Genomic DNA, 50137 nt, shown 5'->3' with positions numbered 1-50137 from the left:
GTCTCGTGGGCTCGGTGACGGGGTGGTGGGTGATCGGTGGGCGTGGCATCTGGCTGGGGCGGCGCTCGGGCAGGACGAGGTGGTCGCCGCCGCGCTGGCGGCAGCCGCGGAGCGGGCTCGCGACCGTGGCGGGTTCGGCGCCGCCGCCACGGCCCTGATCAGGGCCGCCGAGCTCACCCCCGCAGCGCTCACCCGCGCGGAACGCCTCAAGGACGCCGCCGTCTCCGCCTGGCTCGGCGGCAGTCCGGGGCAGGCGGAGTCGCTGCTGGCGGAGGCGGGCGAGCACGTGGGCGGGGACACCACCCTGACCATGGAGATCGCCCAGTTGCGCGGCAGGTTCGAGCTGAACTCGGGCAACGCCGCCGAGGCCGTACGGATCCTGGCGGCCGGGGAGAGCCTGAGCATGCTCGCCGACGCCTCGGAGGCGGCCTCCTACGTGGGCGACACGGCCGCCATGGCCGAGATCGGGCGGCGGGCGGCGGCTTTCCCCGAGGGGTTCCTGCGCGACGTGGTCACCGGGATCGGCACGCTGGTCGACAACACCGGCGAGGATGGCGGCGGGACGCCTGGCGTCGGCCGCGGTAGGCCTGGCGCCGGCGGCGGCAGGGACGACGGGTACGGGCTGCTCAGGCGGGCGCTGGAGCGGGCGGGCGAGCTGACGGAGGCGGCCGAGCTCCTGTGGGCGGCCGCGGCGGCGAGCTATCTGGGCGAGGGCGACCTGGCCGTCGAGTTCGCCGGCCGGGCCGGCCGGGTGGCGCGGGTGTCGGGGATGACCGGCCAGTTGCCCGTGGTCCTGGAGTTCGTCGCGACGGCCGAGCGGCTGGCCGGGCGGCTCGCGGAGAGCCGGGCCGTCTCGGAGGAGGGTCTGGAGCTGGCCCGCGAGGCCGGATACCGCAACACCGTGGCGGCGCACCTGGCCAACCTCGCCGTGGTGGCGGCGTTGCGGGGCGAGGAGGAGTCCTGCCGGCGGCATGCCCAGGAGGCCCTCACCATCGCCGTGCCGCACCGGGTGGGCCTGCGCGCCGGGGTCGCCGCCTACGCCCTGGCCATGCTCGATCTGAGCCTGGGCCGGTACGCCGCCGCCCATGACCGGTTCCTGGCGATCGTGTCCGCGGGTCCGGGGGCCGGGCATCCGACCGTGGTCTGGCGTACGACCCCGGACCGGATCGAGGCCGCCGTCGGGACGGGCGATCTCGCGGCGGCCAGGGCGGCGTTGGAGGCGTACGAGCGGTGGTCCGTCCACGCGAGCACGGCGGAGTCACGCGCGCTCATCGCCCGCTGCCGCGGCCTGGTCGCGGACCACGAGACGGCGGCCCCAGGCACCCGTCCTCGGCCCCACCACGAGGAGAGTGCTTTTGCGGAGTTCGAGGAGGCGTTGCGGTTGCATGCCAACCCCTTCGAGGCCGCCAGGACCGCGTTGCTCCTCGGCGAGCGGCTGCGGCGCGCGCACCGGCCCGGTGAGGCGCGGGCGCATCTGCGTACGGCGCTGGAAGCGTTCCAGCGGGCCGGCGCCGGGCCGTGGGCGCGGCGGGCGCACGATGAGCTGCGGGCGGCCGGAGAGAGCACTCAGGCCCCGCGCGGCTCGGCGCTCGACGGGCTGACCCCGCAGGAGCTGCGCATCGCCGGTCTGGTCGCGGACGGCCTGTCCAGCAAGGAGATCGCCGCCCAGCTCATCCTCAGCCCCCGCACGGTCGAGTACCACCTGTACAAGATCTATCCGAAGGTGGGCGTCGGTACCCGTACTGAGCTGGCGAGGCTAGTAGTTCTACAGAAGGCACCCGTAGCGCCGCAGGACAAGCTTTGAGCATGCAAATCAACATCTGGAGTGAAGAGTTCGGCGCCGCGACGGACGAGCCGATCGTGCTGGTGATGGGTTCGATGTCGCAGGGCATCCTGTGGCCGGACGAGTTCGTGGGCCGGCTCGCCGCGGGCGGCCGGCGGGTGGTCAGGTACGACCACCGCGACACCGGCGCCTCGGACACCGTCGACTTCGAGCGGCACCCCTACACGTGGCACGACATCAAGGACGACCTGCTGCGGGTGATGGACGCGCACGGGCTGGACAGCGCCCACCTGGTCGGCCACTCGGCGGGCGGGCTGCTCGGGCAGCTCGTCGCCGTGGAGCGGCCCGAGCGCGTGCGGACGCTGACCGTGATCGGCTCCTCGCCGCTCGGCGGCGGGGAGGGCGCGGTGCTCATGCGGGCGCTGATGGGCGAGCCGCAGCCCGAGGGCAGCCTGCCCGAGCCGACGCCGGAGTTCGTGGCGTTCTTCCGCGAGCTGATCGTCGCCCCGCCCCCGGCCGACCGGCGCGAGCAGATCGAGCGCATGATCGCCGAGCAGCGGGTGCTGCACGGCACGGCGCTGCCGTTCGACGAGGACGCCGCCCGACGGCTGCAGGAGCGCGTCTACGACCGGGCGCGGAGCCTGGCCGCCGTCGTCAACCACCGGCTGGCCGCCGCGGCGGCGCCCGGCTTCGAGCCGGTCGGCGTGCTGGATCAGGTCAAGGCGCCCACCCTGGTCGTCGAGGGCACCCACGAGCCCGCCAAGCCCGGCCACGGCGCGATCATCGCCGAGCGGATCCCCGGCGCGCGGCTGCTGATGATCGACGGGATGGGCCACACCCTGCCGCCCGAGGTGCACGAGGAGCTGGCCGGGGCCGTCCTCGCGCACACGGCGAACGGGACGTGACGGCTAGAGGAGCTTCTCGATGGCCGCGGTGACCGACGGGTCGTCCGGGGCGGTGCGGGGGCGGAAGCGGGCCACGACGTTGCCTTCGCGGTCCACGAGGAACTTCTCGAAGTTCCACTGGACGTCGCCCGCCGCGCCCTCGGCGTCCTCGATCCTGGTCAGCTCCTCGTAGAGCGGGTGCCGGCCAGTGCCGTTGACGTCGGCCTTCTCCAGGAGCGGGAAGTCCACGCCGTACGTCGTGGCGCAGAACTGCTCGATCTCCTCCGCCGTGCCCGGCTCCTGGCCGGCGAACTGGTTGCAGGGCATGCCGATCACCGTGAAACCACGCTCGCCGTACTGCTGCTGAAGGCTCACCAGGCCGCCGTACTGCGGGGTCAGGCCACACCTGGAGGCCACGTTCACGATCAGGGCGGCCTTGCCGGCCGCCAGTTCCCCAAGGGTGGTCGGGGCGTCCGCGAGTGTGCGGAGCGGGATGTCGCTGAGGCTCATGTTCCGACCCTACAGAACGAGTCATGCCCAGAAATGTGACGTAGTCCTCATTTTCCCGGCAAACCCCCTGAACGCGGATATATCGGAATCTTTACTTACGATCTACCTTTCCATGGTCAATTCGCTGTAAAGGGAGTGAATCAGGCAGGGTGGCGCGGTCCCTCGAACCCCACTGAAAGGGAATCCGCATGCCCATGCTCCGCCGTACCGGCGTCCTGGTCCTGTCCGCCACCCTGGTGGCGGCGGCCGGCGCCCCGGCCGCACAGGCGCAGAGCTCCCAGACCAGCGGCAGGAACAAAGCGATAGCCAAGCCGATGGTGGCCAAGCGCGGCTGGAACAAGGCCCAGTTCAGATGCCTGGAAAGGCTCTGGGCCAGAGAGAGCGGATGGAACCACCGCGCCGGCAACGGCTCAGGCGCGTACGGCATCCCGCAGGCGCTGCCCGGGCACAAGATGGCCTCTTCGGGCCGCGACTGGAGGACCAACCCCCGCACCCAGATCGCCTGGGGCCTGTCCTACATCAAGGGGAGGTACGGATCGCCGTGTCGCGCGTGGGGGCACTTCCAATCCCACCGTTGGTACTGAGCCAAACCCCAGGCTTGTGCGCGCTTTACGGCAAGCGCCGCCCATAAGAGCGGCGGACCGGGCAATCCCGGCCCAGCGAACGAGCCCTTTATCCGCAACGAGCGCACAAACACCTGTCCTTCGCGTGTCGAGATGTATGACCCGCAGTGACCGTGCGTAATAGGAATCGTGCTAAAGGACACGTCGCGGTGCCCTCCGGGCCGCCCAGCATGATCGGGCGGTACCGGAACCCGGAGGGCCACGCGGACCCTCCACGTCCGAGCCACGGACGCGGATCGGCAGGGCGCCCGCCATTGTGCGCCCGTCCGCACGCGACCCGGCAGCAAGGATTGTTGTGGACAGCAAGCGCGCGCTTCGCGGCACACTCATCTCCGTCACCGCATTCACGACCCTGGGCACGGCCTCGCCGGCCTGGGCGGAGTCACCGGCTCCGATCAAGGTGCGGACCTGGACGACGTCGGCGCAGCCGAAGGTCCCGATCGTCGGGCCGAGCAGGAACAAGCAGATCGCCCTGGGCCAGGTCGTCCAGCGGGCCTGGAACTTCCAGGAGTTCCGCTGCCTGGACAACCTGTGGACAAGGGAGAGCAACTGGAATCATCGAGCACTCAACCACTCATCCGGCGCGTACGGCATCCCGCAGGCGCTGCCCGCGGGCAAGATGCGAGGCGCCGGACCGGACTGGAAGTCCAACCCGGAGACGCAGATCCGCTGGGGCCTGGCCTACATCAAGGGCAGGTACGGCAGGCCGTGCGGCGCCTGGGGTCACTGGAGATCGCACAACTGGTACTAGCCGGCTCCGGAGGGCATCCGGAGCTCACCGGGTGCCCTCCCTGCGCCCCGAGTGCACCTCCATCGCCTGGATCAGCAGCTCGACGCCGAACTCGAACTCGGCCTCGTGGTCGCACTCGTCCAGCAGCGGCGCCAGCGAGCTCACCGTGGGGAACAGCGCGGGATCGACCCCGTCGGCCTTGATCGTCCTGGTCTGCACCGGGGCGAACGTCGGCGTCACCCCGACCTCGCGCAGCAGCGAGCCCACGATGAACGCGATGAACATCCGCAGCATCCTGACCGCGTCCGCCCCGTCGAACCCGGCGCCCCGCAGGGTGGCCAGCGCCCGCTCGACCGGCAGCAGCCCGGCCGCGGAGTGGAGCTGGCGGCTGACCACGAGCATGGTCGAGCGCGGGTGGTCGTGCGCGATCTGCCGGAACGCCCGCGCCTGCATGCGCACCCGGTCGGTCCAGTGCGCGTCGGGGTCGTCGGTGAACTCGATCTCGCTCAGCACCGTCTCGGCCACCCCGTTGAGCAGGGCGTCCTTGTTGGGCACGTGGTTGTAGAGGGACATCACCCCGACGCCCAGCTCGGCCGCGATGCGCCGCATGGAGACCGCGTCGGCGCCCTCGCGCTCGATGAGGTCGATGGCCGCGGCGACGATGCGGACGCGCGACAGGGGCTCGGTGGGCATAGCTCATTCTATTGACTGCCGTACGGCGTACGTGCAAGCCTCGAAACCGTGGACGTACGGTGTACGTAACCCCCCGCGGAGGTCCTCCATGTCGACGCACGATCTCTACACCATCCCCGCCGAGCTCTCCACCTGGAACGTCGAGATGTCCGGCGCCAGCCGGTTCACCTGGGAGTACGACGACGGCAGAGATCGGATGCTGGCCCTCTACCAGAAGGGCAAGGACAAGCAGTGGGACTCGGTCAAGCGCATCGACTGGGACCTCGACGTCGACCCGTACAACGTGCTGGGGATCCCCGACCAGACCATCGCCATCTACGGCACCCCGCTCTGGGAGCGGATGGACGACAAGACCCGCCAGGACGTCCGGCTGCACGGCGCGGCCTGGCAGTTCTCCCAGTTCCTGCACGGGGAGCAGGGCGCGATGATCTGCTCGGCCAAGATCGTCGAATCGGTGCCCGACCTCGACTCGAAGTTCTACGCCGCCACGCAGACGATGGACGAGGCCCGCCACGCCGAGACCTACGCCCGGTTCCTCCAGGAGAAGGTGGGCCTGGCCTACCCGATCAACGAGCATCTCAAGGCGCTGCTGGACAGCACGCTGAGCGACTCCCGGTGGGACATGCCGTACCTGGGCATGCAGGTGCTCATCGAGGGGCTGGCGCTGGCCGCGTTCGGGGTGATGCGCGACATCACCACCAAGCCGCTGCCCAAGCAGATCCTCGCGTACGTGATGCAGGACGAGGCCAGGCACGTCGCGTTCGGGCGGATGGCGCTGCGCGACTACTACCGCAACCTGTCGGAGACGGAGCTGCGCGAGCGCGAGGACTTCGTCATCGAGGGCTGCTACCTGATGCGCGACCGCCTGCGCGGCCGGGAGACCTGGGAGAACCTGGGCCTGTCGAAGTCCGAGGTGGAGGAGGCCATGGTGGCCACCGACCAGTCGGACTACCTGAAGCTGTTCAGGTCGCTGCTGTTCAGCCGGATCGTGCCGTGCGTGAAGGACATCGGGCTGTGGAGCCCGCGGCTGCAGGAGGCGTACGCGGAGATGGGCGTGCTGGAGATGGCCGGCCAGTCGCTCGACGCGCTGATGAAGCAGGACGAGGAGATCGCCGACAAGATCGACGAGGCCCGCTTCGCCGAGGAGGAGGCCGAGCGGCACGCCGAGGTCGCCGACACGATCGCGCTCGGCGGGTCCTGAGCCTCCGGGCCCCCGAAGCCGGTCGAATCCCGTAAGCGTGCGCGACGAGCCCTTCGTTTCGGCAGACTGCGGGCAGATCGAACTTCGGGAGTCCTCCTTGCGGCAGATCCTGAGCTACCGCGACGCCGTGGTCCTGCTCGGTGGCGACAGCGCGCTCACCGGCGCCCTGGACAAGGCGTCGGCCCTGGCGCTGTTCGGGCTGGGCGGGATCGACCTGTTCGACGCCCGCGCCGAGGCGGTGCGGCTGGGTGACGGCTTCATCCGCGGCCTGCGTGACCGGGTCAACGGCCTGAGCAGGTACGACAGGACGCAGCGGCTGACGGCGGCGCACACGGTCATCGTGATCAGCGCCTATCTGGAGGTGCTCGACGAGGCCGGCGTGCTGCGCGATCTGACCTCCGAGGACCAGCGGCGGATCACCAGGACGAGCCGCGTGCGCCCGTACCTCGTCGACTTCCCCATGCCGGTCCCAGCGCCGCAGCACCCGCACGAGGACGTGCGCCGGGATCTGGCCGTCCACTACAGGACGCTCACCGACGCCTTGTTCGGCTTCCTGCCCGGCCTCGCCCGCTGGGACACCTGGGACGAGACCACCCGTACCCGGCTGGCCGCCGGCCTCCCCGCGCGGGCGCTGCGCCGCTACGACGAGCTGTTCCGCCGGCTCGTCGCCGACTTCCCCGAGGTCGCCTGCTGGTCCGACCTGGTCGGCCACCAGGCCACCCGGGCGGAGGTCAGGAGCCTCGCCCGGGGCCTGGACGGGCTGCACGACCAGCTCGCCAAGATCGTCTCGGCCCGCCGCCCGTCCGACCGGCTGGCCGCGCTGGTCCAGGCGAACGCGGCCGCGCTCAAGCGCCCGATCGTCGCCGCCGCCGACGCGCCGCCGGGCATGACGATCCCCTCGCTGGGCCAGGGCTACGTCGACCCCGGCTACCGCGTGCTGCTGCCCGGCCGGCGGCATCTTGTCACCTCGGAGGAGACGTGGGCGGAGCTCCCCCGCCGCGACGACCTGGGCGCGTTCCTGTCCGGCCACCTCACGCTGCCGCAGGCGGCGCAGGGGCCGCTGCTCGTGCTGGGCCAGCCGGGCGCGGGCAAGTCCCTGCTGACCCGCGTGCTCGCGGCCCGGCTGCCCGCCGCCGAGTTCCTCCCGCTCCGGGTGGAGCTGCGCGGCGTCCCCGCCGACGGCGACGTGCTGGCGCAGATCGAGCACGGCATCAAGGACGCGCTGGACGAGGTGATGTCCTGGCCCGAGCTGGTGCACGCGGCGCAGGGGGCGCTGCCCGTCGTCATGCTGGACGGGTTCGACGAGCTGCTCCAGGCCACGGGGGTCAGCCAGACCGACTATCTGGAGCGGGTCGCCGACTTCCAGCGCGACCAGGCGGAGAAGGGCCGGGCGCTGGCCGTCGTCGTCACCTCCAGGACGGCCGTGGCGAACCGGGCGCGGGTCCCGGAGACCTCGATGGTGCTGCGGCTCGAACCGTTCGACGAGGGACAGATCCGCCAGTGGGTGGACCTGTGGAACGACGGCAACCGCGGCTACTTCCTGCGCCGCGAGCTCGAACCGCTGTCGGCGGACAGCGTGCTGGCCGTCCCGAACCTGGCGGAGCAGCCGCTGCTGCTGCTCATGCTGGCCCTGTACGACGCCGACGCGAACGCGCTGCGCCTCGTGCGCGCGGACCTGCACGAGTCGGAGCTGTACGAGCGGCTGCTGCGCGGCTTCGCCGCCCGCGAGGTGGGCAAGACCGCCAGGGGCCTGGCGGAGGCGGACCTGGCGCGGGCGGTGGAGGACGAGCTGCTACGCCTGTCGGTCGCGGCGTTCGCGATGTTCAACCGCGGCCTGCAGTGGATCGGCGAGCACGACCTGGACGCGGATCTGCGCGCGCTGCTCCCGGGCGGGCAGGAGCCGCCGCGGCCGCCCGGCTTCCGCCGCGCCCTGACCCGCGCCGAGGGCGTGATCGGCCGGTTCTTCTTCGTGCACACCACGCAGGCCCTGCGCGAGGAGGAGCGGCTCAAGACCTACGAGTTCCTGCACGCCACGTTCGGCGAGTACCTCGTCGCCCGCCTGGTCGTCCGCGAGCTGGCCGATCTGGCGGAGGAGCTGGCCCTGGCCCGGTCGCGCAACCGCCCGGCCAAGCCGGACGACGCGTATCTCCACGCCCTGCTCTCCTTCGCCGCGCTCGCCGGGCGCGGCCCCGTCGTCGGCTTCCTCGGCTACGGCCTCACCCACCTCATCCCGGAGGACCGGCGGGCGCTGCTGCGGCGGCACCTGTGCGGCCTGTTCACGGTGTCCCTGATGGCCAGGACGGGCTCGGCCTTCGACGGCTACCGGCCGGTGGCGGCCGAGGCGACGGTCCGGTGCGCCGCCTACAGCGCCAACCTGCTGCTGCTCGCGGTGCTGTCGTCCGACGGGCCGATCCCCGGCACGGACCTGTTCGTCATGGACCGGGCTGAGCAGGCGAACGAGCGGTGGCGCAGGATCGCCCGCCTGTGGCACTCCCAGCTGGCCAGGGCCGAGTGGGACTCGCTCGTCAACACCGTCCGGGTGCGGCACTTCCTCGACGGCGCGACCAGGCGGATGGAGGTGTCCCTCGACCGGGGACAGCCCTTCAACCTGCGCGACCTGGTCTTCCTCAGCTGGCCGGACGCCGTCCCCGATCGCTACCCCTACGATTCGCCGGTCGAGGCGCTGGCGCCGTGGATGCGCGAGATCTCCTTCCGCGACGACACCGTGCTCGGGAACCTCTTCCTCGACGTGCTGCCGTACGCGAAGGAGATCGACCCGGACCTGAACCCCCATCCGGAGCACCATGTCGCCGACCTGCTGACCATCGTGCTGAGCCCGGAGCCGAACCTGGAGACCTACCGGCGGGCCCTGCTGCGGGGGCCGAGCTGGAGCTACCTCGACCGGGTGCTCAGGCAGCTCGAAACGGACTGCCACCGGCTGTCCAGCCCCGATCTGCTCGGCCTGCTGCACATCGCCGCCGTCCGGTGGAGCGGCCCCGGCCGGCTGAAGCGCATCCTCTGGAGCCTGTCCGCCCGGCCGGACGTCGACGACCGCTACCTGCAGAGCGTCTCCGCCATCATCGCCAACAAGGACCAGCAGGCGGTGGGCATCGGACCCGCCATGGAGCCGGACCCGCCGGGGACGCCTCAGGAATGACAGCGGCGGTGCAGCTCGCGTATCTCCTCCGCCAGCTCCGGCACCGGCCCCTCCACCGTCACCCCGGGCGCGACCTCGTTGATCGGCAGCGTGCGCACCGGCGGCGCGGGCACGCCCAGCTCGGACAGCCAGCCGGCGAGCTGCTCCGACGACGCCGCGTACACGATCCGGCCCAGCCCCACCCAGGCGTGCGCGGCGGCGCACATCGGGCAGTGCTCGCCCGAGGTGTAGACGGTGGCCGCCGCCCGCTCCCCGGGCGTCAGGTGCGCGGCCGACCAGCGGGCCAGCGCGAACTCCGGGTGCTGCGTGCGATCCCCGCCGGCCACCCGGTTGTGGTCCTCGGCCAGCACGGCGCCGTCGCCGGAGACCAGCACCGACCCGAACGGCTCGTCGCCGGCCTCCAGGGCCTGCCGGGCCAGCTCGACGCAGCGGCGCAGGTGAGGCAGCTCAGATTCCTCGATCATGAAGTCCCATCCAGTTGAGCTGGTAGGTGTCGATCACCCACTGCAGATCAGCGACATGCGTCGCTCCGGTGCCGCGCCCGATTGAGGGGAGAGCGACATTCACGATGGTGATGTCGAGCAGCACGAAGAACATGCCCGCGCACACCACCACGAAGGTTACAGTCCGCCGTATATTCATGATCTTTCACGTTTCTGCACGTCATGTACAAGTACCCCACCCTAGGGCGACAGAAAATCGCTTGATCTCCCGTATTAGCCTAGAAGGGATGCCTCCCGATACGCACCACCCTCGCCGTCCCATGCTGTCCTCCAACTCCCTCTGGCGGATGAAGTCCTACCTCCGCCCCTACGTCGTCAGACTGGTCTTCATCTGGCTGGCCGCGATCGTCGGCATCGCCGCCGGCATCGCGCTCCCGCTCATCAGCGAGCAGGTCATCGACGGTCCCGTGGCCCATGGCGATTCCGGCGGATTACTCCCGCTCGGGCTCCTCGCCATCGGCGTCGGCGTCGTCGAGGCGCTGCTGATCTTCCTCAGGCGGTGGGCCCAGGTCCGGCCGGTGCTCGGCCTGGAGACCGCCATCCGCGACGACCTGTACGAGCACCTGCAGCGCCTGCCCATGGGCTTCCACGGCGACTGGCAGTCGGGCCAGTTGCTGTCGCGGGCGACGACGGACCTGTCCACGATCCGCCGCTTCCTCGGCTTCGGCATGCTCTTCCTGGTCATGAACATCCTGCAGCTCATCACGGTGACCGTGCTGCTGCTGAACAAGTACTGGCCGCTCGGGCTGCTGGTGCTGGCCTCGTCCGTGCCGATCGTGTGGGTCTCGCTCCGCTTCGAGAAGCGCTACATCAAGATCTCCCGCCAGGTGCAGGACGAGCAGGGCGACCTCGCCACGCTCGTCGAGGAGTCCGCGATCGGCATCCGCACGATCAAGGCCTTCGGCCGCCGCCACCACGTCTACGACCGCTACGACGACGCCGCGCTCAAGGTCTACGGCACGTCGATGGACAAGGTCCGCCTGTCCGCCAAGTTCTTCGCCTTCCTTGAAGTGATCCCCAACATCACGCTGGCGCTGGTGCTGCTGCTCGGCGCGCTGGCGGTCGGCTCGGGCGCGCTGACGCTGGGCGCGCTGGTCGCCTTCACCACGCTGATGCTCCAGCTCGTGTGGCCGATCGCGAGCCTCGGCTACATCCTGGCCATGGCGCAGGAGGCCATGACCTCGGCCGACCGCGTCATGGAGGTCATGGACACCGTCCCCGCCATCGAGGGTGGCACCGAGACCGTCGCCAGGCCGCGCGGCCACCTGCGCTTCGAGGGCGTCGGGTTCCGCTTCGCCGACTCCGAGGAGCCGGTGCTGCGCGACGTCTGGCTGGAGGTGCGTCCGGGCGAGACCGTGGCCATCGTGGGCGCGACCGGCTCCGGCAAGACCACGCTGACCGCGCTGGTCCCCCGGCTGATCGACCCCACCGAGGGCCGGGTCACGATCGACGGCCACGACGTGCGCGAGCTGACGCTGCCCGCGCTGCGCTCGGTGGTGGCCACCGCGTTCGAGGAGCCGACGCTGTTCTCGATGAGCGTGCGCGAGAACCTCACGCTCGGCCGGCTCGACGCCACCGAGGAGGAGCTGGCCGACGCGATCCAGACCGCGCAGGCCATGTTCGTGTACGACCTGCCGTGGGGCCTCGACACCCGCATCGGCGAGCAGGGACTGTCGCTGTCCGGCGGTCAGCGCCAGCGGCTCGCCCTGGCGCGGGCCGTGCTGAGCAAGCCCAGGATCCTGGTGCTCGACGACACGCTGTCCGCGCTCGACGTGGAGACCGAGGCCCTGGTGGAGGAGGCGCTGCGCCACGTGCTGCGCGACGCCACCGGCATCGTGGTCGCCCACCGCGCCTCCACCGTGCTGCTCGCCGACAAGGTGGCGCTGCTGCGGAACGGCACGATCACGCACGTCGGACAGCACCACGAGCTGCTGGCCCAGGTGCCCGAATACCGTGAGCTGCTGGCCCAGGACGCCGACTTCGACGGCGCGTCGGAAGGGGCGCTGGCATGACCGCGACGACCACCGAACCCCCTGCCGGGCCTCCCAAGAGCTCCTGGCGCGGTGTCGCCTCCGAGGACCAGGACGAGCTGCCGGAGAAGGTCTCCGTCCTGCTGCGGGAGCGCTCCCGGCGGCTGCTCGGCCAGTTGCTCGGGCCGTACCGGAAGAAGATCGCCCTGCTGATCGCGATCATCGTGGTCTCGAACGCGGCCGGGCTGTCGATCCCCTTCCTGGTGTCGGTCGGCATCGACTCCGGCATCCCGCTGATCCAGAAGGGGACCGGCCCGTCGGTCCTGCTGACCGTGGTCGGGGTGATCCTGTTCGCGGCCGTCACCCAGGCGCTCACGCGGCAGGCGTTCCTGCGGCTGTCGGGCAAGATCGGCCAGAGCATCCTGCTGGAGCTGCGCAGGCGGGTGTTCGACCACTTCCAGCGGCTGTCGCTGAGCTTCCACGAGCAGTACACCTCCGGGCGCGTCATCTCCCGGCTGACCTCCGACATCGAGGCCATCGCCGAGCTGCTCCAGTCGGGCTTCGACGCGCTGGTCAAGGCCGTGCTGACCATGGTGGGCACGGCCGTGCTGCTGCTGGTGCTGGACGTGCACCTCGGCCTGGTGGCGCTGGTCCCGCTGCCGCTGCTGCTGCTGTTCACCAAGTGGTTCCGGCGGCAGTCGGCGATCGTCTACCGGCGTACGCGGGAGACGGTGGCGCTGGTGATCGTGCACTTCGTGGAGTCGATGACCGGCATCCGCGCGGTGCAGGCCTTCCGCAGGCAGCCGCGCAACCAGGAGATCTTCCAGCAGCTCAACGACGACTACCGGGGCGCGAACGCGCGCAGCATGCAGCTCGGCGCGACGTTCATGACCGGCATCAAGCTGATCGGCAACATGACGATCGGCGGGGTGCTGCTCTACGGCGGCTGGCTGGCGCTGCAGGGCGAGGTCAAGGTCGGCGTGCTGACCGCGTTCCTGCTGTACCTGCGGCAGTTCTACGAGCCGATGCAGGAGGTCAGCCAGTTCTACAACACCCTGCAGTCGGCGGGCGCGGCGCTGGAGAAGCTGTCGGGCGTGCTGGAGGAGGAGCCGTCCGTGCCCGAGCCGCGCAAGCCGGAGGCGCTGCCGCAGGGCAGGGCGCGCGGCAAGGTGCGCTTCGAGGGCGTCAGGTTCGCCTACGTCGAGGAGATGCCGATCCTGCCCCGCCTCGACCTGACCGTCCCGGCCGGGCAGAGCGTGGCGCTGGTGGGCGCGACGGGAGCGGGCAAGACGACGCTGGCCAAGCTGATCTCCCGGTTCTACGACCCCACCGACGGCCGCGTGCTGCTCGACGGCGTCGATCTGCGCGCGCTGGACGAGCCGACGCTGCGCCAGGCCGTGGTCATGGTGACGCAGGAGAACTTCCTGTTCAGCGGCTCGGTGGCGGACAACATCAGGTTCGGCCGGCCCGACGCCACCGACCGGCAGATTCGCGAGGCGGCCAAGGCGATCGGCGCGCACGAGTTCATCTCGGGCCTGCCGGACGGCTATGACACCGAGGTCGGCAAGCGCGGCGGCCGCATGTCGGCCGGGCAGCGCCAGCTCGTGGCGTTCGCCAGGGCGTTCCTCGCCGATCCCGCGGTGCTGATCCTGGACGAGGCCACCTCCAGCCTCGACGTGCCGAGCGAGCGGCTCGTGCAGCGGGCGCTGAAGACGATCCTCGCCGACCGGACGGCGCTGATCATCGCGCACCGGCTCTCGACGGTGGAGATCGCCGACCGGGTGCTGGTGATGGAGCGCGGCGAAATCGTCGAGGACGGCCCGCCGGACCGGCTCATCGCCGCCTCAGGCCGGTTCGCCGGGCTGCACCAGGCGTGGCTGGACAGCCTGAGCCAGTGATCGACGGGCGCGGGGCCCCTGCCCGGCTGGGCACGGGCTCCCGGTCCCGGTCATTGCCGCCCGCCTGGTGGCGCCTTTTCAGTGGTGCGGGCGGGCGGCGGCCACGAGGTTCGCGTACAGCTCGTAACCGACGAACGCCGCCAGCGGCACCCCTAACGCGACGAGCAGGCGGCCGGGCAGGTGCGAGCGCTCGTCGGGCACCCTGACCGGCTCGATCGCCGGCACGAACACCGGGGCCGGCTCCGGCTCCGGGGCCGGCACGAGCTCGGGGTGCCGCGCCAGATACCCCGAGGGGAAGGAGGTCACGTGGTACGCCCCGCAGTGCGGGCAGCAACCCCCAGATCTGGGCGGCGGCACGGACACGCCCGAGCTGAGCCAGATCTCCACCTCGTTGCCGTAGTTGTCGGTGAGGTGTCTGACGACGAAATCCTCCTCCCAGACATACAGGCAACGAAGGCACTCGAAAGGCCACGTCTCGCGGGTGTCGAACCCGTCGGGCACTAGGACCACCCCCGGCTAGAGATCGCCGCTCGATCCTGAGTGTCCGCCCGGCCCCGCACCCCCGCAAGGCGGGCTTATGACACTTGCCGCTACGAAATGCTCACCAAGTGTCAGGTTAGGTGGTCAGTAAGCCGGCTTCCGTACCGGGCTGATCAGCGGCGTCGGGTCCGGCACGACCGGCCCGAGCGGCGGGAACAGCTCCGGATGACGGGACAGATATCCGTCAGGGAAGGTGGTCGTCTGCTGGGATCCGCATTGCGGGCAGACGGCGCCCTGCCAAGGCGGCGGCACGCGCAGGCCGGCTGCGAACCAGACCTCGCTGTCGTTGCCATGGCGGTCTTCCACGTGCCGGACGAGGTATTCCTCCTCCCAGACATGCCAGCAGCAGCGGCATTCGAACGGCACCATCCTGAGTTCTTCTACCAATGAGGTCACCCCCCTCACTTAGAGTGTCCGCCCATCACTCCCCATCTCGCAACCGGCCTCACTTGACGGCGAGCACAAAGGTGATGGCGCCCGCGACCACGCTCAACGTGCCGAGCCAGGCGAAAAGGACGTCGAGCCCCGCGTTCAGCGGCGTGCCGCCGTGCAGGGCCGCCTGCACCCGGCGGAAGCGCACCCCCGTCCTGATCAGCAGCACCCCGCCGCACAGCGCGGCCAGCGTGAACGCCACCACCGCGAGCACCGGCAGGCCGTGCCTGAGCGACAGGCCGGCCGCGCCCAGCCCGCCGGTGGACAGGGCCACCGCCGTACGCACCCAGGCGAGCCGGGTGCGCTCGCTCTGCAGCCCCTCGTCCCAGATCTCCTCTTCCCTCGACATGTCCGCGGGTCAGATCGACAGGATGATGAGCACGAGGGCGATCACGGCCACGGCCGCCACGCCGTAGCCGAAGACGGCCGCGAGCGCGGGCGGCGGGAGCGGCGCCTGCTTGCGCAGGGCGCGCTGGATGTTGCGCCAGCGGGGGTAGGCCATGCCCGCCGCCAGCGCGGAGAGGGTGACCAGCATGATCGCCAGTCCGGTACGGATCCACGGCACGAACACGTCGGGCGGCACCGCGGCCATCGCCACCCCGCCCGCGCTCAGCGCCAGCGCCGTGCTCAGCCACGTGAGGAAGGTTCGTTCGTTGGCCAAGGTGAAACGCGGGTCGGGCTCCATAAGAAAACGGTAATTCGTCCCCATTTCCCCTAGAGAAGCAGGGATTCTCCCAAATTGTCAGCTACAGGCCTTGGCCACCTTCTCCACGTAGGCGGCGCTTTCCGTCGCGACCTTCTGTGCCGCGTCGACGGCTTCGTTGACGTTGTCGACGCTGATGCCGCTCAGGGTCTTGGCCAGGTCGTCGGAGGCCTCTTTGAGCGTGGTGTTGGCAGCCTTGTCGGCCACGCCGTTGAGCTTGGCCGCGGCATCGTCCAGGGCTTTGTCCATGGCCTGGGGGTCGTCGGTGAGCTTGGTGATCTGCGCGCCCAGGTCGGTGACGATCTTCGGCGCCTCGAGGCACGCCTGGGCCTTGTCGATGGTGTTGTTGACCTCACCGCATCCGGCGGCGAAGACGCACAAGGCGAAAGCGGCCAGGGGCACGAACCGGCTTTTGAGGTGACGCATGATTTGACCCTACCCAAGGGTCCGGCCACGTGCTGTGACCGAAACTTTTCCGATGACCACCAATTGACCGAACCGGATGCTCAGGACGGCAGCGCGCGCAGCCAGTCGATCAGCAGCCGGTTGACCTCGCCGGCGCGTTCCTGCTGGATCCAGTGCCCGCAGCCGTCGAGGAGGTGGCAGGAGGTCAGGTTCGGCAGGGTCCGGGGGAAGTCCTCGATGGCCCCGGCCATCCAGGTGGTGCTGGCGTCCAGCCGGCCCCCGGCGAACAGCGCGGGCTGCGTGATCGGCGCCCCGTCCCACGCGGCGAGGTCCGCCCAGTCCCGGTCCACGTTGCGGTAGCGGTTGAGCGCGCCGGTCAGCCCCGTACGCTCGAACTCGCCCGCGTAGACGTCGAGGTCCGCCTCCGTGAGCCAGGACGGCAGGACGCCGGAGGGGAAGCGGTCGGAGAGCCTGCCGCCCGCGGCGACGAAATGGACGCCGTCCCCGCCGGTCGCGGGCATCGTGTCGGCCGAGAGGGCGGCGTAGAAGCCCGCCAGCCAGCCGCGGACGTCGGGCTCGATCTCCGCCTCCGCCCGCCCGGGAGCCTGGAAGTAGCTGACGTAGAACTCCTCACCCCCGCTCCCCAGCCGGGCGAACGCCTCCGTCGGGCGGGGGCCGCCGCGCGGCGCGTACGGCACGCTCAGCATGCCCACGGCCCGGAACAGATCGGGCCGGAGCAGCGCGCTGCCGGTGGCGATGGAGGAGCCCCAGTCGTGCCCCACGATCACCGCGGACCGCTCGCCCAGCGCCCGCACGACGGCCACGTTGTCCGCGACGTGCGCCGTCATGGCGTACGCCGCCGTCTCCCCCGGCTTCGACGAGCGCCCGTAGCCCCGCACGTCGATGGCCACCGCGCGGAAGCCGGCCGCGGCGAGCGCCGGGAGCTGGTGGCGCCAGGAGTACCACGACTCGGGGAAACCGTGCACGAGGAGCACCAGCGGGCCGGCCCCCTGCTCCACCAGATGGATGCGGCCGCCGGGCGTCTCCACCAGCCGATGTGTCTGCGACATTCGTCCTCCATGCGAGCCTCGCTTGAGTTGGCACTCCAGATCATGCGGGGCGGGCCCCGATCCAAGCGAACGGCGTTGCCGGTCCGGCAAACCGTCGCGCATTCCAAAGGAATCCTTGACATCGCCGGGCTCCGGTGCCGAAGATTCCAAGCATGTCTTTGGAATCTTCGGAAGGACGCCCGCGGCGGGTGCTCGACGCCGCGGCCATGCGGGCCTTCGCCCACCCGGTCCGGCTCGCGCTGCACGAACTGCTCATGCGCGCCGGCCCGACGACCGCCGCCGACGCCGCCAGGGAAGTGGGCGTCAGCCAGGCCCTGGCCTCCTACCACCTGCGGCAGCTGGCCAAGTACGGCCTGGTGACGCAGGCCGAGCCGCGCGACGAGCGCGAGCGGCCGTGGAAGGCGAGCGAGAGCCGCCAGGACTGGGGCGACACCGCGGGCCCCGAAGGCACGGCCGCCCGGAGCCTGCTGGAGCAGGTCATGGCCGAGCGGGCCCTGGCCCGGCTGGTCGAGTGGCAGGAGCGGCGCGGGGACGAACCGGAGCCCTGGCAGGCGGCCGGCGGCCTGAGCAACTCCTACGTGTACGCCACCGCCGAGGAGTTCCAGGCCCTCGGCGAGGCCATCGCGGGCCTGCTCGAACCGCTCATCGCCCGCATCGACGACCCGGCCACGCGGCCCGGGGGCGCCCGGCCGGTGCTGCTGACGCAGCTCTGGGTGCCGCTGGCCCCGACGGCGTCCGGTGACTGAGGCCCCGCCCGCGCTGCGCGGCAACCGCGACTTCCGCCGGCTGCTGCTGGCCGGTGTGATCTCCCAGACCGGCGACTGGGCGGTGGGCACCGGCCTGGCCTTCTACGTCTACGACCTGACCGGCTCGACGCTGTCCTCCGCGATCACGCTGCTGGTCTCGCGGCTGCCCGACGTCGTGCTCGGCTCCGTGGCCGGGGTGCTGGCCGATCGCTGGGACCGCCGCCGGTTACTGGTCGGCACCGATCTGCTGCTGGCGGCCGGGCTGCTGCCGCTGCTGCTGGTACGCCAGCCGGCCCAGATGTGGATCGTCTACGCGGTCGCCCTGTGGGCGGGGGTGCTCAGCACGCTGCTCGCCCCCGCGCAGAAGTCGCTGGTCCCCCAGCTCGTGGCAGGGTCGCAGCTCGTACGGGCCAACGCGCTGCACGGCCAGTGCGGCGAGGTGGCCCGGCTGGCGGGGGCGATGGCGGGCGGGGTCGCCGTCAGCGCCGGCGGGCTGAGCGCGGTCGTGCTGCTCGGCGTGGCCGGTTTCGCGATCTCGGCGGCCCTGCAGGCGAGCCTGCGCGTGCCCGGCCGTCCCGCGCCCATGACGACGGTCGGCGGGCAGTGGATCGACGGGCTGCGGCTGGCCGCCCGGGACCCGGGCCTCCGGCTGCTGGTGGCGTTCATGATGATCACCGGGCTCGGGGAGGGGATCTTCGGCACGCTCGCCGCGCCGTTCGTCGCCGACGTGCTGGGCGGCGGCGGTGACGCCTACGGGCTGTTCATGTCGGTGCAGGCGATCGGCGGGATCGCCGGCGGGCTGGTCGTGGCGGCGTATCCGGGCAGGGCGGCGCCCGGGCTGCTGCTCGGCTGCGCGACGATCGCCTTCGGGCTGCTCGACCTGGCGCTGTTCACCTATCCGCTGGCCGTGCCGGCGTTCTGGCCGGCGCTCGTGCTGATCGGGCTGGCCGGGGTGCCCGGGGCGGCGATGACGGCGGCCTTCACCACCCTGGCCCAGCGCGTCGGCGGCGAGGAGCGCGGCGGCAGCGTCTTCGGCCTCCTGGGCAGCGCCCACGCCACCACGGCGCTGCTCGGCACCCTGCTCGCCGGCGTGCTCGCCGGTGTGCTGGGCCACGCGCTGGGCGGCTCGGCCGGCATCGTGGGGACGCTGTGCGTGCACGCGGGCGGGCTGCTGATCGCCGGGCTGATGGCCCTGACCCTGATGCGCCGGCCGCGCGGGTAAAACATCGCCCCTTGTGGCGTCTACCTGCGATCATGCGTGATTCGATATCGATCCGTTCGCGATATCGCTATTAGACATCGGCTGACGGCATCTGCTTTGCTCCTGCCTTCTGACGGACGACAGCAAGGACTTCGACATGCGACACGGCCGCTACCTGGCGACCGCTCTGGCGTTCTCCCTCCTGACGGGCGGCGCCCTCACCGCGGGCCCGGCCTCGGCGGCGCCCGCCGCCCAGGCCGTCCAGGCGGGGCAGGGCCAGGTCACGAAGGAGCTGCGCGCGCTGGAGGCCTCCTTCAAGGGGCGCATCGGCGCGTACGCGATCGACACCGGGACCGGGAGGACGATCGCGTACCGGTCTGGCGAGAGCTTCCCGCTGCTGTCCACGTTCAAGGCGGTGGCGTGCGCGGCCGCGCTGAACAAGGCGCGCACCTCGGAGCCGGGGCTGATGGCGAAGGTCGTCCACTGGACGAGCGCCGAGGTGAAGGAGAACTCCCCCGCCACCGAGAAGCACGTGCGGGACGGGATGACGGTCTCCGCGCTGTGCGAGGCGGCCATCACCCTCAGCGACAACACCGCGGGCAACATGGTGCTGAAGCAGATCGGCGGCCCGGCCGGGCTGACCAGGTATTTCCGCACGCTGAAGGACCCGGTCTCCCGCCTCGACCGCTGGGAGACCGAGCTCAACGACTGGACGCCCAAGGAGAAGCGAGACACCACGACGCCCGCCGCCATGGGCCGTGACCTGCGTGCGCTCACGACCGGGTCCGCCCTCACCGCCAAGGACCGCAAGACGCTGAACGCCTGGCTGAAGGCGAACCAGACCGGCGACGCCCGCATCCGCGCCGGCCTGCCCCCGTCGTGGACCGTCGGCGACAAGACGGGCGCGAACGTGCCCGCCGGGCTCACCAACGACGTCGCCGTCGTCTGGCCGGGCAAGTCGGCCGCGCCCATCATCCTGTCGATCTACACCAACCGCTCGGCCTCGGACGCCGACGCGAGCAACCAGGCCATCGCGAAGACCGCCACCATCCTCGCCCGCGGACTCGGCAAGCTCTGATGTCACATCGGGGGACGGCAATCATCAGGCTCCTGGCCGCGGGGGCGGCCGCGGGCGTGGTCGTGGCCGGGATCACGTTCCCGGCCGTCGGGGGCGCGGGCTACGGGCTCAGGACCGCGGCCGGCGAGGTGAATCTCAGGCCGGCCGACCTGGCCGAGCCGCCCCCCGCCGAGGTCACGATCGTGCAGGACGCCGAGGGCGGCGAGATCGCGCGCTTCTACGAGGAGTACCGCGAGGTCGTCGGCCTCGACCAGGTCGCCGAGACGATGAAGACGGCGATCGTCGCGATCGAGGACTACCGCTTCTACCAGCACGGCGCGATCGACATCGAGGGGACGATCCGCGCCTTCGCCAGGAACCTCCAGGCGGGCCGGGTGAGCCAGGGCGGGTCGAGCATCACCCAGCAGTACGTCAAGCAGGTCCTGCTCAACTCGGCCGACACCGAGCAGGAGCGCAACGCGGCACTGGAGGCCAGCTACGCGCGCAAGCTCAACGAGCTGCGGTACGCCATGGGGGTCGAGAAGAAATACACCAAGGACCAGATCCTGGAGAAATACCTGAACATCGCGTACTTCGGCGCCGGGGCGTACGGCGTCGAGGCGGCGGCCAAGCGCTTCTTCGGCGTCAAGGCCGATGCGCTCACGCTGCCGCAGGCGGCGACGCTGGCCGGCGCGGTGCAGGACCCCAACGCCACCGACCCGAACCTGGGCAAGGCGCAGCGCGAGCGGCTGCTGAACCGCCGCGACGTCGTCCTGAACCGGATGGCGGAGCTGGGCAAGATCTCCCGGTCGGAGGCGGAGCAGGCGAAGGCCGCCAAACTCGGCTACAAGGGCACGCGGCTGCCCGGCGGCTGCGAGGCCAGCGACTATCCCTATTTCTGCCTGTACGTCCGCGAGGAGATCCTCAACAACTCCGACTTCGGCCGCACGGCCGAGGCGCGGTTGCAGCTGCTCAACCGCGGCGGCCTGACCATCAGGACCACGCTCGACCCGGACATGCAGGGGGCGGCGGAGCGGGCGATCAGGAAGTGGGTGCACGCCTCCGACGAGCCCGTCGCGTCCGAGGCCCTGGTCCAGCCGGGGACCGGGGAGATCAAGGCCATGGCCGCCAGCCGGACGTACGGAGGTGACGCCTCCGCGAACGAGATGTCGTACAACCTGGTCGCGGACGCCGCCCACGGCGGCGGGACCGGCTTCCAGGCGGGCTCGACGTTCAAGACGTTCACCCTGGTCACGGCGCTGACGCAGGGCATGAAGCTGGACGACGGCCTCACCGCGGGTGCCGGTTACCGGGCGCCGGAGTACTCGACGTTCAAGAACTGCAAGGGCCAGAGCATCGGCGACCCGACCCACACCGTCACCAACGACGAGGGCTCCCCCGGCTGGAAGACGCTGCGGACCGGCACCTGGGGGTCGGTGAACACGTTCTTCCTGGAGCTGGAGGAGCGGGTCGGGCTCTGCGACACGGTCACGACGGCCAAGTCGCTGGGCATCCGGCGCGCGGACGGGAAGAAGCTGCAGGAGTACGAGACGTTCACGCTCGGCATCAACGAGATGGACCCGGTGACCGTGGCCACCGCCTACGCCGCCATCGCCGCTCGCGGCGAGTACTGCGCGCCGATGGCGATCACTCGCATCACCGACCGCGACGGCAGGACCACCCGCTACCAGCCGAAGTGCCGCACGGTCCTGGACCCGGCGGTCGCGGACGCGACGGCCGACGTGCTGTCGGGCGTCTTCACCAAGGGCACGATGCGCGGCGTCGGCGGCATCGGACGGGACGCGGCGGGCAAGACGGGCACCACGGACGACTACGCCGCCGCCTGGTTCGCCGGATTCACCCCGGATCTGGCGGCTGCGGTGAGCCTCGGCGACCCGCGCGGCGCCCAGGAGCACAAGCTGACGGGGGTGACGATCGGCGGGCGGTACTACGCCCTGGTGGCCGGTGCCAGCCTGCCGGGGCCGATCTGGAAGGACACGATGGTGGCGGCGCTGAAGGGGGTGGAGCCGACGCCGTTCACGCCGGTCGACCTGTCCCGGTTCGGCGGCTGCGCCGGAAGCTGCCGCCCGGCCGCGCCGCCGGAGAGCCCGGAGGACGCTCTGGGGGATGCCCTGGGGAACTCCCCCGGCGGGAGCGCCACGCCGGGCCCCGGCCCGGACGGCGGCCCGCCGGAGTCGGAGGACGCCGGCGCCGAGCCCGACGGGGCCGGGATCCTCCCGGACGTGACCCTCCCGAACCCGGGCCGGTAACCGAACATCCCGGACGGGACTCCGGATGCGGGGCGGTCGGAGGGCGGGCCTTTCGCTCGCCCTCCATCGCTTTCTCCCGGCCGCGGAGGGCATCGGCGCTCGTCCCGGCAGGTCGATCGACCGGCCCGTCCCCATATCAAAGCGCTCCCCGACCTGCGCGGTCCCGTGATCTCACAGCCGTGCGGGCCGGAAAGACCGTCCACCACGATGCTCACGCAGCCTGCTGCTTCAGCGTCTGCTCGCGCGCCACCCGGTGCTGCCGGGTCGGCATCCCAAGCGTCGGGTACGCGACGCTCCATGCCGCGCTCTTGCAGATCAGCTCCTTGTACGCGGCGGCCAGCCGGCCGCGCAGGACCATCTGCTTGGCGCGGTCGTCGGCCGTGACGTACTGGATCAGGCCCTCCTTGCGGCCCAGTGAGATGCACTGGTTGGCGTAGCCGATCGTCTTGTCCGGGACCTTCCGGCCGGTCAGGCGCGCCGCGATGACGTCGGCGGCCAGCCAGGCGGTGGGGATTCCCGAGGCGCACGACATCCGGAGCGGCTTGTCTCCGGCGCCCATCGCCATGGCCGCGTCGCCGACGGCGTACACATCGGGGTGCGAAACCGAGCGCATGGTCCGGTCGACCACGATCTGGCCGGTGTCGGAAACCTCCAAGAGGGTCGCCTTCGCGATGGGGTGCACCGCGAAACCGGCGGTCCATACGGTGACCTCGGCCGGGATGACCCTGCCGTCGGCGGTGGTGACGTGGTCGGCTTCGACCCCGGTGACGGCGGTGTGCTCGTATGCGGTGATGCCGAGCTTGCCGAAGACCTTCCGTACATGCTCGCGGCCCTTGGGGGAGAGCCAGTCGCCGAGGCCGCCGCTGACGGCGAGGGCGACGTCGAGGTCCGGGCGGGCCTCGGCGATCTCGGTGGAGGCCTCCACGCCGGTGAGCCCGCCGCCGACCACCACCACGCTCTGCCCGGCGCCGAGGCTCGCCAGGCGCTCGCGCAGCCCGAGCGCTCCGGCACGGCCGGCGATCTGGTAGGCGTGCTCGGCGGTCCCGGGTACGGCCTGGCTGTTCCAGCCGCTGCCGAGGGCGTACACGAGGGTGTCGTACTCCAGCTCTTCCGCGCCGTTCGCGCCGGTGATGGCGACGGTCTTGCGGTCGACGTCCACGCCTGTGACCTTCGCGAGCCTCAGTTCGACGCCGGTGCCGGCGTAGATCTCGCTGAGCGGCCGGGGCCTGAGGGCCTGGCCGGTCGCCAGCTGGTGGTTGCGGACGCGCTCGACGAAGTCAGGCTCGGGGTTGACGAGGGTGATGGCCACGTCCTCGCGGCGCAGCCGCTTGGCGAGACGGCCGGCGGCGCTGGCTCCGGTGTAGCCGGCTCCGAGAACGACGATGCGGTGCTGCATTTCAGGCTCCTGTCCGGTTCGGATTTGTCACTTGAACCGGACAGCCCGCCATTTCCTGACAGGACCGCGATGTGAGACACGTCACATCACGAACAGGGGCTCTCCATGGCTTGCCGCGGCCCACTGCTCGGTGGCGCGTTCGAGCTTGTCGGGGTTCGCCTGGGTACGGCAGGCGGTGATGCCCTCGGCGGTGACCTCCAGGCACATGACGGCGACGACCCGGCCCTCCACGACGGCCACCACGGCGGGTTCGCCGTTGGCGGTCCAGGCGTAGATCTCGGGCGGGCCGCCGACGACGGCCCGCTTGGCCTCGGCGGGCTTGAACATGCTCCACATGAACTTCGCGACCGCGACGGCTCCCTCGAACGCCTTGGTGCGCGCCGGGACCTTCCCTCCGCCGTCGCCGACGGAGACGGCGTCCTTGGTGAGCAGGCGTACGAGCTCATCGGTCTGGCCGCTGGTGGCGGCGGCCAGGAACTCCTCGACGATCCGCCGGGCGGCGGCATCGTCGATCTCGGCGCGGGCCTTGCCGTACGCGACGTGCTTCTTGGCGCGGTGGAAGATCTGCTGGCTGGCCACCTCGGTGATGGAGAGGATCTCGGCGATCTCCCGGTGCGGGTAGTCGAACGCCTCCCGCAGCACGTACACCGCCCGCTCGTTGGGGGACAGGCGCTCCATGAGGGTGAGGACCGCGTACGAGACCGATTCGCGCTGCTCGGCGGTGTCGGCGGGGCCGAGCATCGGGTCGCCGGCGAGCAGCGGCTCGGGGAGCCATCGGCCCACATAGGTCTCGCGGCGCGCCCGCGCGGAGGTGAGCTGGTTGAGGCACAGGTTGGTGAGGACCTTCGTCAGCCAGGCCTCGGGGACCTCGACGCGGTCGACGTCGGCGGCCTGCCAGCGCAGGAACGTCTCCTGCACGACATCCTGAGCCTCGTCCGCGGAGCCGAGGAGACGGTAGGCGATGGCCTCGAGACGGCGCCTCGATAGCTCGAATCGGTCGACGTCATCCACCGTCAAAGGCATGACCCGATCTTAACGGCGCGTCAGCGCACGCCGCGTTCGCCTCCGGCCTCGCGTGATCGGGGCAGCGTGATCGACAACCTCCGCCGTGCCGCCTGCGGCTGCTCTACCCTACCGCCGGGGACCGGGTCCGCGCGCGGGCGGAGCCCGTGCCTCGGGGGGACGGCCGAGCGTCAGTGAGGACCGCTCGGGGCGGGAATCAGCAGGCCCACACTCCAGCAGGGCAAGGGGTGGGCGCGATGGCGAGCGGAGCGAGTAAGGGGGCGTGAGCCCCCTGGGAGGCACGTCCGGAGCCCGGCTGCGCGAAGCGCCCCTTGCGGAGGCCCGCGCAGCCGAGCCCCGAACCCGCACGCGAAGCGCGCCCCGCGCGCGGTCGGGCTCCGGACCCTCTACAGCTTGGTGAAGCAGGGCCCGTCGAAGGTGTACGACTGTGCCGTCGGACCCGTGAAGAAGTCCTTCACGACGGTCACCCCGGTGGGCGCCTTGTCGTCCACCTTGTTGATCAGCGTCTGCCGGAACGTCGACGTGTTCGGGTCGCCCGCGTAGTCGCCGGCCTCCGGGGGCAGCATGCCCTCGTAGTCCACCGTCTTGAGCGTCTTCACCGCCGCCGCCAGCCCTTTCCTGCTCACGTCCCCGCCGGCGACCATCGCGTCCAGGGCCGCCTTCATCGGGTACGCCCACGCCCACCCGGAGGTGTAGCCGTCGTTAGGCGTCACGCCGGGCAGCGCGTCGCGCATCGCCTTGTGGCCCGGCGTGTCGGCGCCCCACGGCTTGCCCGGGGACGACTGCTCGTACAGGGCCTTCAGAGCCGGCGCGGCCGGGGACTTGAGCAGCGCCGGGTTCCAGGTCGGGCCCGTGCCGATGAAGCGCCCCTTGTAGCCGGCGGCCGCCGCCTGGCCGACGATGGTGGCGGCGTCCGCCGGGCCCGTGGTGAGGATGACCAGGTCGGGCTTGTTCTTGGTGATCTCCGTGATGGCCCGGCCCTGCTCGGTGGCGCCGGACGGGGTCTCGACGTTGGTGAACGTCAGGCCGTTCTTCTCGGCGGCGATCTTGGCGCCGGCCGCCGCGTCCGCGCCGTAGTCGCCGGCCAGGTGGACGGCCATGACCGACTTCGGGCTGTACGTGTCCTTCGCGTAGTCCACGGAGTTCATGGCCTCGACGCAGTAGTTGGACCCGGTCTCGATCATCACGTCCTCGAACTCCCAGGCCGAGGTCCAGGAGGCGGGGGCGGCGACGATGCTGTTGGCCTTGAGGTCGCCGATGATGGCGGCGGTCGTGGGCGAGCCGAGCGTCTGGGCCAGGCCGAGCACCTGGTCCTTGATCTCGTTGTAGACCTGCCGGTGCACCTCCGGGTTGTACTTGTTGTCCTTGACGTACTTGGTGACGTCGACCTCGTACTTGCCGCCGATGCCGCCGGCCTTGTTGACGCGGGCCCAGAACGCCTTCTGCGCGTCGGTGATCGGCACGGCCAGCGCGGCGAAGGGGCCGGAGGTGAGGTCGGAGATCGTGCCGAGGTAGATGCACCCCTTCTTGGTGTCGACCGCTGAGGGGCACGGTTCGGTGGTGACACCTGGAGCCTGGGCGCCGCCCTTGCTGCCCTCGTCGTCCCCCCGGAAGACGCCGCACGCGGACAGAAGGGCCACTATGGCGATAAATAACGCCGTATAGCGACTCTTCATGAAAAACCCCTTCTAGTACGAAAAAGGCCAGGATTTCCAGTAGTTGCGGATCCGAATCCACAGGCCGAAGAGGCCCCGCGGCTCGAAGATGAGGAACAGCACGATCAACAGCCCGTACAGCACGGTCTCGACCTGGAACACGTTCGGCGTCTGCGTCGTGTCACCGCTCACGAACGGCACCAGCCCCGGCAGCGACCTGGTCACCGGCTGCAGCAGCGAGATGAACAGCGCCCCCGCGATCGACCCCGACACGGTGGCCACGCCCCCGATCAGGACCATCGCGATGAACTGCACCGACAGCAGCAGGCTGAACGAGCCGGGCTCCACGTATCCGGAGATCGTGTAGAGCAGGGCGCCCGCGCAGCCGGCGTAGAAGGAGCTGATGCCGAACGCCAGGACCTTATACCGGGTGAGCGGCACCCCGATGACCGCGGCCGCGATGTCCCGGTCGCGGATGGCGGCGAAGGCGCGGCCGATGCGCGAGCGCGCCAGGTTGCGGGCGGCCACGGCGAAGACGATCAGCAGGACCAGCATGAGCACGTACAGCGTCTGCTCCCTGGTCCCGAGCGGCCCGTCCTGGTCGAGGCGCACGCCGGCGAGCTGCGGGATCGCCGCCTCGCGGCCCACCCCCGGCCCGCCGGTGAGCTCCTGCCACTCCTTGAAGACGTGCTCGCCGAGGAACACCAGCCCGAGCGTCACCACGGCCAGGTACAGGCCGCGCAGCCGGGTGGCCAGCGGCGCGACGAGCACCCCGGCCGCCGCGGCGACGAGCCCGGCCGCGGGCAGCCAGATCCAGATCTCCGCGATCCCGTAGCCGAGGTTCTTGCCCCCGACGGGTCCCGACAGGGCGGCGGCGGTGTAGGCGCCGATGGCCACGAAGAAGGCGTGGCCGAGCGAGACCTGCCCGGCGTACCCGGTGACGATGTTCAGGCCGATGGCGCCGATGGCCAGCGCGTACGCCCCCGCGAGCACCTCCAGCGACCGGTCCTGCAGCAGCACCGCCAGCCCGAACGCGAGCAGCACGAGCAGCCCTGTCCACACCCGTTTGGCCCGGGTGTCGAGCAGGGACATGTCCTGGGCGTAGGAGGTGTAGAGCAGCGGCCGGCCGCGCACCTTCCGAGACCGGCCGGTCGGTATGTCAGGAGCGGCGGCGGCGTCCGCGGATCGCGTCTCGGTCATACCCGTTCGACCTCCCGGGTCCCGAACAGCCCGTACGGCCTGACCAGCAGGACGATCAGCATCACCACGTACGGCGACACGACCGCGAAGTTCTGCCCCAGCCACGGGGCGAACTCCCCCTGGTAGGACTGGAACAGCGACTCGACCACGCCCACGACCAGCCCGCCCGCCACCGCCCCGCCGAGCGAGTCGAGCCCGCCCACGATGATCGCCGGGAGCGCCTTCAGCGCGATCACCCAGGTCATCTGCTCGATGCCCTGCCCGGTGCCGACGAACATCCCGGCCACGGCGGCCAGGAACCCGGCCAGCCCCCAGGACAGCGCGAACACCGTGCCGACCGACACCCCCTGGGCCAGGGCGGTCTCCTGGTCGTAGGCCGCCGCCCGCATCGCCAGCCCGTACCTCGTGTAGCGGAAGAACGCGAACAGCAGCGCCACCAGCCCGGCCGTGACGACCAGCATGGCCAGCCAGCGCTGCTGCACGACCAGCGGCCCGAGCGACACCTGCGTGAACCCCCAGGGGTCGCCGACCTGGCGGACGTCCCTGCCGATGAAGCCGTTCACCACCACCCGCACGACCACGTCGATGCCGAGCGTGATGATCGCCACGACGAAGACGGGCCGCCCGACCATGGGCCTGATCGCGACCCGCTCGATGCCCAGCGCCACCCCGGCGATGAGCAGCGCCGACAGCAGCACAGCCGGGTAGAACCCGGTCACCTCGACCAGGTAGCTCACCGCGACGGCCCCGGCCAGCATCAGCGCGGGCTGCGCGAAGCTGATCACCCGGGTGGCCTTGTAGATGATGACGAACCCGAGCGCGAGCAGCGCGTAGACCGAGCCGTTGCCCAGTCCCCTGATGACGGACTCGAGCAGCCCCTTCACCGGGCGTACATCCCTTCGACCAGGTCCTCGAACAACTTGGCGATGGCGCTGCGCTTGACCTTCTGGGTGGCGGTCAGCTCGCCGTCCTCGTGGTCGAGCTCCTTGGGCAGGAACGCGAACCGCTTGACCTGCTCGGTCCGGGCGAACCGGCCGTTCACCTCGTCGACGATCCGCTGGACCAGCTCCCGCGTCTCCGGCTTCTCCGACAGATCGCGATAGGTCGTGTACGGCAGCCCGCGCCGCCGCGCCCACTCCCCCACCGTGTCCAGCTCGATCCCGATCAGCGCGACCAGGTACGGCCGCTGGTCCCCGATCACCACCGCTTCCTTCAGGTACGGCGACGCCTTCAGCGCGTTCTCGATCTCGCTGGGCGCGATGTTCTTGCCGCCCGCCGTGATGATGATGTCCTTCATCCGGTCGGTGATCCGCACGTGCGTGCCCTCGACGAACTCGCCCACGTCCCCGGTGTGCAGCCAGCCGTCGGCGTCGAGCACGTCGGCCGTGGCGCGCGGGTTGCGCCAGTAACCGGCGAAGTTCCCCGGATGCCGGGTCATGATCTCGCCGGTGGCCTCGTCGATCTTCAGCTCGATGCCGGGCTGCGGCTCCCCGACCGTGCCGAGGCGCACCCTGCCTGGGCGGTTGGCGGTGGCGATGGCGGTGTTTTCGCTCATCCCGTACACCTCGTGCATGGGGACGCCGATCCCCATGTAGAACTTCAGCACGCCCGGCGCGATCGGCGCGGCCCCCGAGGCGGCGTACCTGACCCGCCGCATGCCCAGCCGCTCGCGCAGCGAGCGGTAGCAGAACACCCACCCGATCGCGTACGCCGCCCGCGTCCACAGCGTGTGCCGGCCGCCCGTGCGCGCGAGCGCGTCGCCGGCCCGGTCGGCCACCCGCAGCCAGAACCGGGTGATCGCCCGCTTGACCGGAGAGGCGGACTCCAGCTTGATGTCCACCTGGGCCAGCACCTTCTCCCAGATCCGCGGCACCCCGAACAGGATCGTCGGCTGCACCTCGCGCAGGTTGGCCTGGACGGTGTCGATGGACTCGGCGAAGTTCACCTGGACGCCGGCCGCCGCGTTGAACCACACGGTGAACGCGCGCTCGGCGACGTGGCACAGCGGCAGGTAGGACAGGGTGAGGTCGCGCTCCGACGGCGGCGGCGAGGTGAAGCCGCCGCCCAGGACGAGCGTGCGGACGGCGAACTCGACGTTCCCGACGGTGAGCATCACGCCCTTGGGCGGCCCGGTGGTGCCCGAGGTGTAGATGAGCGTCATGACGTCGTCCGGCGCGACCTGCGACATGAGGCGCTCCACCGCGCCCGGCCGCTCCGCGCGGTGCTCGGCCCCCAGCGCGAGCAGCTCGGGCCAGGACATCAGGACGTCGTCGTCGTAGCGGCCGCGGATGCCGCGCGGCTCCAGGTAGACGATGCGCCGCAGCTCCGGGCACTCGCCGAGGACCGCCAGCGCCTTGTCCACCTGCTCCTGGTCCTCGGCGATCAGGACCTTGGCGCCGGAGTCGGCCAGCAGGTAGGCGACCTCGGCGGGCGGGTTGGTGGGGTAGAGGCCGACCGTGATGCCCCGGACCGCGACCGTGCCGAGATCGGCGTAGAGCCATTCAGGTCGGTTCTCGGCGTGGACGGCGACCCGGTCGCCCGGCTCCACGCCCAGCGCGAGCAGGGCGTGCGCGACGAGCTCGACCTGCGTCCAGTACGCCGCCCAGGTGACCTCCTGCCAGATGCCGAAGTCCTTGTGCCGCATGGCCACGGCGGCGGGCGCGTTCCTCGCGCGCTCGCGGACCCGGGTGACGATCGTGGCCGTCATGAGCTGCCCTGTCACTGTGGTCATGCCGTCCCTCCCAGGTACGCCTCGATGACCTTGGGATCCTGCTGCACCTCGGCCGGGCTGCCGAGCGCCACCGCGCGGCCGAAGTCGAGCACGAGCACCCGGTCGGCCAGGTCCATCACCAGCCCCATGTCGTGGTCGACCAGCACGACGGGGATGCTCAGCTCGTCCCGCACGTCCATGACGAACCTGGCCATGTCCTCGGTCTCCTCCAGGTTCATGCCGGCCACCGGCTCGTCCAGCAGGAGCAGCCGCGGCTCCATGGCCAGCGCCCGGCCCAGCTCCACACGCTTCTGGATCCCGTACGGGAGCAGCCGCACGGGATGGCGGCGCCAGGCCTCCAGCTCCAGGAAGTCGATGATCTCCTCGACCCTGGCGCGGGCGGCCAGCTCCTCGCGCCTGGCCCGGCCGTACCAGAGGAGGGCGGGCAGCGCGCCGTAGCGGAAGTGGTGGTGGCGGCCCAGCATGAGGTTGTCCAGGACGGTCAGGTTGTGGAACAGCTCGACGTTCTGGAACGTCCTGGCCAGGCCCATGGCGGCGATCTCGTACGGCCTCTTGGCCAGCAGGTCCTCGCCCAGGAACGTGACCCGGCCCCGGTCGGGCCGGTAGACGCCGGACAGCACGTTGAAGATCGACGTCTTGCCTGCGCCGTTGGGCCCGATGATCGCCAGCAGCTCGGCCTGTCCCACCTCGAAGGACACCCCGTCGACGGCCACGACGCCGGCGAAGCTCAGGTGCACGTCCTCGAACGTCAGGAGAGCCATCGCTTCCTCCGCTTGTAGTGCTTGACCTCGCGGAAGGACCGGACGGCCCCCAGGTAGAACTCCTTGATGTCCTCGTCGGCGAGCAGCTCGCGCGCCGGCTTGTCCATGACGATCTTGCCGGTTTCCATGACGTAGCCGTGCGCGGCGATGGACAGGGCCATCGTGGCGTTCTGCTCGACCAGCAGGACCGTGGTGCCCTGCCGGTTGATCTCGACGATCAGGTCGCGCACCTGCCCGACCATCGACGGCGCCAGGCCCAGGCTGGGCTCGTCGAGCAGCAGGTACGACGGCCCCGCCATGAGCGCGCGGCCGACCGCCAGCATCTGCTGCTCGCCGCCCGACAGGTAGCCCGACACGCTCCTGCGCCGCTCCCGCAACAGCGGAAACAGGCCGTACACGCGCTCCAGGTGTGACTCGCCCGCGGTGTGGCCGCCGACCTTGAGGTTCTCCTCGACGGTCAGCTCGGCCAGGATGCGGCGGCCCTCCATGACCTGGCTGACCCCGCGCCGCACGATCTGGGCGGGTTTGAGGTGGTGGATGGGCTCGCCTTCGAGGGTGACCGAGCCCTTGGTGATCTCGCCGTCGTGCACGTCGAGCAGGCCCGAGAGGGCGCGCAGCAGGGTGGTCTTGCCCGCGCCGTTCGCGCCGAGCAGGGCCACGATCGAGCCGGGCGGAACCCGGAGGCTCACTCCGCGCAGCACGAGCATCACGTCGTCATAGACGACCTCGAGGTTGCGTACTTCGAGCACGCGCGGCTCCCGGGATCGTGTGGCCTGTGTCACTCCCCCTGATGAGCACAATGTCCACGCTTGCCAGGCAGCCGACAAGGGCCCCGGCCGAAAATCGGCCGGCACTCGGGACATAAGATTTCACCTATGGCAATTTGTGAACATCTTTCTCACGCCGACGACCCGCCCGCGAAGACGCCGGAGGGGTGCGAGGAGTGCCTGGCGACCGGCGGCCGGTGGGTGCACCTGCGGCGCTGCCTGGAGTGCGGCCACATCGGCTGCTGCGACTCCTCGCCCAGCAAGCACGCCACCGCCCACTACCACGCCGTGGGGCATCCGGTGATCCAGTCGTTCGAGCCCGGCGAGAGCTGGCGCTGGTGCTTCACGGACAACCAGATGGGCTAGGACCCGCCCGCGCCGCCGCTGCGGAGCTGCGGCCTATCGCTCCATCATGGCCTCTTCGAAGTCGAGCTGCGCCATCACCTCGCGCAGCACCTCGTCGTCGAGCCGGCGCTCGTCGCGCAGCCGCACGAAGACCTCGCGCTCGGCCTGGAGCATGTCGCGGCGCAGCCGGCGGTAGAGGGAGCTGGGCGTCTCCGAGCCACCCTGGCCCGTGCCGCCGCCCAGGCGCTCCCACGCGGACAGCGAGCGCCGCCACGACTTCTCCCTGAGCTGGTCGATGACCTGCTTCTGGATCTCGTCGGGCTCGCCCTGCTCCGCGACCAGCCGCTCCAGCTCCGCCAGGCCCGCTTCGAGTGCCGCCTGCTGGGCCGCCGCCTCGGCCAGGCGGTCCTCGTACACCTCCTGATCGCTCGACACGCCGAGCCGCCTGATCAGCGTCGGGAAGGTGGTGCCCTGGATCAGCAGGGTGCCGATCACCGTGGTGAACGTCAGGAAGAGCATCATCGCGCGGTCGCGCGCCGGGATGTCGGGCGGGATGGCGAACGCGGCCGCCAGCGACACCACGCCACGCATGCCCGCCCAGCCGAGAATCACCGTCTGCTGCCTGGTCGGCGGCCGGTCGCCCCTGCGCAGCAGCCACGTCAGCGACGTGGCGGCGAGCACCCAGACGAACCTGCTGACGATCGTCACCGCCAGCACCGCCGCCGCGTAGCCCGCGACCTCCCAGGGGCTGTAGCCGGTGATGCCCTCGATCACGGTCACGAGCTGCAGCCCGATGAGCGCGAACACGATCGTCTCGAGGAAGAAGTCGGTGACCTTCCACACCGCGTCGGACACCAGCCGCGTGCCGAACCCCCGCAGGTGCATCCGGTTGCCCAGGTAGAGGCCGACGATGACCACGGCGATCACGCCCGAGGCGTGCACGGACTCCGCCGCCAGGTAGGCGGCGAACGGGATGAGCAGCATCAGCGTGTTCTCGACCAGCGAGTCGCGGGTGCGCTGGAACAGCCAGGCGAACACGAACGCCAGCGCCAGCCCGATCAGCACCCCGCCGGCCGCCGCGAACAGGAACTCCCCGACGCCTTCGAGCAGGTCCACGGTGCCGCCCACGGCCGCGCCGATGGCCACCCGGTAGAGGGTCAGCGCCGTGGCGTCGTTGAACAGGCTCTCGCCGACCAGGATCGTCAGCGCCCTGCGCGGCAGGCCGAGCCGGCGGCCCACCGCGACGGCGGCCACGGCGTCGGGCGGCGCGATGATGGCGCCGAGCGCGAAGGCCAGCGCCAGCGGCAGGTCCGGCAGCAGCAGGTGGACGACGAACCCGACGACCGCCGCGGTGAAGACCACCAGCCCGACCGACAGCAGCGCCACGGCCCGCTTGACGTCGCGCAGGCGCAGGTAGGAGCTGTCGAGCGCGGCCGAGTAGAGCAGCGGCGGCAGGAAGACGAACAGCACCAGCTCCGGCTGCAACGGCACCGCCGGGACCATCGGGGAGACCAGCAGCCCGGCGGCCACCAGCAGCAGCGGGGCCGGCCAGCCCCTGCGCCGCGCGACGGCCGCGACGGCGATCGCGCCCCCGGCCACCAGCAGCAGTTGCAGGCCCATGGTCGGATTCACCCGGCGCTCCTTCTAGCTCGGCCCGATCACCTCAGCGCGGACAGTCTCGCCGAGAGCGTACCGGCCCGGAGCAGGAGGGTGCGTCACCACTCCCTGCGGTCGCTTCTCTCGTGGTAGTCCGGCTGCTCGGGGCGCAGGCGCTCGCCGGTGGAGAACATGGGGTCGCCGACGTAGGGACGCGACATCTGCGCGTCGGGCTGCTGGGAGTGCGACGGGTACTGCTCCTGCCGGCCGAGTGCCAGCAGGGGGTCCACCGGGTTGGGTTGCGGGGCCTGGTAGGCGGCGTAGTCGTCGGCCGGGGGCGGCGCCGGCTGCCGCCGCAGCGGGGCCGTCCGGGGGCGGCCGGCGCCGGGGATGCCGTGCATGGGCGTGCCGAGCCCGGCCGTGCTCTGGCTCTCCTGCTGGACCGGCTGCTGGACGTAGTGGGGGCCGCTGAGCGGGTCGGCGGTGTACTGGGCGCCGGACTGGTACTGGGGTTCGGCCTGGTAGCGGGGCTCGGGCTGGTACTGAGGGTCCGACGCGTACGGCTGGGCCGGCGGATAGGGGTCGGCGGCCTGGGAGGGGAAGCCGAGCGGGTCGGTGCTCAGCGGCGACTGGCGGCGCGGCTCGCCCGGCAGCTGGTAGACCGGCTCGCTGTCGACGTACTGGGGGCCCGTGAAGGTGTCGGGCTGGGCGTAGTGCGGGCCGCTGAGCGGGTCGCCGGAGTATTGGGGCCCGCTGAAGGGATCACCCGTGTACTGCGGCCCGCTGAAGGGGTCGCCGGCGTACTGGGGCTGCGGGGCGGTCGACTCGACGTACTGGGGGCCGGTGAAGGGCACCCGGTCGCCGTAGGCCGGAGTCGCGTCCCTGGGGGCCGTGCTCTCGCCGTACGAGGCCACCAGCTTGTCCTGGTGGGGCGGCGGGGTGCCTCTGGCCACGAGGACGTCGTTGGGCGACAGGGCGGCCGTGGGCCTGTCGTCGGACTGCGGCGGTTGCGGAGCGTGCTGACCGGGCCGCTGATATTGCCCGGTGCCGGGAATGACCTCGGTGCCCGGATCGTGCGCGGGCACGGCGGGCTGCTCGCCCGTGGCCTCCGCGAAACCGTCGTCGAGCGTGTCGAGCAGCCGGCCGACGTCCTCCATCGGCATGCGGAAGCTCGCTGTGCACATCTCGCCCCGCCACAGGCTGAGGACCAGCGTGCCCTCGTGCCACGTGACGCGGAGACACCGCTCCTGACCTCGTGCATCGAAGAAGACTTCGCCGAACGACGGCAACGGGACAACTTCCGACATGGCAGACATACTGCTTTAACCAGCCTTTATTCGTCCACTCAACCCCGGAAAACCCTACTCAACCGGCCTTCCCATCTACACCGGGAACCCCTTCGGTCACACCCAGTTAAGATCCAAGCGGACCAGTTGGAGTTCCGATCGCCCAGTGTGCCACGCGAGCCGTCACGACGATTCGTGAACGCCGGGATGCGTCTGGCCGATCACACCGCGTTCGGCACGGCGACCCTGGATTGCGGGTAGCGTTTACTGCCGTGCCGGACTCCCATCTCCCGTCAGTGGACGAACTGCTCAGCATCGCGGTCAGCGCTCTCGGAGGGAGCGAACGGCAGGGCCAGATCACGATGGTCCAGGCCGTGCAGAAGGCCATCGACGACGAGGAGCATCTGGCCGTCCAGGCCGGCACCGGCACCGGCAAGTCGCTGGCCTACCTCGTGCCCGCGATCCGGCACGCGATGGACAGCGAGACGCCCGTCGTGATCTCCACGGCCACGATCGCGCTGCAGCGCCAGCTCGTCGACCGCGACCTCCCGAGGCTGTCGGAGGCGCTGGCCAAGGAGCTGCCGCACGAGCCGACGTTCGCGATACTCAAGGGCCGGCGCAACTACCTGTGCCGCTACAAGGCGACGGCGGGCTGGCCCGAGGAGGACGAGCAGGACCAGCTCTTCGACCCGCGCGAGGTGAGCGCGACCGGCCGCATGGTGCAGCGCATCCAGGAGTGGGCCGAGGAGACCGAGACCGGCGACCGCGACGAGCTGGTGCCGGGGGTGAGCGAGCAGGCGTGGCGGCAGTTCTCGGTGAGCGCGCAGGAGTGCCTGGGCGCCACCCGCTGCCCGAGCGGGGCCGAGTGCTTCGCCGAGCTGTCCAGGGCGCGGGCGGGCGAGGTGGACGTGGTGGTCACCAACCACGCGCTGCTCGCCATCGACGCCATGGGCGACCTCCCGGTGCTGCCCGAGCACGAGGTCGTGGTCGTGGACGAGGCCCACGAGCTGGTCGACCGGGTGACCTCGGTGGTGACCTCGGAGCTGTCCGACACCTCGGTGCTGCTGGCGGTGCGCCGGGTCGGCCGGCTGATCGAGCAGCCGATCGCCGACCAGCTCATGGAGGCCGGCGAAGACCTCAAGGCGCTGCTGGCCGCCGCGCCGCCCGGCCGTATCGACGAGCTGCCGCAGGTGCTCGGGCTGACGCTGGCGCTGGTGCGCGACACCGCCTGGCGGTGCATCACCGCGCTGGGGCCGCGCAACGCCGACAAGGACGACCCGGACAAAGCGGGCCAGCGTAAGGCGGCCTTCACGGCGCTGGACGAGGTCCACGACACGGCCGTGCGCATGCTGGAGGCCTACGGGCACGCCTCCGAGACCGACCGGGCCGAGGTGGTCTGGCTCGACGCGGGCACCGACCGGCGCCCGCCCGCGCTGCGCGTGGCGCCGCTGAGCGTCAGCGGCATGCTGCGCGACAAGCTGTTCGGCGAGCGCACGGTCGTCCTGACCTCCGCCACGCTCGCCCTCGGGGGGACGTTCGACGGGCTGGCCGCGCAGTGGGGGCTCGGCGACAGCAAGAGCTGGCAGGGCATCGACGTGGGCTCGCCGTTCGACCACCCGCGGGCGGGCATCCTGTACGTCGCCAAGCACCTGCCCCAGCCGGGCCGCGACGGGCTTCCACAGCAGTACCTCGACGAGATCACGGAGCTGATCGAGGCGGCCGGCGGGCGCACGCTTGGCCTGTTCTCCTCGATGCGCGCCGCCAAGGCCGCCACCGAGGCGCTGCGCGAGCGGCTGGACGTGCCGCTGCTGTGCCAGGGCGACGACTCCACGATGCTGCTGGTCAAGCAGTTCGCCGAAGACGAGGCGACGTGCCTGTTCGGGACGCTGTCGCTGTGGCAGGGCGTGGACGTGCCTGGGCCCTCGCTGCGGCTGGTCATCATCGACCGGGTGCCCTTCCCCCGGCCCGACGACCCGCTCACCTCGGCCAGGCAGCGCCATGTGGCGGCCAAGGGCGGCAACGGGTTCATGGCGGTGGCCGCCAACCACGCCGCCCTCCTGCTGGCCCAGGGCGCGGGCCGGCTGCTGCGCGCCCAGGACGACAAGGGCGTGATCGCGGTCCTGGACCCCCGGCTGGCCACGGCCCGCTACAGCGGTTTCCTCCTGGGCTCCCTGCCGCCGTTCTGGCGCACCACGGACCCGGCCATCCCCAGAGCAGCCCTGAAGCGCCTGTCCACGGAAGGCTGACTCCCCGCCGCCCGCTCCCGGCCCGGTCACGTACGGGTCAGTCGGCGGCTCCTTGAGCCCTCAGCCCGCGCGGGTCAGCGGGCGTCTCCTGGAGACGCTCAGCCCGTACAGGTCGGCGAGCGTCTCCTGGAGGTCCTCAGCCCGTGCGGCCGGGGGTGCCCCTACGGAAAAGCGGGTTTACGCCCAGGGGGCCAGGTCGGGGCGCTTGGCGGTGAGCCCGTCGCCGGAGGAGACGCCGCGCAGACGGCGGGTCACCCAGGGCACGAGGTGCTCGCGCAGCCACTGGGCGTCCTCGCGGCGCCGCGCCCGCGGATCCACCGCCCGCTCGGGCCAGTCCATGCGCCAGTCCTCGAACGGCACTCCCAGCACGTCGAGCACCCGCGCCGCCACCAGCCGGTGGCCGTCCTCGTTCATGTGCAGCCGGTCCGCGCTCCAGGCCCGCCAGTCGCGCAGCCCCTGCATCGACCACTGGTCCACCAGCCGGCACCCGTAGAGGTCGGCGATCGAGCGCACGTGCAGGTAGAAGACGGCGAAGCGCCCGCGCAGCCGGCGCATCAGCGGCGTGTCGCGCGGGTCCACGCCCGTGAACAGCAGCACGTCCGCCCCGCCGGCCCGCAGGTCGCGCACGGCGCGAGCGAGCCTCTTGGCCATCACGTCGGGGTCGCTGCCGGGTCTGAGCAGGTCGTTGCCGCCGGCACAGAGGCTGACCAGGTCGGGGGCCATCTCCACGGCCAGCGGCACCTGCTCGGTGACGATCTGGTCGAGCAGCTTGCCGCGAACGGCCAGGTTGGCGTAGCGGAAACTCGGGTCGTCGGCGGCGAGCCGCTCGGCCACCCGGTCGGCCCAGCCACGGTAGTGGCCGCCGGGGCCGGGATCGTTCAGTCCTTCAGTGAAGCTGTCACCGAGGGCGACGAAGGACTTGTAGTGCCTCATGAGGTGGGTTTCATCTCCGCGATAGCGTGCAGCGCAAGGACGTATGACTGTAGTCCGAACCCCGCGATGGTGCCCGACGCCACCCCGGCGACGACGGAGGTATGGCGAAACTCTTCCCTGGCCGCCGGGTTGGAGATGTGCACCTCGACGAGCGGGGCCGTGCGCTGGGCGATCGCGTCGCGCACGGCGTAGGAGTAATGGGTGAAAGCGGCCGGATTGAGCACCACCGGGATGCGGCCGTCGATGGCCTCGTGGATCCAGCCGATCAGCTCGGCCTCGTCGTCGGTCTGGCGCACCTCGACGTGCTCCCCGAGCGCCCTGCCGGTGTCGCGGCACAGCTCCGCCAGGTCCTCGAACGTCTCGGCGCCGTAGACGTCGGGCTCGCGGGTGCCGAGCCGCCGCAGGTTGGGTCCGTTGAGCACGAGGATCATGCGGAGATCTCCTTGTACGCGGCTTCGAGCAGCTCTTCCGCGGGGCCTTCCAGCCGCCCCGGCCTGGCCAGGTCGTCGAGCACGACGAACCGCTGCTTGGCGCCGCGGTTCTTCTTGTCCAGGCGCATGTGGTCGCGCAGCCGGGGCCAGGCGTCGGCGCGGTAGGAGACGGGCAGGCCGACGCTCGTGAGGATCGCACGGGTGCGCTCGACGAGGTCGGCACGGCCGGAGAGCCTGGACAGCTCGGCGGCGTAGACCATGCCGATGGCGACGGCCTCGCCGTGGCGGATGGCGTAGTGCTCGTCGCGTTCGATGGCGTGGGCGAGCGTGTGGCCGTAGTTGAGGATCTCGCGCAGCCCGGCCTCGCGCAGGTCGGCGCCCACGACGTCGGCCTTGACCTGGATCTTGCGCTCGACCAGCTCGCGGGTGTGGGGCCCGTCGGGCCTGGTGGCGGCCTCCGGGTCGGCCTCGATGAGGGTGAGGATCGTGGGGTCGGCGATGAAACCGCCCTTGATGATCTCGGCCAGGCCGGCCACGTAGTCGGCCTTCGGCATGCTGGCCAGCGTGTCGAGCTCGCACAGCACGCCCGCGGGCGGCAGGAACGTGCCCACGAGGTTTTTGCCCTCGGGCGTGTCGATGCCGTTCTTCCCGCCGACCGCCGCGTCCACCATGGCCAGCAGCGTCGTGGGCACGAGCACGACCTGTACGCCGCGCAGCCACGTGGCCGCCACGAACCCGGCCAGGTCGGTCGTCGCTCCCCCGCCCACGCCCACCACGGCGTCGGACCGGGTCACGCCGTAACGGCCGAGCGCGGACCAGAGCTGGGCCGCCACCTCGACGGTCTTGGCCTGCTCGCCGTCGGGCACGGGCAGCTCGACGACCTCGTAGCCGGCCTCGGTCAGCGCCGCGCCGACCGGCCGGGCGATCTCCGGCAGGCTCGCCGGGTGGATCACCGCGACCGTGCGCACGCCCGGCTTGAGCAGCGTCGGCAGCTCGGCCTGGACGCCGGCGCCGACCACCACGTCGTACGGGCTGTCGCCGCGTACCCGGATCCGCGTGGCGGTCATGCGGGCAGCCCCCTCAAGATCTCGTCGGCGAGCTCCGCGGGCTCGCGCTTGTCGGTGACCACGGTCACCACGGCCAGCCGCTGGTAGACGGGCCGCCGCTCCTCCATCAGCTTCTTCAGCTGGCTGCGCGGGTTGAGCACGAGCAGCGGCCTGGCCGAGGCGAGCCCGACCCGCTGGACCGCGTCGGCCAGCCCCACTTGCAGGTAGACGACGTGGTGGCCGTCGAGCAGGGCCTGCGTCTCCGCGTCGAGCACGGCCCCGCCGCCCAGCGACAGGATCCCGTCGTGCTCGGCCAGCGCGCGGCGCACGGCCTGGTGCTCCAGCGCGCGGAAGGCGGCCTCGCCGTCCTCGATGAAGACGTCGGAGACGGGCTTGCCCGCCACGGCCTCCACGTCGGCGTCGGTGTCGCGGAACCCGACGCCGAGCCGCTCGGCGAGCAGTTGCCCGAGCGTGGACTTGCCGGAGCCGGGAGGCCCAATCAGCACGGCCTTGATCGTCATTTGATCACCATGGAAGAGAGGTATCCGGACAGATTGCGGGCGACTTCCTCGACCGAGTCGCCGCCGAACTTCTCCAGCGCCGCGTCCGCCAGCACCAGCGCGACCATGGCCTCGGCCACGATGCCGGCCGCGGGGACCGCGCACACGTCGGAGCGCTCGTGGTGGGCCTTGGCCGCCTCGCCGGTCTTGACGTCGATCGTGGCCAGCGCCCTGGGCACCGTGGAGATGGGCTTCATGGCGGCGCTGACCCGCAGGATCTCGCCGTTGGTCATGCCGCCCTCGACGCCGCCCGCGCGGTTGGTGATGCGCCTGACGCCGTCTTCGGTGGTGTATTCGATCTCGTCGTGGGCCTGGGAGCCGGGCCTGCGCGCGGTCTCGAAGCCGTCGCCGACGGCCACGCCCTTGATCGCCTGGATGCCCATGAGCGCCCCGGCGAGCCTGGAGTCGAGCCTGCGGTCCCAGTGCGTGTAGCTGCCCAGGCCCGGCGGCAGGCCGTAGGCGAGGACCTCGACGACGCCGCCGAGCGTGTCGCCGTCCTTGTGGGCCTTGTCGATCACGGCGACCATCGCGGCGCTGCCCTCGGGGTCGTGGCACCGGACCGGGTCCTCGTCGATCCTGGCCAGGTCGCCGGGGCCCGGCAGGTCTTCAGCCGGGGTGCGGGCGCCGCCGATCTCGGTGACGTGGCTGACGATGTCGACGCCGAGCGCCTGCTTGAGGAAGCGCCTGGCGACCTCGCCGAGCGCGACGCGGGCCGCGGTCTCGCGGGCGCTGGCCCGGTCGAGCACCTGCCTGGCGTCGTCGAACCCGTATTTCTGCATGCCGGCCAGGTCGGCGTGCCCCGGGCGCGGGCGCGACCTGGGCGCGTTGCGCGCCAGGCCCTCCAGCTCCTCGGGATCGACCGGGTCGGCCGCCATGACCTTCTCCCACTTGGGCCACTCGGTGTTGCCGATGCGGATCGCGACCGGGCTGCCCATCGTGCGACCGTGGCGTACGCCGCCGGCGATCGTGAGTTGGTCCTGCTCGAACTTCATCCGGGCACCGCGGCCGTAACCGAGCCTGCGTCGGCGCAGGGCCTCGTCGATCGCGGCCGTGGTCACCTCCACCCCGGCCGGGAGGCCCTCGAGGATGGCGACGAGTTCGGGGCCGTGAGACTCTCCGGCGGTCAACCAGCGCAACATACCTCCAAGTCTTCCACGTGTCGCCTAGTGGGATGTCCCGCGTTCACCAGCCGAGACAAAGCACCGTGAACGCGCCGAGCAGCATGAAGGGCCCGAACGGGAACTGCGTCTGCCTGGTCCCGCGCCTGGTCAGCAGAAGGGCCAGGCCGTAGAGGGCGCCGAGCAGCTGGCCGCAGAAGGCCGCCACGACCCACGCCTGCCACCCGAGCGCCGCGGCGGCCATCCCGATGAGCCCGGCCAGCTTGACGTCGCCCAGGCCCATCGCCTCGGGCCGGACGAACCACAGCAGCCCGTAGATCGCCGTGAGCGCCACCCCGCCGGCCAGCGCCCGCGGCAGCTCTCCCGTCGGGAGGAGCGCCAGCGCCACGATCGGGTACGCGGGCAGCGTGATCGCGTCGGGCAGCGTGCTCGTCCGCCAGTCCACGACGGCCAGGGCCGTGCCGATCACGGCGAAGCACGCGTACGGGAGTCCCAGCCGCCAGGCGACGAGCGCGATCACCGCGGCGGTCACCAGCTCGACGGCGGGCGGCCAGGGCGGCACGGGCACTACGGCGCCGCCGTAGGAATCGGCCAGCGCCCTGATGGCGCGTCCGCAGAACAGCCCGAGCACCGCCATGAGCGCGACCACGAGCAGACCTTAAAGGCGCGCCGCCCGCCGCGCCGGGCCGATGACGGAAAAGGTCCAGGCGACCGCTGACGGAAAAGGTCCAGGCGACCGCACGTGCCTTCAGTGCAGCCGCACGCGTCACTTCCGCTTCTTCGTGAACCACCGGCGCCGCTCCGGGGCGGGCTCGATCCTGGCGACGGTCACGCCGGGCAGCTCGCCGACCGTGCCGGACTCGACCGCGGCCAGCGCCGCAAGCACGTCACCCTCGATCACGAACTGCACCGGCCCCGCCACGTCCACCACGACCGCCGCCGCCCGCTCCTGCACGGCGGCCTGGCACACCTGCAGCGCGGTGGCCTGGATCGGCCGCGCGTCGGGCCGCCACCTGACCATCGCCTCGGTCCCCGTGAACGCGAGCACCGCCTCCCGGCCGTCCTGCCCGACCAGCTTCGGCAGCGCCATCTCGCTCTCCTTCTCCTGCCGCAGCCCGTGCTCTCCGACCTCGGACTCGGTCAGCAGGGCGACGACGGGGACGAGGAGCCTGGCGCCGCTCAGCGCGTTCAGCACCTCGGCGGCGCCGGATGTGCCCGCCTGGTAGGCGGCGAGCGCGGCGGAGACCGCCTCGGCGGCGCTGCCGTCGTCGTGGGGATCGAGGGGTCGCGGAATGCTCGGCACAGCGTACGAGCTTATCGGGGCCGGCACGCGGGCCTACTGGCGCAGGGTTCTGGCCATTCGCGGCATGCCGGCCAGCAGCCGGAGCGCGAATCCCAGCCGCGCCCTCCTGTCCGGCAGCGCGTGCAGCTCCCCGAGCCACTCCTCCAGCCACCGGGCCCGCGTGACGGGCGGGAGCAGGATCGCCCCCGCCGTGATGACGCCGAAGGACGTCCGGATCCCGCCGGTCCCGGCCAGTTGCGCGGCGGACGCCTCGGACAGCTCCGCGACGGACGGCCCGGACGGCTCCACGCGGGACATCCCGGACAACCGCTCGGAGGCCAGCCGCCGCAGCTCCTCCTCCACCTGCACCAGCCCCAGCCGGGCGGCCACGGGGGCGACGACGTCGAGCGTCTCGCGGCACTTCTGCCGCTGCCGCTCCTCGGGCAGGAAACGCATCGTCCGCTGGTTGTGCAGGCGGTCGGCCAGCTTCAGCAGCAGCACGCGCTCGTCGGTGGAGATCGCCCAGTCCGGCGGCCTGCGCTCGGGGTCGTCGAGTGCCAGCAGCCCGCGCAGCACGTCCACGACGGGCTGCCCGAACTCGGCGACCAGCTCGTCCTCGGGGCAGGCGGTGTCGTCCAGCACGTCGTGCAGCAGCCCCGCGCAGATCATCTCGTGGTCCAGGCCCAGCTCGGCCAAGATCACGGCGACGGCCACCGGATGGGTGATGTAGGGGTCGCCGCTGTGGCGGACCTGGTCGCGGTGCCAGTGCGCGGCCACCTCGTACGCCCGCTCCACCAGCCGCAGCCGCTCGCCGGACAGCCTCTCTCCGGCGGCCGCCAGCAGCGGTCCGAGCTCCCCGTTCACGATCCGCCTCCCGTCACCGGTCCCGGCCTCAGCAGCCGGCCGGGCACCGGACGCCGGCGCTGGGCCCTGGCGATCGCGGCCCGGCTCTGTTCGGCGCCGTCCGGGGTGATGCGGTAGTAGCGGCGGCGCGGGCGGCCCTCGTGTACGTGCGTCTCGGGGTCCTCCCACCGGCTCTCCACCCAGCCCGCCTGCTCCAGCCTGGCCAGGATCGGATAGAGCGTGCCGCTCGGCAGCCCCGCCTGCGTGCCCAGCTCGAGGCCGTAGTGCTCGCGCTCGGGGCCGTCCAGCAGGACGCGGAGCACGGCCTGGGTCGGCGTGGTCATCCGGGGACCGCTCTGCATGCCCGTACTCTACCTAGGTAGAGAAAGCACGAGATATCGCCGTTCCGCGACAACCCTGTCACGGAACGGACGTCTCCCCCCGCCCGCTAGCCCAGGTCGGCGATGGCCGCGACCGGGCCGCCCCCGGACGGTCCCTGGTGGACGGCGGCCACCGAGACGAACACCGCCGGGTCCCCCGTCACCGAGGCCGCGACCCCGCCGACCGTGGCCTTGATCTGCCGGTGCCAGTGCACGTCCGAGTCGTCCAGCATGATGTTGCGCCGCCCCCGTACGCGTCCCGACGGGTCGGCCTCGCACTTCATGAACACGTTCACCAGCCGCCCCCCGAGGTCCGACGGGTGGGGGCGGTCGGGCAGCGTCAGGCCGGAGTCCCTGATGGCCTCCCAGATGCCGTCGGCGTCCAGAGCGTCCTTCATGACGCTGTGGCCGATGCGGTAGCGTCCGCCGATCCCGCGTACGTTCCCCACCAGCACGATCTGCGCCCGGTCCAGCTCGACCCCGGACGAGCAGGAGGCCACCGACGAGTACAGCGACAGGTCCTTGTGGATCTGCCCGGCCTCCGGCATGTCGATCTCGCCGAGGGCGACGGCGATGCCGAGCGCGGTGGTGGAGTTGGACAGGTCCATGGAGGGGCCGGTCTCCTCGATGGCGGTGTCCTGGCCGCGGCTCTTGGCCTCGGTGATGGTGGCCAGCGTGAGCAGCGGCGTCTTGGTCTGTACGTAGTGGACGTCACGCGGGTCGTCGATCCCCGCGATCTTCATGGCCTCCCTGACTCCGGCGGCGACCTTCTCCACCATGGCGGGGCGGCCGATGTCCTCGGGCAGGATCACCTCGCTCATCGCCACGCCCACGGACAGCCGCGGCTCGTCGGAGGCGGGGGCGTCGGCCGTGGTGGCGAAGATGGTGGCGTGCGGGCTGAGCACGCCGTCCGTCCCTCCTGACCACACCAGGGGCACGTTCTCCGGCTTCGGATGCCCGTGCCGGGCCAGCACCTCCCTGAAGGCACGGTCGGCGAGGATGCGGGTGTAGTCGTTCACGCCGCCGTTGCCCTCGGTCTTGCCGACGACGGCGAGCACCCGGCGTGCCTCGATCACTCCGTCGGCGATGAGCCGGGAGAGCCCCGAGGCGTCGGTGACGCTCTCGATCGGCACCTTGCGCACTTCGATCGGGTCCGGCATACGATGCCCCTTCATTTCGTACCGGTTCCCCCTGTCCTGGCGACGCTAGCCGAGCCGGTCAGAGGTGTTCATGGGCAATGTCTGCCCACGAACGCCGCCTGCGATGTCAAGGTGCGCTCAGCGCCACGGTCGCGGACCTGTGCGGCCGGTGGGTGCCGCGCGGCTGCGGCATTCGTCAGCCGTACGGGCGGCCGCCGTACCGGGGGCCGTAGTAGACCTCCAGATCTTCCAGGCTCTCGTCGGGGCGTTCCAGGGACTTGGCGATGCGAGCCCTGGAGGGAGCCGCGCCGGGAGCCCACGTCTCCGGCTTCCAGAGCGCGGAGCGCAGGAAGGACTTGGAGCAGTGGTGGAAGACCTCTTCGATCTCGACGAGGAGGGCCAGCTTGGGGCGGTGGCCCTTGACTGCCAGCCGGTCGAAGAAGGGCGCGTCGCGGAGCAGCCGGGCGCGGCCGTTGATCCGCAGGGTGTCGCCGCGGCCGGGGATCAGGTAGAGCAGGCCCACCTGGGGGTTGCTCAGGACGCGATTCCTGCGGGTCCGATCCTAGATTCACCGGAACGGCCCGAATCGGCGAGGAGGGGCGGCGGTAGGGTCGCGGATGTGATTCGCGAAGCACACGTAAACGGGATCAAGCTCCACTATCGCGAGGAAGGCGACCCCGCCTCGCCGCCGCTCCTGCTGATCCACGGCCGTACGGCCGACCACAACGACTGGAACGGCATCACCCAGCACTTCGCGGCCCACCACCACGTCTTCGCGCCCGACCTGCGCGGCCACGGCGGCAGCGACCGTCCGGGCGAGTACCCTCTGCCGGAGATGGCCGAGGACATCGTCGCGCTGCTCGACCACCTGGGCATCGAACGTGCCACGCTGGTCGGGCACTCGCTCGGCGGCGCGGTGTCGTACCACCTGGCCATGAACCACCCCGAGCGGGTCGAGCGGCTGGTGCTGGAGGATCCGGCGCCGCCGTCCCCGCTCGAAGGGCGCGCGCCCCTCGTGGAGGACGGCTCCACCGGGTTCGACTGGCGGATGATGCACGACACCGAGCGGCAGTTGCTGAACCCGGATCCGGCCTGGCTCGACGGGCTGGGGAAGATCACGGCGCCGACGCTGGTGATCGGGGGCGGGGAGCTGAGCCCGTTCGACTCGGCGGCGGTGGCCGCGCGGATCCCTGGGGCCGAGTACGTCACGATCGAGGTCGGCCACCTCGTCCACGTCAACGCGCGTCGCGCCTTCCTCGACGCGGTCGACACGTTCCTGAGCCGCTGACCCGCACGCCTCTGACGTTCTTGAGGCGCTGACCCGAACGCGTTCTTGAGGCGCTGACGCGAACGCGTTCTTGAGGCGCTGGCCCCGCGCTGCATCTCATCCTGCTGTAACCCCTGTGTCACGTGGCCCCGCCAGGGTAGATCCGTGCTTGACATGCAGATTCACCAGCGCCTGACGAGGCTGCGCCTGATGGCGCCCTCCATCGGCCAGTGCGCGGTCGGTGCCGCGCTCGCCTGGCTGGTGGCCAAGGAGGTGCTCGGCCACAGCCGCCCGTTCTTCGCGCCCATCGCCGTGGTCGTCTGCATCGGCGTGGGCCTCGGCCAGCGGTTCCGGCGGGCGGTCGAGCTGGTCGTGGGGGTCAGCCTGGGCATCGGCGTGGGCGACCTGCTGGTGTCGTGGATCGGCTCGGGCGCCTGGCAGATCGCCCTGGTGGTGGCCCTGGCGATGGCCGCCGCCGTGCTGCTCGACAGCGGCTCCCTGATCGTGCTCCAGGCCGCGTCGTCCGCCGTGCTCGTCGCGACCCTCCTGCCGCCGTCCGGCACCGGCGGGGTGGACCGGATGCTCGACGCCCTGGTCGGCGGCCTCATGGGCCTGGCCGCCGTGGCCCTGCTGCCCACCAGCCCGTCCGCCCTCGTGACGAGGTACGCGATGGGGATGTTCGGTGCGCTGGCCGACGCGCTGCGGCGGATCGCGGAGGCCGTCGAGCGGTCCGACTCGGAGCTCGCCACCGAGGCGCTGGCGGAGGCCCGTACGAGTCAGGCGAACGTCGAGGAGTTCAAGCAGGCGCTGGCGACCAGCAGGGAGATCGCCACCATCTCACCGCTGCACCGCCACCGCCGCGCCAGGCTGGAGGGCTACGAGAAAGCCGCCGTGCCGCTCGACCACGCGCTCAGAAACGTCAGAGTGCTGGCCAGACGGGCCATCGTGGCGCTCGACGGATCAAGCACGCTGCCGCCGTGGCTGCCCACCGCGCTGCGCGAGCTGGCCGACGCGACGCTGCTGCTGCGGGAGGAGCTGGCCACTGGCCGCACGCCCGAGCGGGCCGGCGCGGCGATCCTCTCGGTGGCGTCCCGGCAGGGCTTGGAGCGGTGGGGGTTCTCGGCCGACGTGATGATCGCACAGCTCCGGTCGATCATCGTGGACCTGCTCCAGGCCACCGGCACCGAGCGAGAGGAGGCCGTGGCCGCTCTCCCGCCTCTGGACGTCCCCAGCGCGGACCCCTTCCCCAGCGCCCCCGCCGAGAACGATGTGCACCCCGGCGACGAAAAGGACTTACCAGTCCTTACGCCCTGAGGTGCAGCGCCCCATTCTTTTCCGTTCTCGAAAGTTCCCGAATCTTTAGGACGTATGACTAAATACGCAGCTAACCTCAGTGGATGGTCCGCAACAGGGCAGAAGAGTCGGCGGCCGACAAAGATCACAGAAATCAACGCAAGATCGCTTTATGGACCGGTGGGCTGACATTTCTGGGAACGCTGTTTTCTGCGATCGCCGTTGTGGTCGCGGCCGTTATCAATGCCCCGGACAAGGTACGCGCGGTGCTGGGTGATCGCGTCGTGGTGACCCGGACCGTCACGGCGACAGCGACCGCGACCGTCGAGCCCCGAGGAACGACCTCGCCCGACATTGCCGACAATTCTCCACAGGGAACCGAAGCACCCCTTAGCACCGACAAGGCGGTCACCAAGGTCGCTTGCGGCGAAAAAGGCTTCAACCGGACCGAAGGCTACTGGAATGACCGCACCAGCGCGATAGGAGGTGCGGCCGATCCCGCCCTTGGCATCGGATGCAATGTGATGGACGGCAAGTCCGCCAGCGGCACGCTGGACTTTTTGGTCCCGAACGGCGCCACGGAGTTCACCGCGGAAGTCGGAGTCGATCGGGAATCGCCGAACATCTCGCCACAAGTCGAATTTTCCGTTCTCGGAGTCAACGGTCAGGTCCTGGCGAAGCAGGTGGCCACCTACACGGCGTCGGCGACCGTTACCGCCAACGTGTCGGGCGTTCCACGGATCACGCTCAAAATCCTGGTGCTGCGCAACGACGGCACCTCGATGGACAACTACTTCCGCCCGGCCTGGGTCACCCCGAGATTCAAGCTGCGCGCCTGAGCGTCCCCTGAGGCAGGCCGGCCGTCACGATGCCCAAGCGGCGGCGCTCGGCGGAGGGCTTCCGCCGCGATCTCCGAAAGCTGGTGACCACGTTCCAGGACGTCGGGTCCACTGCTCGGGATCGGCTCAGGTAATCGGGCAGGCGACAGGGCACGGCGGCCGTCTGAGGCAGGCAGGCGCATGGGCGGGCTCGCCTCGCACTCCTGAGCCGCCTCAGCGGAGCGCCTGACCCGGACCGGCGCGCGCGTGTGCCGTCTCGGGTGAGCCCCGAGCTACTTCTGCCATGCTTCTGAGCTGGCTCGATCCTGCGGATGGGCGGACGAAAAGGTCTTTGATGGGGCAAATGTGACCTCAACGTCATAAAGATTCGCCAAGGTAGAGATGTGCGAACCAGGCTCAGCGATCATGTCAGGGAACGGCTGAGCACGTTCGGCCTGATGGCGCCCTCCATCGCGCAGTGCGCGGTCGGCGCCGGGATCGCCTGGATCATCGCCATGGAGTTGCTCGGCCATCCCCACCCGTTCTTCGCGCCCATCTCCGTGCTGATCTGCGTGGGCGTCGGTCTGGGGCAGCGGCTGCGCCGGGTGGCCGAGCTGGTGATCGGCGTCAGCCTCGGGGTGGGCGTGGGCGACCTGCTGGTGGGCTGGATCGGCTCGGGCGCGTGGCAGATCGCGCTGGTGGTGGCCCTGGCGATGACCGTCGCCGTGCTGCTCAACAGCGGGGCGCTGTTCGTCGCGCAGGCCGGCTCATCCGCCGTGCTGGTGGCCGCCCTGCTGCCGGGCGAAGGGGCCGGAGGGCTGGACCGGATGGCCGACGCGCTCACGGGAGGCGTCATCGGGATCGCGGCCGTCGCGTTACTGCCCGCGAGCCCGTTCACGATCGCGGCCAAACACCTGTCCGGGGTGCTGGACGCGCTGTCCACGGTGATGGAGCAGGCCGCCGAGGCGATCGAGAAGCGGGACGTGGACCTGGCCGCCGAGGCGCTGGAGGAGGCGCGTACGACGCAGGCGGCGGTGGAGGAGTTCGAGGCGGCGCTGGAGACCAGCAAGGAGATCACCATGATCTCGCCGCTGCACTGGCACCGTCGCGCCGCCCTGGCCCGTTACGAGACCGCCGCCGTGCCCGTGGACCTGGCGCTGCGTAACGCGCGGGTGCTGGCCCGGCGGACGCTCGCCGCGCTCGGCGAGGCCAGCCCGCCGCCGGCCGCGCTGGCCGAGGCGATGCGCGAGGTGTCGGAGGCGGCGCTGCTGCTGCAACTGGAGCTGGGGGCCGGTCGCGAGCCGGCGCTGGCCCGGCAGGCCCTGCTGGCGGTGGCGGCGCGGGAGCGTCCCGAAGGGCTCGGGTTCTCGGCGCACGTGATCATCGCCCAGTTGCGTTCCGTGGTGGTCGACCTGCTCCAGGCGACGGGCATGGAGCACGAGGCGGCCACCGAGGCGCTCACCCCGCTCGACGAGCCCCGCGACCGGCAGCCCAGGTAACCCGGCGGCCTGTCCCCGGAAGGTGGTCCCGAGCCTTGGCAGCCGCTCGTGCGATCGGCGCGGAGGGGGCGGCGGTCCGCCTCCGAGCTGGGCCAGGTCGGGGATCTCGGCGGATGCGTGTGGATCAGGGTGGAGGGGTGGGCGGT

Annotated in this window: 49 protein-coding genes; 18 read left to right on the top strand and 31 right to left on the bottom strand. The window is 71.2% G+C overall.

What is annotated here, in order from left to right; genetic code table 11:
* Both ETD85_RS20375 and ETD85_RS20370 read left to right on the top strand, forming a co-directional pair.
* Nucleotides 1-1804 (top strand): helix-turn-helix domain-containing protein (locus ETD85_RS20375; protein WP_138691327.1); only part of this gene is annotated, 1804 nt, incomplete at its 5' end.
* Nucleotides 1805-1806: 2 nt separating this feature from the next.
* The gene (locus ETD85_RS20370; protein WP_138691326.1) at nucleotides 1807-2688 is read left to right on the top strand and encodes an alpha/beta fold hydrolase; all 882 of its coding nucleotides are present in this window, start codon (nucleotides 1807-1809) and stop codon (nucleotides 2686-2688) included.
* 3 nt (nucleotides 2689-2691) lie between these two features.
* Here ETD85_RS20370 and ETD85_RS20365 read toward each other — a convergent pair whose 3' ends face one another.
* Nucleotides 2692-3177, bottom strand: coding sequence for a glutathione peroxidase (locus tag ETD85_RS20365; protein ID WP_138691325.1), 486 nt, complete (start codon nucleotides 3175-3177; stop codon nucleotides 2692-2694).
* Between the two features lie 188 nt (nucleotides 3178-3365).
* Here ETD85_RS20365 and ETD85_RS20360 point away from each other — a divergent pair, with 188 nt between their 5' ends.
* A complete protein-coding gene (locus ETD85_RS20360) occupies nucleotides 3366-3761 on the top strand; it encodes an aggregation-promoting factor C-terminal-like domain-containing protein (RefSeq protein WP_240779262.1) in 396 nt (131 codons plus the stop codon).
* Nucleotides 3762-4095: 334 nt separating this feature from the next.
* Nucleotides 4096-4551, top strand: a complete 456-nt coding sequence (locus ETD85_RS20355) for an aggregation-promoting factor C-terminal-like domain-containing protein (protein WP_138691324.1) — start codon at nucleotides 4096-4098, stop codon at nucleotides 4549-4551.
* A 24-nt stretch (nucleotides 4552-4575) separates the two neighbouring features.
* Here the strand turns inward: ETD85_RS20355 and ETD85_RS20350 are convergent, their stop codons facing one another.
* Nucleotides 4576-5223 carry a TetR/AcrR family transcriptional regulator gene (locus ETD85_RS20350; protein WP_138691323.1) on the bottom strand — a complete coding sequence of 216 codons (648 nt, stop codon included), beginning with the start codon at nucleotides 5221-5223 and terminating at the stop codon, nucleotides 4576-4578.
* Nucleotides 5224-5311: 88 nt separating this feature from the next.
* On the opposite strand from ETD85_RS20350, the gene ETD85_RS20345 reads away from it, so the two are divergent.
* Nucleotides 5312-6424 (top strand): ferritin-like domain-containing protein, encoded by a 1113-nt coding sequence (locus ETD85_RS20345; protein WP_138691322.1) that lies wholly within the window; start codon nucleotides 5312-5314, stop codon nucleotides 6422-6424.
* 97 nt (nucleotides 6425-6521) lie between these two features.
* Complete coding sequence (locus tag ETD85_RS20340; protein ID WP_138691321.1) at nucleotides 6522-9581, top strand: NACHT domain-containing protein; 3060 nt, start codon at nucleotides 6522-6524, stop codon at nucleotides 9579-9581.
* On the opposite strand, the gene ETD85_RS20335 is transcribed toward ETD85_RS20340, so the two are convergent.
* A complete protein-coding gene (locus ETD85_RS20335; protein WP_138691320.1) occupies nucleotides 9572-10045 on the bottom strand; it encodes a nucleoside deaminase in 474 nt (157 codons plus the stop codon). The two genes, ETD85_RS20340 and ETD85_RS20335, sit on opposite strands and share 10 nt — an antisense overlap.
* Nucleotides 10029-10178, bottom strand: coding sequence for an MFS transporter (locus tag ETD85_RS20330; RefSeq protein WP_138691319.1), 150 nt, complete (start codon nucleotides 10176-10178; stop codon nucleotides 10029-10031). The genes ETD85_RS20335 and ETD85_RS20330 overlap by 17 nt, the downstream gene beginning before the upstream one ends.
* A gap of 133 nt (nucleotides 10179-10311) precedes the next feature.
* Between ETD85_RS20330 and ETD85_RS20325 the strand changes: the two genes are divergently transcribed.
* Nucleotides 10312-12096, top strand: coding sequence for an ABC transporter ATP-binding protein (locus ETD85_RS20325; protein WP_240779261.1), 1785 nt, complete (start codon nucleotides 10312-10314; stop codon nucleotides 12094-12096).
* Nucleotides 12093-13952, top strand: coding sequence for an ABC transporter ATP-binding protein (locus ETD85_RS20320; RefSeq protein WP_138691318.1), 1860 nt, complete (start codon nucleotides 12093-12095; stop codon nucleotides 13950-13952). The genes ETD85_RS20325 and ETD85_RS20320 overlap by 4 nt, the downstream gene beginning before the upstream one ends.
* Before the next feature lie 78 nt (nucleotides 13953-14030).
* Here ETD85_RS20320 and ETD85_RS20315 read toward each other — a convergent pair whose 3' ends face one another.
* From ETD85_RS20315 to ETD85_RS20290, 6 genes are all read right to left on the bottom strand, one after another.
* Entirely contained in the window at nucleotides 14031-14453 is a 423-nt protein-coding gene (locus ETD85_RS20315; RefSeq protein ID WP_138691317.1) for a hypothetical protein, read from the bottom strand.
* Between the two features lie 123 nt (nucleotides 14454-14576).
* The gene (locus tag ETD85_RS20310) at nucleotides 14577-14861 is read right to left on the bottom strand and encodes a hypothetical protein (protein WP_138691316.1); all 285 of its coding nucleotides are present in this window, start codon (nucleotides 14859-14861) and stop codon (nucleotides 14577-14579) included.
* A 76-nt stretch (nucleotides 14862-14937) separates the two neighbouring features.
* The gene (locus ETD85_RS20305; protein ID WP_138691315.1) at nucleotides 14938-15273 is read right to left on the bottom strand and encodes a DUF202 domain-containing protein; all 336 of its coding nucleotides are present in this window, start codon (nucleotides 15271-15273) and stop codon (nucleotides 14938-14940) included.
* A gap of 9 nt (nucleotides 15274-15282) precedes the next feature.
* The gene (locus ETD85_RS20300; protein ID WP_138691314.1) at nucleotides 15283-15609 is read right to left on the bottom strand and encodes a YidH family protein; all 327 of its coding nucleotides are present in this window, start codon (nucleotides 15607-15609) and stop codon (nucleotides 15283-15285) included.
* A gap of 57 nt (nucleotides 15610-15666) precedes the next feature.
* The gene (locus ETD85_RS20295) at nucleotides 15667-16053 is read right to left on the bottom strand and encodes a hypothetical protein (protein ID WP_138691313.1); all 387 of its coding nucleotides are present in this window, start codon (nucleotides 16051-16053) and stop codon (nucleotides 15667-15669) included.
* Nucleotides 16054-16133: 80 nt separating this feature from the next.
* Nucleotides 16134-17102, bottom strand: coding sequence for an alpha/beta fold hydrolase (locus tag ETD85_RS20290; protein ID WP_138691312.1), 969 nt, complete (start codon nucleotides 17100-17102; stop codon nucleotides 16134-16136).
* 152 nt (nucleotides 17103-17254) lie between these two features.
* On the opposite strand from ETD85_RS20290, the gene ETD85_RS20285 reads away from it, so the two are divergent.
* The 4 genes from ETD85_RS20285 to ETD85_RS20270 all read left to right on the top strand — a co-directional run bounded on the left by ETD85_RS20285 (nucleotide 17255) and on the right by ETD85_RS20270 (nucleotide 22376).
* Nucleotides 17255-17848, top strand: coding sequence for an ArsR/SmtB family transcription factor (locus ETD85_RS20285; protein WP_138691311.1), 594 nt, complete (start codon nucleotides 17255-17257; stop codon nucleotides 17846-17848).
* Entirely contained in the window at nucleotides 17841-19070 is a 1230-nt protein-coding gene (locus ETD85_RS20280; RefSeq protein ID WP_138691310.1) for an MFS transporter, read from the top strand. Before ETD85_RS20285 ends, ETD85_RS20280 begins: the two co-directional genes overlap by 8 nt.
* A gap of 136 nt (nucleotides 19071-19206) precedes the next feature.
* Nucleotides 19207-20127 (top strand): class A beta-lactamase, encoded by a 921-nt coding sequence (gene bla, locus ETD85_RS20275; protein ID WP_138691309.1) that lies wholly within the window; start codon nucleotides 19207-19209, stop codon nucleotides 20125-20127.
* Nucleotides 20127-22376, top strand: coding sequence for a transglycosylase domain-containing protein (locus ETD85_RS20270; protein WP_138691308.1), 2250 nt, complete (start codon nucleotides 20127-20129; stop codon nucleotides 22374-22376). Before bla ends, ETD85_RS20270 begins: the two co-directional genes overlap by 1 nt.
* A gap of 211 nt (nucleotides 22377-22587) precedes the next feature.
* Here ETD85_RS20270 and ETD85_RS20265 read toward each other — a convergent pair whose 3' ends face one another.
* The 8 genes from ETD85_RS20265 to ETD85_RS20230 all read right to left on the bottom strand — a co-directional run bounded on the left by ETD85_RS20265 (nucleotide 22588) and on the right by ETD85_RS20230 (nucleotide 31891).
* Entirely contained in the window at nucleotides 22588-23772 is a 1185-nt protein-coding gene (locus ETD85_RS20265) for an NAD(P)/FAD-dependent oxidoreductase (protein WP_138691307.1), read from the bottom strand.
* Nucleotides 23773-23853: 81 nt separating this feature from the next.
* A complete protein-coding gene (sigJ, locus tag ETD85_RS20260; protein ID WP_138691306.1) occupies nucleotides 23854-24795 on the bottom strand; it encodes an RNA polymerase sigma factor SigJ in 942 nt (313 codons plus the stop codon).
* 386 nt (nucleotides 24796-25181) lie between these two features.
* Nucleotides 25182-26471, bottom strand: coding sequence for an ABC transporter substrate-binding protein (locus tag ETD85_RS20255; RefSeq protein WP_138691305.1), 1290 nt, complete (start codon nucleotides 26469-26471; stop codon nucleotides 25182-25184).
* A 12-nt stretch (nucleotides 26472-26483) separates the two neighbouring features.
* A complete protein-coding gene (locus tag ETD85_RS20250) occupies nucleotides 26484-27650 on the bottom strand; it encodes a branched-chain amino acid ABC transporter permease (protein WP_206058421.1) in 1167 nt (388 codons plus the stop codon).
* Nucleotides 27647-28534: a branched-chain amino acid ABC transporter permease gene (locus ETD85_RS20245; RefSeq protein WP_138691304.1), complete on the bottom strand. Its 888-nt coding sequence runs from the start codon at nucleotides 28532-28534 to the stop codon at nucleotides 27647-27649. Before ETD85_RS20245 ends, ETD85_RS20250 begins: the two co-directional genes overlap by 4 nt.
* Nucleotides 28531-30381: an AMP-dependent synthetase/ligase gene (locus ETD85_RS20240; RefSeq protein ID WP_138691303.1), complete on the bottom strand. Its 1851-nt coding sequence runs from the start codon at nucleotides 30379-30381 to the stop codon at nucleotides 28531-28533. The genes ETD85_RS20245 and ETD85_RS20240 overlap by 4 nt, the downstream gene beginning before the upstream one ends.
* Nucleotides 30378-31142, bottom strand: a complete 765-nt coding sequence (locus ETD85_RS20235) for an ABC transporter ATP-binding protein (RefSeq protein WP_138691302.1) — start codon at nucleotides 31140-31142, stop codon at nucleotides 30378-30380. Before ETD85_RS20235 ends, ETD85_RS20240 begins: the two co-directional genes overlap by 4 nt.
* Nucleotides 31130-31891, bottom strand: coding sequence for an ABC transporter ATP-binding protein (locus tag ETD85_RS20230; RefSeq protein WP_138691301.1), 762 nt, complete (start codon nucleotides 31889-31891; stop codon nucleotides 31130-31132). Before ETD85_RS20230 ends, ETD85_RS20235 begins: the two co-directional genes overlap by 13 nt.
* 126 nt (nucleotides 31892-32017) lie before the next feature.
* Here ETD85_RS20230 and ETD85_RS20225 point away from each other — a divergent pair, with 126 nt between their 5' ends.
* The gene (locus tag ETD85_RS20225) at nucleotides 32018-32275 is read left to right on the top strand and encodes a UBP-type zinc finger domain-containing protein (RefSeq protein ID WP_138691300.1); all 258 of its coding nucleotides are present in this window, start codon (nucleotides 32018-32020) and stop codon (nucleotides 32273-32275) included.
* Between the two features lie 33 nt (nucleotides 32276-32308).
* On the opposite strand, the gene ETD85_RS20220 is transcribed toward ETD85_RS20225, so the two are convergent.
* Nucleotides 32309-33886 carry a Na+/H+ antiporter gene (locus ETD85_RS20220; protein ID WP_240779260.1) on the bottom strand — a complete coding sequence of 526 codons (1578 nt, stop codon included), beginning with the start codon at nucleotides 33884-33886 and terminating at the stop codon, nucleotides 32309-32311.
* Between the two features lie 83 nt (nucleotides 33887-33969).
* Nucleotides 33970-35157, bottom strand: coding sequence for a hypothetical protein (locus ETD85_RS20215; protein WP_138691299.1), 1188 nt, complete (start codon nucleotides 35155-35157; stop codon nucleotides 33970-33972).
* A gap of 251 nt (nucleotides 35158-35408) precedes the next feature.
* On the opposite strand from ETD85_RS20215, the gene ETD85_RS20210 reads away from it, so the two are divergent.
* Nucleotides 35409-37382, top strand: a complete 1974-nt coding sequence (locus ETD85_RS20210) for an ATP-dependent DNA helicase (RefSeq protein WP_138691298.1) — start codon at nucleotides 35409-35411, stop codon at nucleotides 37380-37382.
* Nucleotides 37383-37559: 177 nt separating this feature from the next.
* Here ETD85_RS20210 and ETD85_RS20205 read toward each other — a convergent pair whose 3' ends face one another.
* From ETD85_RS20205 to ETD85_RS20155, 11 genes are all read right to left on the bottom strand, one after another.
* Nucleotides 37560-38315 (bottom strand): SGNH/GDSL hydrolase family protein, encoded by a 756-nt coding sequence (locus ETD85_RS20205; RefSeq protein ID WP_138691297.1) that lies wholly within the window; start codon nucleotides 38313-38315, stop codon nucleotides 37560-37562.
* A complete protein-coding gene (gene aroQ / locus ETD85_RS20200) occupies nucleotides 38312-38746 on the bottom strand; it encodes a type II 3-dehydroquinate dehydratase (protein ID WP_138691296.1) in 435 nt (144 codons plus the stop codon). Before aroQ ends, ETD85_RS20205 begins: the two co-directional genes overlap by 4 nt.
* Nucleotides 38743-39813 carry a 3-dehydroquinate synthase gene (gene aroB, locus ETD85_RS20195; protein WP_138691295.1) on the bottom strand — a complete coding sequence of 357 codons (1071 nt, stop codon included), beginning with the start codon at nucleotides 39811-39813 and terminating at the stop codon, nucleotides 38743-38745. Before aroB ends, aroQ begins: the two co-directional genes overlap by 4 nt.
* Nucleotides 39810-40313 (bottom strand): shikimate kinase, encoded by a 504-nt coding sequence (locus tag ETD85_RS20190; RefSeq protein WP_170246760.1) that lies wholly within the window; start codon nucleotides 40311-40313, stop codon nucleotides 39810-39812. The genes aroB and ETD85_RS20190 overlap by 4 nt, the downstream gene beginning before the upstream one ends.
* Nucleotides 40310-41491 (bottom strand): chorismate synthase, encoded by a 1182-nt coding sequence (gene aroC / locus ETD85_RS20185; protein ID WP_138691294.1) that lies wholly within the window; start codon nucleotides 41489-41491, stop codon nucleotides 40310-40312. The genes ETD85_RS20190 and aroC overlap by 4 nt, the downstream gene beginning before the upstream one ends.
* A gap of 43 nt (nucleotides 41492-41534) precedes the next feature.
* On the bottom strand, nucleotides 41535-42119 hold the full coding sequence (locus ETD85_RS20180) for a prepilin peptidase (RefSeq protein WP_138691293.1): 585 nt from the start codon (nucleotides 42117-42119) through the stop codon (nucleotides 41535-41537).
* A gap of 117 nt (nucleotides 42120-42236) precedes the next feature.
* Nucleotides 42237-42773, bottom strand: coding sequence for an SseB family protein (locus tag ETD85_RS20175; RefSeq protein WP_138691292.1), 537 nt, complete (start codon nucleotides 42771-42773; stop codon nucleotides 42237-42239).
* Nucleotides 42774-42806: 33 nt separating this feature from the next.
* Complete coding sequence (locus tag ETD85_RS20170; RefSeq protein ID WP_170246759.1) at nucleotides 42807-43616, bottom strand: HD domain-containing protein; 810 nt, start codon at nucleotides 43614-43616, stop codon at nucleotides 42807-42809.
* Nucleotides 43613-43957 carry a PadR family transcriptional regulator gene (locus tag ETD85_RS20165; protein ID WP_240779259.1) on the bottom strand — a complete coding sequence of 115 codons (345 nt, stop codon included), beginning with the start codon at nucleotides 43955-43957 and terminating at the stop codon, nucleotides 43613-43615. The genes ETD85_RS20170 and ETD85_RS20165 overlap by 4 nt, the downstream gene beginning before the upstream one ends.
* A gap of 86 nt (nucleotides 43958-44043) precedes the next feature.
* Complete coding sequence (bar, locus tag ETD85_RS20160) at nucleotides 44044-45135, bottom strand: barbiturase (protein WP_138691290.1); 1092 nt, start codon at nucleotides 45133-45135, stop codon at nucleotides 44044-44046.
* 175 nt (nucleotides 45136-45310) lie between these two features.
* Complete coding sequence (locus ETD85_RS20155; protein ID WP_206058419.1) at nucleotides 45311-45637, bottom strand: PNPOx family protein; 327 nt, start codon at nucleotides 45635-45637, stop codon at nucleotides 45311-45313.
* Between the two features lie 96 nt (nucleotides 45638-45733).
* On the opposite strand from ETD85_RS20155, the gene ETD85_RS20150 reads away from it, so the two are divergent.
* The 4 genes from ETD85_RS20150 (at nucleotide 45734) to ETD85_RS20135 (ending at nucleotide 49991) form a co-directional block, all read left to right on the top strand.
* Nucleotides 45734-46402, top strand: coding sequence for an alpha/beta fold hydrolase (locus ETD85_RS20150; RefSeq protein WP_170246758.1), 669 nt, complete (start codon nucleotides 45734-45736; stop codon nucleotides 46400-46402).
* Nucleotides 46403-46555: 153 nt separating this feature from the next.
* Nucleotides 46556-47695: an FUSC family protein gene (locus ETD85_RS20145; RefSeq protein WP_138691328.1), complete on the top strand. Its 1140-nt coding sequence runs from the start codon at nucleotides 46556-46558 to the stop codon at nucleotides 47693-47695.
* Between the two features lie 83 nt (nucleotides 47696-47778).
* Entirely contained in the window at nucleotides 47779-48513 is a 735-nt protein-coding gene (locus ETD85_RS20140; RefSeq protein ID WP_138691288.1) for an NPCBM/NEW2 domain-containing protein, read from the top strand.
* Between the two features lie 383 nt (nucleotides 48514-48896).
* Complete coding sequence (locus tag ETD85_RS20135) at nucleotides 48897-49991, top strand: FUSC family protein (protein WP_138691287.1); 1095 nt, start codon at nucleotides 48897-48899, stop codon at nucleotides 49989-49991.
* The last annotated feature ends 146 nt before the right edge of the window (nucleotides 49992-50137 follow it).

The sequence above is a fragment of the Nonomuraea zeae genome (assembly GCF_005889725.1).
Taxonomy (GTDB): Bacteria; Actinomycetota; Actinomycetes; order Streptosporangiales; family Streptosporangiaceae; genus Nonomuraea; species Nonomuraea zeae.
The sequence above is the reverse complement of the archived record's forward strand: the minus strand, read 5'-3'. Positions and strand labels throughout refer to the sequence as shown.

Excerpts from the sequence above, each read along its gene's own strand:
- ETD85_RS20370 (WP_138691326.1), top strand. The coding sequence starts at position 1,807 with ATGCAAATCAACATCTGGAGTGAAGAGTTCGGCGCCGCGACGGACGAG.
- ETD85_RS20365 (WP_138691325.1), bottom strand. The coding sequence starts at position 3,177 with ATGAGCCTCAGCGACATCCCGCTCCGCACACTCGCGGACGCCCCGACC.
- ETD85_RS20360 (WP_240779262.1), top strand. The coding sequence starts at position 3,366 with ATGCCCATGCTCCGCCGTACCGGCGTCCTGGTCCTGTCCGCCACCCTG.
- ETD85_RS20350 (WP_138691323.1), bottom strand. The coding sequence starts at position 5,223 with ATGCCCACCGAGCCCCTGTCGCGCGTCCGCATCGTCGCCGCGGCCATC.
- ETD85_RS20345 (WP_138691322.1), top strand. The coding sequence starts at position 5,312 with ATGTCGACGCACGATCTCTACACCATCCCCGCCGAGCTCTCCACCTGG.
- ETD85_RS20335 (WP_138691320.1), bottom strand. The coding sequence starts at position 10,045 with ATGATCGAGGAATCTGAGCTGCCTCACCTGCGCCGCTGCGTCGAGCTG.
- ETD85_RS20330 (WP_138691319.1), bottom strand. The coding sequence starts at position 10,178 with ATGTTCTTCGTGCTGCTCGACATCACCATCGTGAATGTCGCTCTCCCC.
- ETD85_RS20325 (WP_240779261.1), top strand. The coding sequence starts at position 10,312 with ATGCCTCCCGATACGCACCACCCTCGCCGTCCCATGCTGTCCTCCAAC.
- ETD85_RS20320 (WP_138691318.1), top strand. The coding sequence starts at position 12,093 with ATGACCGCGACGACCACCGAACCCCCTGCCGGGCCTCCCAAGAGCTCC.
- ETD85_RS20310 (WP_138691316.1), bottom strand. The coding sequence starts at position 14,861 with ATGGTGCCGTTCGAATGCCGCTGCTGCTGGCATGTCTGGGAGGAGGAA.
- ETD85_RS20305 (WP_138691315.1), bottom strand. The coding sequence starts at position 15,273 with ATGTCGAGGGAAGAGGAGATCTGGGACGAGGGGCTGCAGAGCGAGCGC.
- ETD85_RS20300 (WP_138691314.1), bottom strand. The coding sequence starts at position 15,609 with ATGGAGCCCGACCCGCGTTTCACCTTGGCCAACGAACGAACCTTCCTC.
- ETD85_RS20295 (WP_138691313.1), bottom strand. The coding sequence starts at position 16,053 with ATGCGTCACCTCAAAAGCCGGTTCGTGCCCCTGGCCGCTTTCGCCTTG.
- ETD85_RS20290 (WP_138691312.1), bottom strand. The coding sequence starts at position 17,102 with ATGTCGCAGACACATCGGCTGGTGGAGACGCCCGGCGGCCGCATCCAT.
- ETD85_RS20285 (WP_138691311.1), top strand. The coding sequence starts at position 17,255 with ATGTCTTTGGAATCTTCGGAAGGACGCCCGCGGCGGGTGCTCGACGCC.
- bla (WP_138691309.1), top strand. The coding sequence starts at position 19,207 with ATGCGACACGGCCGCTACCTGGCGACCGCTCTGGCGTTCTCCCTCCTG.
- ETD85_RS20270 (WP_138691308.1), top strand. The coding sequence starts at position 20,127 with ATGTCACATCGGGGGACGGCAATCATCAGGCTCCTGGCCGCGGGGGCG.
- ETD85_RS20265 (WP_138691307.1), bottom strand. The coding sequence starts at position 23,772 with ATGCAGCACCGCATCGTCGTTCTCGGAGCCGGCTACACCGGAGCCAGC.
- sigJ (WP_138691306.1), bottom strand. The coding sequence starts at position 24,795 with ATGCCTTTGACGGTGGATGACGTCGACCGATTCGAGCTATCGAGGCGC.
- ETD85_RS20255 (WP_138691305.1), bottom strand. The coding sequence starts at position 26,471 with ATGAAGAGTCGCTATACGGCGTTATTTATCGCCATAGTGGCCCTTCTG.
- ETD85_RS20250 (WP_206058421.1), bottom strand. The coding sequence starts at position 27,650 with ATGACCGAGACGCGATCCGCGGACGCCGCCGCCGCTCCTGACATACCG.
- ETD85_RS20240 (WP_138691303.1), bottom strand. The coding sequence starts at position 30,381 with ATGACCACAGTGACAGGGCAGCTCATGACGGCCACGATCGTCACCCGG.
- ETD85_RS20235 (WP_138691302.1), bottom strand. The coding sequence starts at position 31,142 with ATGGCTCTCCTGACGTTCGAGGACGTGCACCTGAGCTTCGCCGGCGTC.
- ETD85_RS20225 (WP_138691300.1), top strand. The coding sequence starts at position 32,018 with ATGGCAATTTGTGAACATCTTTCTCACGCCGACGACCCGCCCGCGAAG.
- ETD85_RS20215 (WP_138691299.1), bottom strand. The coding sequence starts at position 35,157 with ATGTCGGAAGTTGTCCCGTTGCCGTCGTTCGGCGAAGTCTTCTTCGAT.
- ETD85_RS20205 (WP_138691297.1), bottom strand. The coding sequence starts at position 38,315 with ATGAGGCACTACAAGTCCTTCGTCGCCCTCGGTGACAGCTTCACTGAA.
- aroQ (WP_138691296.1), bottom strand. The coding sequence starts at position 38,746 with ATGATCCTCGTGCTCAACGGACCCAACCTGCGGCGGCTCGGCACCCGC.
- aroB (WP_138691295.1), bottom strand. The coding sequence starts at position 39,813 with ATGACCGCCACGCGGATCCGGGTACGCGGCGACAGCCCGTACGACGTG.
- ETD85_RS20190 (WP_170246760.1), bottom strand. The coding sequence starts at position 40,313 with ATGACGATCAAGGCCGTGCTGATTGGGCCTCCCGGCTCCGGCAAGTCC.
- aroC (WP_138691294.1), bottom strand. The coding sequence starts at position 41,491 with ATGTTGCGCTGGTTGACCGCCGGAGAGTCTCACGGCCCCGAACTCGTC.
- ETD85_RS20165 (WP_240779259.1), bottom strand. The coding sequence starts at position 43,957 with ATGCAGAGCGGTCCCCGGATGACCACGCCGACCCAGGCCGTGCTCCGC.
- bar (WP_138691290.1), bottom strand. The coding sequence starts at position 45,135 with ATGCCGGACCCGATCGAAGTGCGCAAGGTGCCGATCGAGAGCGTCACC.
- ETD85_RS20145 (WP_138691328.1), top strand. The coding sequence starts at position 46,556 with ATGCAGATTCACCAGCGCCTGACGAGGCTGCGCCTGATGGCGCCCTCC.
- ETD85_RS20140 (WP_138691288.1), top strand. The coding sequence starts at position 47,779 with ATGGTCCGCAACAGGGCAGAAGAGTCGGCGGCCGACAAAGATCACAGA.